The 57,671-nt window shown below is 37.8% G+C and carries 62 protein-coding genes (2 of these 62 running past the window's edge); 25 read left to right on the top strand and 37 right to left on the bottom strand.

Features of this window, described 5'->3' with window-relative positions:
• A protein-coding gene (locus tag ACPF64_RS12500; RefSeq protein ID WP_005041067.1) for a lysine exporter LysO family protein crosses the window boundary here: on the top strand, window positions 1-483 show its 3' portion. 429 nt of this gene lie to the left of the window's left edge; only the last 483 of its 912 coding nucleotides appear in the window; its start codon lies beyond the left edge, outside the window; its stop codon occupies window positions 481-483.
• On the opposite strand, the gene pyrF is transcribed toward ACPF64_RS12500, so the two are convergent.
• The 28 genes from pyrF to ACPF64_RS12360 form a co-directional block, all read right to left on the bottom strand.
• Window positions 480-1,178 (bottom strand): orotidine-5'-phosphate decarboxylase, encoded by a 699-nt coding sequence (pyrF, locus tag ACPF64_RS12495; RefSeq protein WP_005041069.1) that lies wholly within the window; start codon window positions 1,176-1,178, stop codon window positions 480-482. The two genes, ACPF64_RS12500 and pyrF, sit on opposite strands and share 4 nt — an antisense overlap.
• 185 nt (window positions 1,179-1,363) lie before the next feature.
• Window positions 1,364-1,729, bottom strand: coding sequence for a lipopolysaccharide assembly protein LapA domain-containing protein (locus tag ACPF64_RS12490; protein ID WP_005041071.1), 366 nt, complete (start codon window positions 1,727-1,729; stop codon window positions 1,364-1,366).
• A 25-nt stretch (window positions 1,730-1,754) separates the two neighbouring features.
• Window positions 1,755-2,057 (bottom strand): integration host factor subunit beta, encoded by a 303-nt coding sequence (locus tag ACPF64_RS12485; protein ID WP_003651488.1) that lies wholly within the window; start codon window positions 2,055-2,057, stop codon window positions 1,755-1,757.
• Between the two features lie 156 nt (window positions 2,058-2,213).
• Window positions 2,214-3,887: a 30S ribosomal protein S1 gene (gene rpsA / locus ACPF64_RS12480; RefSeq protein WP_005041073.1), complete on the bottom strand. Its 1,674-nt coding sequence runs from the start codon at window positions 3,885-3,887 to the stop codon at window positions 2,214-2,216.
• Between the two features lie 111 nt (window positions 3,888-3,998).
• Window positions 3,999-4,679 carry a (d)CMP kinase gene (cmk, locus tag ACPF64_RS12475; protein ID WP_426453598.1) on the bottom strand — a complete coding sequence of 227 codons (681 nt, stop codon included), beginning with the start codon at window positions 4,677-4,679 and terminating at the stop codon, window positions 3,999-4,001.
• Between the two features lie 10 nt (window positions 4,680-4,689).
• Window positions 4,690-5,130: an SRPBCC family protein gene (locus ACPF64_RS12470; RefSeq protein WP_426453596.1), complete on the bottom strand. Its 441-nt coding sequence runs from the start codon at window positions 5,128-5,130 to the stop codon at window positions 4,690-4,692.
• Between the two features lie 70 nt (window positions 5,131-5,200).
• The gene (gene tadA / locus ACPF64_RS12465) at window positions 5,201-5,704 is read right to left on the bottom strand and encodes a tRNA adenosine(34) deaminase TadA (RefSeq protein WP_270902363.1); all 504 of its coding nucleotides are present in this window, start codon (window positions 5,702-5,704) and stop codon (window positions 5,201-5,203) included.
• A gap of 5 nt (window positions 5,705-5,709) precedes the next feature.
• Window positions 5,710-6,834, bottom strand: coding sequence for an enoyl-CoA hydratase/isomerase family protein (locus tag ACPF64_RS12460; protein WP_003651483.1), 1,125 nt, complete (start codon window positions 6,832-6,834; stop codon window positions 5,710-5,712).
• Entirely contained in the window at window positions 6,831-7,544 is a 714-nt protein-coding gene (ung, locus tag ACPF64_RS12455; protein WP_005041081.1) for a uracil-DNA glycosylase, read from the bottom strand. Before ung ends, ACPF64_RS12460 begins: the two co-directional genes overlap by 4 nt.
• Before the next feature lie 49 nt (window positions 7,545-7,593).
• Window positions 7,594-8,190 (bottom strand): 6-pyruvoyl trahydropterin synthase family protein, encoded by a 597-nt coding sequence (locus tag ACPF64_RS12450; protein ID WP_003651480.1) that lies wholly within the window; start codon window positions 8,188-8,190, stop codon window positions 7,594-7,596.
• 229 nt (window positions 8,191-8,419) lie between these two features.
• Entirely contained in the window at window positions 8,420-9,379 is a 960-nt protein-coding gene (gene gspK, locus ACPF64_RS12445; protein ID WP_426453592.1) for a type II secretion system minor pseudopilin GspK, read from the bottom strand.
• A complete protein-coding gene (gene gspJ, locus ACPF64_RS12440) occupies window positions 9,379-10,080 on the bottom strand; it encodes a type II secretion system minor pseudopilin GspJ (RefSeq protein ID WP_426453590.1) in 702 nt (233 codons plus the stop codon). The genes gspK and gspJ overlap by 1 nt, the downstream gene beginning before the upstream one ends.
• The gene (gene gspI / locus ACPF64_RS12435) at window positions 10,080-10,460 is read right to left on the bottom strand and encodes a type II secretion system minor pseudopilin GspI (protein WP_426453588.1); all 381 of its coding nucleotides are present in this window, start codon (window positions 10,458-10,460) and stop codon (window positions 10,080-10,082) included. Before gspI ends, gspJ begins: the two co-directional genes overlap by 1 nt.
• The gene (locus tag ACPF64_RS12430; RefSeq protein ID WP_426453586.1) at window positions 10,450-11,004 is read right to left on the bottom strand and encodes a type II secretion system protein; all 555 of its coding nucleotides are present in this window, start codon (window positions 11,002-11,004) and stop codon (window positions 10,450-10,452) included. The genes gspI and ACPF64_RS12430 overlap by 11 nt, the downstream gene beginning before the upstream one ends.
• 9 nt (window positions 11,005-11,013) lie before the next feature.
• Window positions 11,014-11,622 (bottom strand): TetR/AcrR family transcriptional regulator, encoded by a 609-nt coding sequence (locus ACPF64_RS12425; protein ID WP_005041096.1) that lies wholly within the window; start codon window positions 11,620-11,622, stop codon window positions 11,014-11,016.
• 36 nt (window positions 11,623-11,658) lie between these two features.
• Window positions 11,659-12,432 (bottom strand): TatD family hydrolase, encoded by a 774-nt coding sequence (locus ACPF64_RS12420; RefSeq protein WP_426453584.1) that lies wholly within the window; start codon window positions 12,430-12,432, stop codon window positions 11,659-11,661.
• 17 nt (window positions 12,433-12,449) lie between these two features.
• Window positions 12,450-12,791 carry a PilZ domain-containing protein gene (locus ACPF64_RS12415; protein WP_003651467.1) on the bottom strand — a complete coding sequence of 114 codons (342 nt, stop codon included), beginning with the start codon at window positions 12,789-12,791 and terminating at the stop codon, window positions 12,450-12,452.
• A gap of 10 nt (window positions 12,792-12,801) precedes the next feature.
• Window positions 12,802-13,782, bottom strand: a complete 981-nt coding sequence (locus ACPF64_RS12410; protein WP_005041101.1) for a DNA polymerase III, delta' subunit — start codon at window positions 13,780-13,782, stop codon at window positions 12,802-12,804.
• A gap of 13 nt (window positions 13,783-13,795) precedes the next feature.
• Window positions 13,796-14,557, bottom strand: a complete 762-nt coding sequence (kdsB, locus tag ACPF64_RS12405) for a 3-deoxy-manno-octulosonate cytidylyltransferase (RefSeq protein WP_419295704.1) — start codon at window positions 14,555-14,557, stop codon at window positions 13,796-13,798.
• 9 nt (window positions 14,558-14,566) lie between these two features.
• Complete coding sequence (gene lpxK, locus ACPF64_RS12400; RefSeq protein WP_426453581.1) at window positions 14,567-15,577, bottom strand: tetraacyldisaccharide 4'-kinase; 1,011 nt, start codon at window positions 15,575-15,577, stop codon at window positions 14,567-14,569.
• A 2-nt stretch (window positions 15,578-15,579) separates the two neighbouring features.
• Complete coding sequence (msbA, locus tag ACPF64_RS12395) at window positions 15,580-17,307, bottom strand: lipid A export permease/ATP-binding protein MsbA (protein ID WP_426453579.1); 1,728 nt, start codon at window positions 17,305-17,307, stop codon at window positions 15,580-15,582.
• A complete protein-coding gene (locus tag ACPF64_RS12390; RefSeq protein WP_004642621.1) occupies window positions 17,304-17,732 on the bottom strand; it encodes an ExbD/TolR family protein in 429 nt (142 codons plus the stop codon). Before ACPF64_RS12390 ends, msbA begins: the two co-directional genes overlap by 4 nt.
• A gap of 14 nt (window positions 17,733-17,746) precedes the next feature.
• Window positions 17,747-18,382, bottom strand: a complete 636-nt coding sequence (locus ACPF64_RS12385; RefSeq protein WP_426453576.1) for a MotA/TolQ/ExbB proton channel family protein — start codon at window positions 18,380-18,382, stop codon at window positions 17,747-17,749.
• A 50-nt stretch (window positions 18,383-18,432) separates the two neighbouring features.
• On the bottom strand, window positions 18,433-19,320 hold the full coding sequence (locus ACPF64_RS12380) for a ParB/RepB/Spo0J family partition protein (RefSeq protein WP_016138313.1): 888 nt from the start codon (window positions 19,318-19,320) through the stop codon (window positions 18,433-18,435).
• Window positions 19,317-20,099, bottom strand: coding sequence for a ParA family protein (locus ACPF64_RS12375; protein WP_003651453.1), 783 nt, complete (start codon window positions 20,097-20,099; stop codon window positions 19,317-19,319). Before ACPF64_RS12375 ends, ACPF64_RS12380 begins: the two co-directional genes overlap by 4 nt.
• A gap of 21 nt (window positions 20,100-20,120) precedes the next feature.
• Window positions 20,121-20,753: a 16S rRNA (guanine(527)-N(7))-methyltransferase RsmG gene (gene rsmG / locus ACPF64_RS12370; protein WP_426453573.1), complete on the bottom strand. Its 633-nt coding sequence runs from the start codon at window positions 20,751-20,753 to the stop codon at window positions 20,121-20,123.
• An 87-nt stretch (window positions 20,754-20,840) separates the two neighbouring features.
• Entirely contained in the window at window positions 20,841-21,530 is a 690-nt protein-coding gene (gene murU / locus ACPF64_RS12365) for an N-acetylmuramate alpha-1-phosphate uridylyltransferase MurU (RefSeq protein ID WP_426453571.1), read from the bottom strand.
• Window positions 21,530-22,543: an aminoglycoside phosphotransferase family protein gene (locus ACPF64_RS12360; RefSeq protein WP_426453569.1), complete on the bottom strand. Its 1,014-nt coding sequence runs from the start codon at window positions 22,541-22,543 to the stop codon at window positions 21,530-21,532. Before ACPF64_RS12360 ends, murU begins: the two co-directional genes overlap by 1 nt.
• Before the next feature lie 120 nt (window positions 22,544-22,663).
• Here ACPF64_RS12360 and ACPF64_RS12355 point away from each other — a divergent pair, with 120 nt between their 5' ends.
• Both ACPF64_RS12355 and ACPF64_RS12350 read left to right on the top strand, forming a co-directional pair.
• Window positions 22,664-25,102, top strand: coding sequence for an LPS-assembly protein LptD (locus tag ACPF64_RS12355; protein WP_426453567.1), 2,439 nt, complete (start codon window positions 22,664-22,666; stop codon window positions 25,100-25,102).
• The gene (locus ACPF64_RS12350; RefSeq protein ID WP_005041126.1) at window positions 25,102-26,412 is read left to right on the top strand and encodes a peptidylprolyl isomerase; all 1,311 of its coding nucleotides are present in this window, start codon (window positions 25,102-25,104) and stop codon (window positions 26,410-26,412) included. Before ACPF64_RS12355 ends, ACPF64_RS12350 begins: the two co-directional genes overlap by 1 nt.
• A 116-nt stretch (window positions 26,413-26,528) precedes the next feature.
• On the opposite strand, the gene fba is transcribed toward ACPF64_RS12350, so the two are convergent.
• The 3 genes from fba to ACPF64_RS12335 form a co-directional block, all read right to left on the bottom strand.
• Window positions 26,529-27,566: a class II fructose-bisphosphate aldolase gene (gene fba, locus ACPF64_RS12345; protein ID WP_005304678.1), complete on the bottom strand. Its 1,038-nt coding sequence runs from the start codon at window positions 27,564-27,566 to the stop codon at window positions 26,529-26,531.
• A 121-nt stretch (window positions 27,567-27,687) separates the two neighbouring features.
• Window positions 27,688-27,933 (bottom strand): hypothetical protein, encoded by a 246-nt coding sequence (locus ACPF64_RS12340; RefSeq protein WP_017390556.1) that lies wholly within the window; start codon window positions 27,931-27,933, stop codon window positions 27,688-27,690.
• 128 nt (window positions 27,934-28,061) lie between these two features.
• Complete coding sequence (locus tag ACPF64_RS12335) at window positions 28,062-29,249, bottom strand: phosphoglycerate kinase (RefSeq protein WP_426453564.1); 1,188 nt, start codon at window positions 29,247-29,249, stop codon at window positions 28,062-28,064.
• Window positions 29,250-29,387: 138 nt separating this feature from the next.
• On the opposite strand from ACPF64_RS12335, the gene ACPF64_RS12330 reads away from it, so the two are divergent.
• The 14 genes from ACPF64_RS12330 (at window position 29,388) to putP (ending at window position 43,020) form a co-directional block, all read left to right on the top strand.
• Window positions 29,388-29,771: a DUF2237 family protein gene (locus ACPF64_RS12330; RefSeq protein WP_003651438.1), complete on the top strand. Its 384-nt coding sequence runs from the start codon at window positions 29,388-29,390 to the stop codon at window positions 29,769-29,771.
• Entirely contained in the window at window positions 29,771-30,364 is a 594-nt protein-coding gene (locus ACPF64_RS12325) for a Maf family protein (protein WP_426453561.1), read from the top strand. The genes ACPF64_RS12330 and ACPF64_RS12325 overlap by 1 nt, the downstream gene beginning before the upstream one ends.
• A gap of 31 nt (window positions 30,365-30,395) precedes the next feature.
• A complete protein-coding gene (locus ACPF64_RS12320) occupies window positions 30,396-31,559 on the top strand; it encodes a JmjC domain-containing protein (RefSeq protein WP_426453559.1) in 1,164 nt (387 codons plus the stop codon).
• A 373-nt stretch (window positions 31,560-31,932) separates the two neighbouring features.
• A complete protein-coding gene (locus ACPF64_RS12315; protein ID WP_003651435.1) occupies window positions 31,933-32,496 on the top strand; it encodes a TetR/AcrR family transcriptional regulator in 564 nt (187 codons plus the stop codon).
• A gap of 466 nt (window positions 32,497-32,962) precedes the next feature.
• Window positions 32,963-33,274 (top strand): ArsR/SmtB family transcription factor, encoded by a 312-nt coding sequence (locus ACPF64_RS12310; protein ID WP_002121379.1) that lies wholly within the window; start codon window positions 32,963-32,965, stop codon window positions 33,272-33,274.
• A 410-nt stretch (window positions 33,275-33,684) separates the two neighbouring features.
• Complete coding sequence (sstT, locus tag ACPF64_RS12305) at window positions 33,685-34,887, top strand: serine/threonine transporter SstT (protein ID WP_426453556.1); 1,203 nt, start codon at window positions 33,685-33,687, stop codon at window positions 34,885-34,887.
• A gap of 5 nt (window positions 34,888-34,892) precedes the next feature.
• Complete coding sequence (locus ACPF64_RS12300; protein WP_426453554.1) at window positions 34,893-35,573, top strand: YoaK family protein; 681 nt, start codon at window positions 34,893-34,895, stop codon at window positions 35,571-35,573.
• Window positions 35,574-35,576: 3 nt separating this feature from the next.
• Window positions 35,577-36,113, top strand: a complete 537-nt coding sequence (locus ACPF64_RS12295) for a DUF2058 domain-containing protein (RefSeq protein WP_003651432.1) — start codon at window positions 35,577-35,579, stop codon at window positions 36,111-36,113.
• 367 nt (window positions 36,114-36,480) lie between these two features.
• Window positions 36,481-38,328, top strand: coding sequence for an ABC transporter ATP-binding protein (locus tag ACPF64_RS12290; RefSeq protein WP_005041140.1), 1,848 nt, complete (start codon window positions 36,481-36,483; stop codon window positions 38,326-38,328).
• The gene (locus ACPF64_RS12285; protein ID WP_426453551.1) at window positions 38,328-38,768 is read left to right on the top strand and encodes a MaoC family dehydratase; all 441 of its coding nucleotides are present in this window, start codon (window positions 38,328-38,330) and stop codon (window positions 38,766-38,768) included. The genes ACPF64_RS12290 and ACPF64_RS12285 overlap by 1 nt, the downstream gene beginning before the upstream one ends.
• A gap of 107 nt (window positions 38,769-38,875) precedes the next feature.
• Window positions 38,876-39,901, top strand: a complete 1,026-nt coding sequence (locus ACPF64_RS12280; protein WP_056479584.1) for an AraC family transcriptional regulator — start codon at window positions 38,876-38,878, stop codon at window positions 39,899-39,901.
• Window positions 39,902-39,938: 37 nt separating this feature from the next.
• On the top strand, window positions 39,939-40,313 hold the full coding sequence (gcvH, locus tag ACPF64_RS12275) for a glycine cleavage system protein GcvH (RefSeq protein WP_003651425.1): 375 nt from the start codon (window positions 39,939-39,941) through the stop codon (window positions 40,311-40,313).
• Between the two features lie 99 nt (window positions 40,314-40,412).
• Window positions 40,413-41,120: an SIR2 family NAD-dependent protein deacylase gene (locus ACPF64_RS12270; RefSeq protein WP_426453548.1), complete on the top strand. Its 708-nt coding sequence runs from the start codon at window positions 40,413-40,415 to the stop codon at window positions 41,118-41,120.
• 409 nt (window positions 41,121-41,529) lie between these two features.
• Window positions 41,530-43,020 carry a sodium/proline symporter PutP gene (gene putP / locus ACPF64_RS12265; protein WP_151744073.1) on the top strand — a complete coding sequence of 497 codons (1,491 nt, stop codon included), beginning with the start codon at window positions 41,530-41,532 and terminating at the stop codon, window positions 43,018-43,020.
• 33 nt (window positions 43,021-43,053) lie between these two features.
• On the opposite strand, the gene ACPF64_RS12260 is transcribed toward putP, so the two are convergent.
• Window positions 43,054-43,542 carry an Lrp/AsnC ligand binding domain-containing protein gene (locus tag ACPF64_RS12260; protein ID WP_426453546.1) on the bottom strand — a complete coding sequence of 163 codons (489 nt, stop codon included), beginning with the start codon at window positions 43,540-43,542 and terminating at the stop codon, window positions 43,054-43,056.
• Between the two features lie 125 nt (window positions 43,543-43,667).
• Between ACPF64_RS12260 and putA the strand changes: the two genes are divergently transcribed.
• The 4 genes from putA (at window position 43,668) to ACPF64_RS12240 (ending at window position 49,672) form a co-directional block, all read left to right on the top strand.
• Window positions 43,668-47,420, top strand: coding sequence for a trifunctional transcriptional regulator/proline dehydrogenase/L-glutamate gamma-semialdehyde dehydrogenase (gene putA, locus ACPF64_RS12255; RefSeq protein WP_426453543.1), 3,753 nt, complete (start codon window positions 43,668-43,670; stop codon window positions 47,418-47,420).
• 106 nt (window positions 47,421-47,526) lie between these two features.
• Entirely contained in the window at window positions 47,527-48,000 is a 474-nt protein-coding gene (locus tag ACPF64_RS12250; protein ID WP_426453541.1) for a GrpB family protein, read from the top strand.
• Between the two features lie 106 nt (window positions 48,001-48,106).
• On the top strand, window positions 48,107-49,192 hold the full coding sequence (trmA, locus tag ACPF64_RS12245; RefSeq protein ID WP_426453539.1) for a tRNA (uridine(54)-C5)-methyltransferase TrmA: 1,086 nt from the start codon (window positions 48,107-48,109) through the stop codon (window positions 49,190-49,192).
• A 249-nt stretch (window positions 49,193-49,441) separates the two neighbouring features.
• A complete protein-coding gene (locus tag ACPF64_RS12240) occupies window positions 49,442-49,672 on the top strand; it encodes a hypothetical protein (RefSeq protein WP_003651412.1) in 231 nt (76 codons plus the stop codon).
• A gap of 35 nt (window positions 49,673-49,707) precedes the next feature.
• Here the strand turns inward: ACPF64_RS12240 and ACPF64_RS12235 are convergent, their stop codons facing one another.
• Window positions 49,708-50,454: a phosphodiester glycosidase family protein gene (locus ACPF64_RS12235; RefSeq protein WP_426453537.1), complete on the bottom strand. Its 747-nt coding sequence runs from the start codon at window positions 50,452-50,454 to the stop codon at window positions 49,708-49,710.
• Window positions 50,455-50,648: 194 nt separating this feature from the next.
• Here ACPF64_RS12235 and ACPF64_RS12230 point away from each other — a divergent pair, with 194 nt between their 5' ends.
• Entirely contained in the window at window positions 50,649-51,239 is a 591-nt protein-coding gene (locus tag ACPF64_RS12230) for a lecithin retinol acyltransferase family protein (RefSeq protein ID WP_004642591.1), read from the top strand.
• Between the two features lie 43 nt (window positions 51,240-51,282).
• Here the strand turns inward: ACPF64_RS12230 and ACPF64_RS12225 are convergent, their stop codons facing one another.
• Entirely contained in the window at window positions 51,283-51,864 is a 582-nt protein-coding gene (locus ACPF64_RS12225; RefSeq protein WP_005041161.1) for a YceI family protein, read from the bottom strand.
• 218 nt (window positions 51,865-52,082) lie between these two features.
• Here ACPF64_RS12225 and ACPF64_RS12220 point away from each other — a divergent pair, with 218 nt between their 5' ends.
• Window positions 52,083-52,490: an OsmC family protein gene (locus ACPF64_RS12220; protein ID WP_045432773.1), complete on the top strand. Its 408-nt coding sequence runs from the start codon at window positions 52,083-52,085 to the stop codon at window positions 52,488-52,490.
• 58 nt (window positions 52,491-52,548) lie between these two features.
• On the opposite strand, the gene tkt is transcribed toward ACPF64_RS12220, so the two are convergent.
• The gene (tkt, locus tag ACPF64_RS12215) at window positions 52,549-54,537 is read right to left on the bottom strand and encodes a transketolase (protein ID WP_017389478.1); all 1,989 of its coding nucleotides are present in this window, start codon (window positions 54,535-54,537) and stop codon (window positions 52,549-52,551) included.
• 538 nt (window positions 54,538-55,075) lie between these two features.
• On the opposite strand from tkt, the gene metK reads away from it, so the two are divergent.
• Entirely contained in the window at window positions 55,076-56,242 is a 1,167-nt protein-coding gene (gene metK, locus ACPF64_RS12210) for a methionine adenosyltransferase (protein WP_426453533.1), read from the top strand.
• 124 nt (window positions 56,243-56,366) lie between these two features.
• On the opposite strand, the gene ACPF64_RS12205 is transcribed toward metK, so the two are convergent.
• Window positions 56,367-56,615 carry a hypothetical protein gene (locus ACPF64_RS12205; protein ID WP_198078646.1) on the bottom strand — a complete coding sequence of 83 codons (249 nt, stop codon included), beginning with the start codon at window positions 56,613-56,615 and terminating at the stop codon, window positions 56,367-56,369.
• Between the two features lie 258 nt (window positions 56,616-56,873).
• Between ACPF64_RS12205 and ACPF64_RS12200 the strand changes: the two genes are divergently transcribed.
• Complete coding sequence (locus tag ACPF64_RS12200; RefSeq protein WP_426453530.1) at window positions 56,874-57,068, top strand: hypothetical protein; 195 nt, start codon at window positions 56,874-56,876, stop codon at window positions 57,066-57,068.
• Between the two features lie 65 nt (window positions 57,069-57,133).
• On the opposite strand, the gene ACPF64_RS12195 is transcribed toward ACPF64_RS12200, so the two are convergent.
• A protein-coding gene (locus ACPF64_RS12195; protein WP_151744081.1) for an FxsA family protein crosses the window boundary here: on the bottom strand, window positions 57,134-57,671 show its 3' portion. Its footprint extends 26 nt past the window's final position; 538 of the gene's 564 nt are visible here — the last part of the coding sequence; its start codon lies beyond the right edge, outside the window; the stop codon is at window positions 57,134-57,136.

Raw genomic sequence — 57,671 nt, 5'->3', positions numbered from 1 at the left:
TTACTGTTTATTTTCTTAATTGGTATTGAACTTGCCTTCACTCATTTCAACCGTACGTGGTTAAGCTGGAAAATTTTAATTGTACCTTTAGCTGCTTTTATAGGGTCATGTATTGCAGGCTTCTTCAACTACTTTTTGCTTAACAAGCATTTTGCACTGAACGAAACATTAGCATTAGCACAAGGTTATGGCTGGTACTCAATGTCAGGAATCTTATTTACGCAATTACATTCGGCAGAACTAGGTGGCATCGCGCTATTGACTGATTTATTTAGAGAAATTGTTGCTATATTTTTAATGTATACCATGGGATGGCGTTTTCCTCGCCCTGCTATCTCAAGTGCTGGCGCAACGTCAATGGATGCTACCTTAGCAATGGTAAAACAGTCATGTGGTACACATTATGTACCACATGCCATGATGAGTGGCTTATTATTAAGCCTACTCGCCCCGTTATTAATTAGCTTATTTCTAAATTTTTAGGCAATTGAAGCAAGAATAGATTTCAACATTTCTGTTGGATCTTCTGCTTTAGTAATCGGTCGACCAATGACCAAATGTGTAGAACCATCAAGCATAGCCTGCTTTGGAGTCACAATACGTTTTTGGTCGTCTGCATTAGAACCCTCTGGGCGAATACCTGGTGTTACCAAAGAGAAGTCTTGCCCAATTAATTCACGAAGAATCTTAGCTTCTTGAGCAGAACAAACTACCCCATCTAAGCCACTTTCTTTAGTGAGTTTAGCTAAGCGCTTTACATGCTCTACAGGTTCAACATCCAAACCAATATCTTTTAAATCTTCTCGACCCATTGATGTGAGTACTGTCACAGCAATAAGCTGGGTTTGATAGTTACCTGCTTTTAAACGCTCCACACAGGTTTCCATCATTTTACGGCCACCTGAAGCGTGAACATTTACCATCCACACTCCTAAATCAGCTGCTGCACAAACAGCCTGAGCGGTAGTATTTGGAATATCATGAAATTTAAGATCAAGAAAAACTTCAAAATTTTGTTCTTGAAGTTTTTTTACAACAGATGGGCCTTCATGAGTAAAAAGCTCTTTACCCACTTTTACACGGCATAAAGTAGGATCAAGTTGTTCAACAATTTTTAAAGCGTCATATTGGCTTTTTGCATCTAACGCAACAATGATACTCAAGAGACTTTCTTCCATCACATAAAATCAGCGTCATTATAATAGACAAGTCATCAAGTAATAAAGGAATGTATAAGGAAGGCTTTCAAATTTAGAGACAATAATGTCACGGGGACTAATTTTTAGAAAAATAAAAAGAAGAAAACAGTGATAAATTAAGGAATATACTACTCTTTATTCGAGAATAAAGAGTAGTATTCGAATTATAGCGGAGTAGAGTTTTTATCTTGAGGATAAACATCTAAAACGGTTTTTTCATGTCTTACATTTGCAGCGGCTTCTGCTGCTGCTAATTGAGCACTTTGAATCTGTTCTTTTCTCAAATGGTCAATATCTTTACGAAGACGTTTAATTTCCCAGCTTTGTTGAAATACTCTGAAAACCTGAACACCTAGCAAAAGACCGACCACCGTTCCAAGCACTAATGTGAGTAGCAATAATAAGCCTAATCGCATAGCTGGAACTTGAGTAAATAGCAAATCAACAGACAGCTCTGTTGGGTTTTGCAATACAAGGGCTAAAGAATAACCAAATACAACAATAAGCAATGCAATTAAAATATAACGCATAGGCACCCCACTTATAAATTTTTATTTATTTTCCGGATTCATTGACTGCATCACGCAGTGCTTTCCCGGGTTTGAAATGCGGAACAGCTTTAGCTGCCACTTCAACTGATCTTCCAGTTTTAGGATTGCGACCAACTCTTGGATCACGGTGGTGTAAAGCAAAGCTACCAAAACCACGGATTTCAATTCGATTATCAGTTGATAGTGCTTCTATCATTTGATCAATCATAATTTTAACCGCCTCTTCCACCAAAGGTTCAGCTAAGTGTGGGTTTTTTAGCGCAATGCGTTCAATCAAATCAGACTTATTAAGAGCTTCAGTAGTCATCTACGACCTCGTTATTTATTGCTACTCTATGTCGTCTGATAATAACCTGTTTAAATACAAAACGGTAGCGCAGTATGTTGAATACTAGGCTACCGTTTACAGTAATTTGTATAAAAAGTACAATTCCGTTACATGAAACTGTACTTTGTTAACCTATTACTTCATTTGTGCTTTAATCAAGTCACCAATAGTCTTAGGACCATTTTCTTGACTTGTTGTTGCTGTACGTAAAGTAGCAACTGCTTCTTTCTCTTCAGCTTCGTCTTTTGCTTTAACAGACAAGTTGATAGAGCGAGATTTACGATCAACGTTGATGATTTTCGCTTCAACTTCTTGACCAACTTCTAAGAATTTAGTTGCATCTTCAACGCGGTCACGGTTGATTTCAGAAGCTTTAAGAGTAGCTTCTACTTCGTCAGCTAACTTAACAGTTGCGCCACGAGCATCAACTGCAGTTACAGTACCTTTAACTAAAGCACCGCGTTCGTTAGCAGCTAAGAAATCATTGAACGGATCGCTGTTCAATTGCTTGATACCAAGGCTGATACGGTTACCTTCAGCGTCTACAGACAAGATAACAGCTTCAACAGTGTCACCTTTCTTGTAACGACGAATAGCTTCTTCGCCTTGCTCGTTCCAAGAAATATCAGACAAGTGTACTAAACCGTCGATACCGCCGTTCAAGCCGATGAAGATACCAAAGTCAGTGATAGACTTGATAGTACCAGATACTTTTTCGCCTTTCTCATGAGCTTTAGCAAACTCTTCCCATGGGTTAGCACGAGTTTGTTTGATACCAAGGCTGATACGACGACGTTCTTCATCAACTTCAAGAACCATAACATCAACTTCATCACCAATCTGAACAACTTTAGATGGGTGGATGTTTTTGTTAGTGTGGTCCATTTCAGAAACGTGAACTAAACCTTCAACGCCTTCAGCGATTTCAGCGAAACAACCGTAGTCAGTTAAGTTAGTTACACGAGCTTTAACGATAGAACCTTTAGGGTAACGGCTCATGATCGCTAACCATGGATCTTCGCCTAATTGTTTAAGGCCTAAAGATACGCGGTTACGCTCACGGTCAAATTTAAGTACTTTAACAGTAACTTCTTGACCAACTTCAACAACTTCTGAAGGGTGCTTGATACGTTTCCAAGCCATATCTGTGATATGGAGAAGACCATCAATACCACCAAGATCAACGAATGCGCCGTAATCAGTAAGGTTCTTGATTGTACCTGTAACTGTTTGACCTTCTTCAAGTTGAGCAAGTAATGCTTCACGATCAGCAGAAGATTCTGCTTCCATAACAGCACGACGAGATACAACAACGTTATTACGTTTAGCATCAAGTTTGATTACTTTAAACTCTAACTCTTTACCTTCAAGGTGAGTAGTGTCACGGATAGGACGAGTGTCAACTAATGAACCTGGTAAGAATGCACGAACAGGACCGATGTCAACAGTGAAACCGCCTTTAACTTTACCAGAGATAACACCAGTAACGATTTCGCCATCTTCAAAGATTTTTTCAAGTTTAGTCCAAGTTTCAGCACGCTTAGCTTTTTCACGTGATAAAACTGTTTGACCCATACCGTTGTCAAGAGCTTCAACAACTACGTCAACAGTATCGCCAACTTGAACTTCAAGTTCACGTTGTTCATTTAAAAATTCAGCACGGTCAACAATGCCTTCAGACTTTAGGCCAGTGTCAACAGTTACCCAGTCGCTATCGATGTTTACAACAACACCTTGGATGACTGCACCCTTTTCAACGTTGAGGTTTAATTCACTTTCTTCAAAGAGGGCTGCAAAAGATTCGGTCATGATATACCTGATAAATTCAGCGGTCTTGGATCAGACAAGGCCGGTTTAGTTAAGTATCAACATAGTCTTTATAAACTGATCAAGCTATGCGTCAACTGATAATTCTATTTGCTAAATGGTACGGCTATCGACATAATCAACCATCAACTTAAATACCTGATCGATCGTTAATTCCGAACTATCAATGATATAAGCGTCTTCGGCTGGCTTGAGTGGAGCAACTTCTCGTTCCATATCTCTTTTGTCACGCGCCTGTATATTAGCTAAAATGTCGTTTATTTTAGCATCTAGGCCCATGCCCTGCAACTGTTTTACTCTTCGCTCAGCACGCGACTCAGCTGAAGCCGTTAGATAAATTTTCGCATTTGCTTCAGGAAAAATAGCTGTTGCCATGTCACGACCATCTGCAACTAAACCAGGATTTTGTGCAAAAGCTCTTTGTCGCTCAAATAATGCCTGTCTAAGTTCTGGAATTGCTGCAACTTTCGATGCATATTCACCAACCCGTTCTGTACGAATTGTTTGAGATACATCTTCGCCATCTAGAAAAACTAAAATCCCTGCTGCGGAAGTTTCAAATTTAATATCCAGTTGACGTGCATATTGAACGCATTCATCGAGCTGACTGTCTAATTTCTCTAATAAATCGTGTTTATGTAATGACAACCCTAATAAACGATATAAGGCACCAGAATCGAGTAAATGATATTGATAATGTGCTGCAAGTTTTGCGGCCAATGTTCCTTTACCCGAACCACTCGGACCATCAATAGTAATAATTTGAACTGTCATTGAACTCTCACTAAGAAGCAATTGCTTTAGCTAATCTCGAAAAGCCTAGTGTAATGGCTAGTTTTAGCTGTGCAAGGATTAATTTACTTACCACTGGAGCTTTTGCTGTTAACTCGATACGGTATGTAACTAAAGTTATATATGGGGTAATTTCAGAAAACTCGATTCGACCTAAATGGTGTTTAATCAAAAGATTGTCTATTAATTTATATTCAATGCTTTTATTTTCTTCAAGCAATGTAATTTCTTCTTTAATTGGTTTAATTGGACCAAATCCCATACGACGAACTGAGCCTAAACCATCAGGTCTTTTAGAATCTGCTGAGTCTTTTACACGTACAACTTGTAACGGTGCAAAAGCAGTATTATAAGTTGAATGTTTAGAGAGCAAGTTAAATACATCATCAAGTGGAGCATTAAATTCTTTTTTTACGGTAATTACATTACGCATTGAATATTCCTTATTAAATAGAATCATGGCAGTAAAATCGCGTTAGTTTGCCATAAGCTCATGTTACTTTTTAATCATTTAAGGACGTTTTTTGTTGTTTTTCTAGTTTCTTTTGCTCACGTCTTTGTTTAAAAAAATGACTGAGTTGTTGGGCACATTTTTCTTGTAAACAACCATGTTCAAAGGTAAATCTGTGATTGTAATAACCATGTTGTAGTAATTGACGAGCGCTTACCAATGAACCTGCTTTAGGTTCTGTTGTACCAAAAACCACATGTTTGATTCTTGCATGTACTAATGCGCCTACACACATTGTGCACGGCTCAAGAGTGACATATAAAATTGCATCTTCAGGTAATCGATAATTTTCTAATGATAAACACGCTGCACGAATAGCCTGAATTTCTGCATGTGCAGTTGGATCTAACAAACTAATTGGAGCATTATATCCCGACCCAATCACTCTATTTTGGCTCACCACAACCGCTCCAACTGGGATCTCACCCTGCTGAGCGGCTAATTCAGCTTGCTCGTAAGCAAGCTGCATCCAATATTCATCACTATATTCAGTCATGTATTTTAGGTGATCACACCATGTTGTCTAAGCAAAGCATTCCAGCTATCTATTGAGGTAACTGGTGGACAATCAGCTAATATACCTCTTAGGCTTAGATCTTCACATGGTTTCCATTCTGGTGATAAATCTTTATCAACCAAGCGTGCACGGACACCTTCTACAAAGTCAGGATGACGAATTTTCCACTCAGAAATCTGAGCTTCTAAATCAAAGACCTCATCCCAAGAATGTATTTGTTTACCCCATTGCCAAAGCAACCAAGTAATTGCCGCAGTACTAGGAGATCCTTTTTGCAAGTTCTCACTCGCTTGGCGGAGCCAATCACTGCTAGCATCACGCAAGCTAACAATAGCTTGGTAATCTTGTTCAAAATTAAAACCACGGCAAACGCTATGAATCACATCTAGCGAGTTTTGCAATGGACCTGCCGCAACAGGACGATGCAAACTATTTAAAGTATCATCAATTGCGCGGAAATCCCCTGCAGGATAATGAGCCCAATTAATATTTAAAACTTTTTGCAAAACATTATCACGCTGTGCTTCACAAATATGCGTTGCCCAACCGATGCTATATGCTCCAGCGGCTGTCATGATTGAACCAGTTAAACCAGTAAACAAACCTACTGGACCACGATCTGCCAGGAAACGGCTCGCCCCAACATCTGGATATAAACCAATATTAATCTCAGGCATTGCCAAACGAGAATATGGGGTTACTAGACGGAATGGTGCTGCCATAAACAAGCCCAGACCACCACCCATAACATAACCTTCACCCCAAACAACCACAGGTTTAGCATAATTATGTAAGAGTAAGTCTAAAGCATATTCTTGCTGAAAAAATTTATTCGCAGTATCTACTTCTTGATTTATAACAAGTTGACGCAATTTTCTAACGTCGCCACCTGCACAAAAAGCTTTTGGTGTAGTTGAATCTAACCAAATTGCTTTAACGCTCTCATCATCACGAAAATCTTCAAATACACGTAATAATGCCGTTACGATTGATTCATCTAAAGCATGCAATGATTTAGGACGATTCAAACGTACTATACGCCAGCCATTTTTTGCTTCTTCAACCACCAAGTCCGGGTGATAGTTATTTACATTGGGAGAGTTCATCATGCGTCCAATTGCCAGTCTATGGGCTCAATGCCATGTTGTTTCAAATATTGATTTGTTTTTGAGAACACTTTGCATCCAAAAAAACCACCTCTATTTGCAGCAAGAGGTGATGGATGGGCGGCGGTTAAAACCAAGTGTCTATCTCTATTTATACGTTGTCCTTTGCGCTGTGCATAAGCACCCCACAAAATAAATACCACATGTTCTCTTTGCTCATTCAAAACATCAATGACTTCATCAGTAAATGCTTCCCAACCTTGCTTTTGATGTGAAGTTGGCTGCCCAGCTTCAACAGTAAGCACGCTGTTCAGTAAAAGCACCCCTTGTTTAGCCCATTTCGTTAAGTCACCATGGCGAGGAGCTGGAATACCCAAATCTGTATGCAATTCATGAAAAATATTACGTAAAGATGGTGGTAATGCAATACCTTTTTGAACAGAGAAACTTAATCCATTCGCTTGGTTCGGTCCATGATATGGATCTTGTCCCAGAATAACGACCTTCACATCAGCCAATGGTGTCGTATTTAGAGCACTAAAGATTTGTTTACTCGGTGGATATATTATTTTTTGTGCTTGCTTCTCTTGAAATAAGAAATCGCGCAAATTATCCATTTGAGGACTTAACAAAAAAGGTGCTAAAGATATTTTCCAGCTTTCTTCTAATTGAACTTTACTGAGTTTATCTTGCTGTTGCTCAGTTAATTGCATTAATGTCATCCTAGATCAATTTTCAATTCTACAAATAGAGTAATTCGATTTACACTTCGACTTGCAAATCAACTTGAGGATTATTAAATTTCATCCCTTTTTTCAAGTCTTCATACATTTGCGGATTTGCCCACTCTATCTGAATTTGTTCTGAAAAAACAATTCCATCAAGACTTAAGATACCCATTTGTTCGTTTTGAATATCTTCAATAAAGCTTTGAGCATATCCAGTATCGGTCTCATGAACAATAACTGAATAAACCTCAACATCACCTTCCCCATTTTGAGTGATTGTTGATTGCAAAACTTGCTGAGCTAAATAAAAGAAAATACGAGAGAACTGTTCGGCTGAGGGTGAAACCGGTAAAGAAATCCAGCGAGCACTAAAAGTCTGACAAGCATCAATATATTGAGAATCATCTTTTTCCCAAAAACAGATTGCATGATCAAAGCTGTCTATAAGGTCTTTTATTACCCCTTTTAAAAGCCCAAAATCATAAACCATTTGTCCATGATCTAATTTCGAAGCTTTAAGTAATAATTCGACTTTATAGCTATGTCCATGAATTGATCGCTTACAACGATCCGATGTACAGTTACGTACAACATGTGCATTTTCAAACTTAAATAACTTGCGAATTAACATGTGCCAAATCGATCATTCCTTCTAAGAACATTATTATAAAGCAAAAGACAAAAACTTCGCACCACTTTTCAATTAGAAACAATTAGCGAAAAGTATGATAAGACTTGTGAAGAAATATTGAAGATAAGCATATGGAAAATTTATATTTATTCTATTATGTCGATTAGAGAAATTCATAAAAACGACTTTTCAATGACATGATCCAAACGAATAAATTACAATTTTTCAACTAGTTAAATGGCGACATATTTCTAGAGTAGACATAAACCTGCTTATCATTACGCATGAGTGCACTTGTAAATTGTCTTTTTCTATTATTAAGCACCACCTCAATTTGTGCTTGAAAAAAACTCGACTTTACATCTAACAGGCTATTCACCTCAGTTCTCTTTTGAGTATCGACTGTTGAAAAAGCATTCAATTGCCATAATTCATCAACATTTTGAAAGAATTTTAAATTTTGTTGGCGCATTTGAAGCTCTTTTTCTACCGCCCCTATATCTAATTTTTCATCAATACTCGCTAAGACTAATACTGAAGCAGTATTAATATTCACTTTTGTATTCTCGGGTAATGCAGAAATATAAGGGGCAATTAAATCGTATTTCTTGCCATCAAAACCTCTTACTAATTTCAACTCTTCAATGCGATGAAATTTAGCGTTTGAAGCTAAATAGCTAGGATCAAGGCCTTCATAATAGCTACTTTCTGCTCCCATAGGTCCAGATGGTTCTTCATCTGGATCTTGCCAATCGATAACTGCTTGACTTAACTCTGCTGGCAAGCCTACACGTACAAGTAAGCGCTCAAACCAGCTTTTGGCAGCTTCATTTACCTTACCTTCATTGGTTGTTAAATTGTTTAAGTTAAATTTGCCTGACTCGTCGATTAAACGTCCTGATACAGCTCCATCTTCTATTGGAAAAGGTGGCATTGGCTGTGCCCATGTTTCCTTTAAATGATCAACGCCACCTGCATTGTTTGCATCTTGAATTAATAACTCAGAAAAAAAAGCTTCTGCACTTTTGGCATATAATAATGACTGATTTTGACGCATTAAATAACCAGTGTTTTCCATCGTATTGGTTTGATGCTTTGCAATAGAGGCAGCTAAAATTGTAGCCAATGCAACCATAATTAAAATTGTGAGCAAAGCTACGCCTTGCTGGCTCTTTTTATAGTGCAACATTATGCTCCTCCTTGTTTGGAGAGCGATAAATTCCCTTGGTTTAAGCTATAAATCCACTCATAACTTACACCAGCAACTGTGAGTTGTATTTTTATTCCTTTCGGCAGTTTTCTAAACTCTTCTGGCTTTGTGGGATCAATATTAATTTCTGGCCACTTTGTCACTTCTTGTGGCGTGAGCACCATAATTTGAAACTGTTCAACTTGACTCAACAAAGTGCTAGATAAAGGTTGCTCTCTGTTTGAAGTATTTAAATTGCTATATTTAAGACGATAAAGCTTTTTTTGATCAGGATCATATCGATATTCAATACGCTCAAAAGGTGATAACCCTTGTTTTAAAGGGTCAGTAACACCAGCCTTGCTAAAGCGAAGAACTTCATTATCAAGTTCTAATGCTGGATGAAGCTGCCCCCCTTGATTTGCCGATAAAGGTATAATTTGTAATGTATCTCGCAAAACTTGTTGATACGCATCTTGTAATTCAAATAGCTGCACTTCATGTTGAGCATTACGATCACGGACTTTTAATAAATAATCAAAAATCTTCCAACCTAACAAAGATAAAACAGCAAAAATTGCAATTGCGACTAAAAGCTCAACTAAAGTAAATCCAGAGGCACGAGTTAATCGAGCCCTGTTCGATCGTGCTGCAAGACGTGAAGCTGTGCTTCGAGAGCGAAAATATTTATTTTTTATCATTATTTTGCTTTTACTGGATAATTAAAAAATACCAAGTGGGTAATACCATTTTGAACTTTTCCTTTATCAGAATCATATAAGCTAATTTGCAAATCTACTTTCTGAACATTGGGGCTGACTGTAGATTCAGCTGATTTATCAATCTGCCAAGTTTCCCCTTGAGAAGTAACCTGCTTACTTTGAGTACCTTGAAGCCATTCTTGATTTATCTCCATTAAGGCTACTTCATTCATTGCCACAAACTGAGCTTTTGTTCTAAGAATTGCATTTGAAGTAGATTGGGTATATTGCATGGCCACTTTAGTTAACGCGACAGCAGCTACTGCAAAAATTGCTAAAGCTACCATTACTTCTAATAGAGTAAAGCCTTTAGATTTCATTTATTTTACCCAAATGATCAATTTGTATTTCTGAACCAATTGGTTTTTGTTCAAAGTAAAACTGTATTTTAACTGTTTTAGCTTCACCATTTCCAAACCAAATTAACTGGGGAGCCTGTCCACCAACTAAATCTGTATTCGTAGCTTTTGAATAGGTTTGACCATCTAGAGGTTGTACTGTAAACGATACATGTTTAGGCAATTGACGCATAGTAAATTCTGGGTATTTCTGCCAACGGTTTTTTAAATCTTGGACCTGTAATTTACTCTGATCGTGGTATTCATACAGCTCATAAGAAAATGGAGAAACGTCAGTTTCACTCATAGTAGATAGAGCTAAAACACGAGACTGATCAAGTGACTCTTTACCAATTTTATGTGCATCAAGCAAAAATAACTCTCTTGCTTGCATCGCTTTCTTTTGGTCAACCCCACCTATATTAAGTACAACAAGCGAGGTCATAATCGTCATAATAACAATCACCACCATCACTTCAATGAGGGTAAAACCTTTTTGTGATTTAGGTGGTGATGGAGATTTCATATCGACCTATTAAGCATATTGTTCAACAGCTTGTTTAGGTAAGGCTAATGCCTGATCAATATAAGCCACTCTTAACGTGTCCCTTGAACCTAGATACCGTTGGTAAAAACTTGAGTTAAGAATAGCTGCTGCACCATGAGTTAATGACCAAATAGATGCAAGATAATCTCGAGTTGTCATATTGCTTTGAATAGATTCTAAATAGTGATCTGTCATGCGAATGATAATTCGTAATCGCTGTTTACGCACCTGATAAAGTTCATTAAAAAGGTGATGCACACCTTGAGCTGTGATCGAAAGTTTTTCCTCAATTTGATGAAATAAAACTGTCCGCTCAGGATGATGTAAATGATGCAACATGAAAAAGGCTAAGTGTTCTGGAAAGGCCTTTTCAGTATCTTGAACCATTTCTAGTAACATACGTTCATTACGAATAATCAATAGCATGTACAATTCATCTTTACTTTGAAAGTGTTTGTACAAAGTTCCTTTTGCTAAATCAAGCTCAGCAGCCAAGACATCAAGTGTCATTCCGGCTTCGCCATTTTCTAGCAATAATTGCTCCGCAACCTGAAATATTAATACTTCTCTTGCTCGGAACTGAGCCTGACGATCCATCTTCACGCAATTACTCTCTTATATAGTTTCTATAACCTAAATCGCTTTTAGCAAGTTCTCAAAATTTTGTGAGGTGATCATTGCAATTTCCTCAACCGATTTATCATATACATCACTGAGTGCTTTGGCTACATAAGGCACATATTTTGGTTCATTTGTTTTACCGCGGTATGGAACAGGTGCTAAATAAGGACTATCTGTTTCAATTAAAAGTCGATCTAGCGGAACTTGTTTAGCTACATCACGCAAGTCTTGTGCATTTTTAAATGACACAATACCTGAAAAAGAAATGTAATAACCGCAATCCAGTACAGCCTTAGCTGTTTCCCAATCTTCGGTAAAACAGTGCAAAATTCCATGCGTGGAATGTTCAGCACGGATAATATCTACCGTATCATGCTTTGCTGAACGCGTATGAACAACGACTGGTTTTTTTACAATTTTCGAAGCTTGGATATGTCTTGCAAAACATGCCTTTTGTTCTTCAACAAAATCTGTACTGTGATAATAGTCCAGTCCAGTTTCACCCAGAGCCCATACTTTTTCTGATTGAGCTAATTCAATTAAGTGCTCGGTCGTTGCACGTGCCATCGTATCTATATCTTCACAAGGATGCACACCTACCGTATAACCAACGTCTTCATGCCTATTTGCAATTTCTGCTAGTGCAATATGGTCATCAAGATCAACAGAAATTGCCATAAATTTAGACACTCCTTCTGCTCGCGCTGCAGCGAGCGCAAGGTCCAGATCACCGTTATAAGGCGTTAAATCTAACATCGTTAAATGGCAATGCGTATCAACAAACACTTTTCTATCCTATTTAATTACATGGTATAACTTGGACGATCTAGAGACATACTACCAGCCAAAACTCTTTCTGCCTCAGCTTTATAGTAAATTCCCTTATCTCCACTTAATTGAATAGCAAAACCTTGAGGTTTAAATCCACTTTGCTTGTGTGATATCCAAATTACCTTACCAGTGAGAGGAATTTTTTGAGACTGTTCAGGCAAAGTAGCTAAAATGAAAATTTCTTGTCCCATCTTTACCTTTTGTTTTGATGGTACAAATAGGCCTCCACCTTGCACATATCCCATATAGCTTGCTTGCAAAGTAGCTCTATCAGGAATATTGACCTGAATAATCCCCCCCATTTGCGGTTGCATAATCTTCCCCTTAAATATTCATTAACGTTATAAACAATTGATCTATAATAAGTTGACTTTGTACATTTTGCTCAACAAGCTTTTTTGCTTGTTGTACTTCACTATAAATATTAAATAAGCTTTCTAAATCGTAATATGGACTTAATTGATCAAAATCTAAATCAGTATTTTTTTGTGGCTGATTTAGCTTGACACAAATTAAATCTCCCAACAAGTATTCAAAAAGTACGATAAAATCATTAAAACTTAATTCTTTTTGCCATTTTCCTGAGAAAAATAGAGGCATATTTTTTTGAGCTACAATTTTTAGCCAGTCATTTAAGAAAATCTGTCGTTTAGCAAACCAATCACTTTTTGCAATTTCTATTGCTTGCAAAGGCATATCATTAGATAGGCCAAGTAATAAATCAGGTTGTACTTCTGCAAGTTCAGATAAATGCTCATCCAAATATGAAGTAGCCTGTTCATATGAAATACGATCTAAAGCAAAATGCTGCAATCGGCTACGAATAGTGGCTGGTAATTTAAGATAATGATCAGCCAATAAAATTAAAACAACACGTTCACCGGGTTCTTCTAAAGTTTTTAGTAGCGCATTCGATGATGCTAAGTTAAGAGCTTCAGCAGGCTCAATAAGAATAACGCGCCAGCCTTCTCCCGTTTGTTGCACGAAAGGCAGTAAATCTCGGATCTTTTCGATTTTTATTTTTGCATTCTGCTTTTTATTTTCTTCATCTGTTGTGATGTGGACATAATTGGGATGAGTGTCTGATTTTAACCATTGACAGCTGCTACACTCACCACAAGCACCATGAGGCTGCTTATTAAGACAAAGCACCCATGCCAAAAAATGCTTAGCAAAAGCATGTTTCCCACAGCCTTGCTTGCCATAAAATAATAGGCCATGTCCAATATTGGGAAACCTTGTTGTTAAGGTATCCCATGTTGTTTTTTGCCAAGGATAAACCTTTGAGGTTACATTCGGATTCATTAAAAATTAACGCTTATTCAAAAGATTCGACAGGCATTTTATTTAAGCGATCAAGATCAGCTTGAGTGTCTACACCAGGAGGTAAATTTGCTTGAGCGACAGCAATCGCAATACGATGTCCATTTTCTAAAACACGTAATTGTTCAAGACTTTCTAACTTTTCAAGCTTACCCATATCCCAAGTCACATATTCTTGTAATAAGTTCACTCGATAGGCATATAAACCTAAATGGCGAAATGCTTCAGTATGTAAACTTGGCTCTGCCTGCACAGCCCCATCACGGTCGTACGGAATGGTTGCCCGGCTAAAATACAATGCTTCATTTTGCTTAGACATGACTACTTTTACAATGCTATCACGCTGAAATTCATCTAAGGTATGAATAGGCTCACACAATGTAGACATTGAACAATTTGGTTTATCAACCAAGAGTTTTGCAACTTGTTGAACAAGTTGAGCTGGTAATAAAGGCTCATCCCCCTGAACATTCACAATAATATCATCTGCTGCCCACCCCTTAATACGAGCAACTTCGCTTAATCGGTCTGTTCCTGACGGATGATCAGGACTCGTAAGCACAACGTCCACACCATCTGCACGGCAAATCTCAGCAATACGCTCATCATCTGTTGCCACACATAGATCATCAAAGCCCTCGACTTTTTTTGCTTGATCCACAACACGCAAAATCATAGGACGGTCATGAATAAGCAACAATGGTTTACCTGGCAAACGCGAACTTGAGAAGCGTGCTGGAATGACGATGTGTTTCATTTTTTCTTCCTAAGATAATTGGATATCAAGTTGCTGCAGTTGCTGCTTTAAAACCTGATAACACTCTATAGACAGGATAGCTTTAACAGGAACAACCCAAATAGGCTGTTTAAATTTCGGATTTTTTTCAAGCAATGGTAATAATTTAACTGCATCTTTTTCAGTTGTAATAAGTGGCAGTTCATCATTAAAAATTAAATCATTGATTGAGTAATCATGATGGTCACGAAATGCATGTTCTTGAAACTGTTTCAGGCCTAAATCTTTAAGTGTTTGATAAAAACGCTGTGGAAAGCCAATACCCACTACAGCATGATAATTACTTTGAGGATTAAAACCGTGTTCGGCCCTTGACGAAGGATTGAGTAAATATGGCTGTCCAGTCTCAAGATGCATATTTAATTCTGTAGTTGGTTTATACGCATGTTCAATTACTGTTCCAGTTTCTAAACGCTCAACTGGCTCTCTCAAATATCCCTCAGGTAATAGTTTTTGATTTCCTAAACCACGATTTTGATCGAGCACAATCCACTCGATTTGTCGTCCCAAAGCCCAATGCTGTAAGCCATCATCACTAATAATTAAATCTAGTGGTGTTGATGCAATCAAGAGCTCTATTGCAGTCTGCCTATTAGGACCCACCGCCATTGGTACACTTGTCGATTGAACAATTAATGCAGGCTCATCTCCGACCTGAGTTGCTTGAGCACCCGAAGTAACCAACATTGGAAAAGGACCAGTACCACCATACCCCCGACTAATTACCCCAACTTTTACATTATGCTGTTGTAGATAATTCACCAGTTGTATTAATAATGGAGTTTTTCCGCTGCCACCCACCGTAATATTGCCAATCACCATGACAGGTACAGGGGCTTTATAGACTTTCTTTAAACCAGCAGTATAAAAATTACGATTTAATAGAAACCCAGCACGATACAAACAAGATAATGGACGTAAAGCAATCAACCAACTCGATTGCTTATTCCATGCATTCTGGATCAGCTGGGCCAATGACATGCTTAGTTATCCTCAAAATTACGCTGATGTAATTGATAATAAGCACCATGTTTTTCAAGAAGTTCTTGATGAGTACCTTGCTCAACAATTTCCCCGTGATCCATCACCACAATACAATCAGCATTTTCAATTGTTGACAAACGGTGCGCAATAACGATTGTTGTACGGTCTTGCATCGCTTCATCAAATGCTTGCTGAATAAAATGTTCAGATTCGTTGTCGAGAGCACTCGTAGCTTCATCTAAAATTAGAATTGGAGCATTCTTTAAAATTGCTCGAGCAATTGCAATTCGTTGACGCTGACCACCTGATAAGTTTAGACCTTGTGCACCTAAAACAGTGTCATAACCGTTTGGTAAATTCATAATGAAGTCATGTGCATATGCTGCTTTGGCCGCTGCATAGATTTCTTCATCTGATGCACCTTCCAACTGACCATATGCAATGTTTTCACGAACAGTACGGTTGAACAATATAACTTGTTGATTTACCATTGCAATTTGCGTACGTAGACTAGAAAGCTCAATATCATTAATTGGCAAATCATCTAAATAAATTTGTCCACTCGATACTTCTTGAAAACGTACCAACATATTCACTAATGAACTTTTACCAGCCCCTGAACGACCAACCAAGGCCACAGTTTGACCTGGACGAATATCTAAAGAAAAATCTTTAATAGCTGCTACACCATCAGCATAATTTAATGTCACATGATCAAAACGGATTGCCCCATTTAATTTAGGTTTCAATTGACCATTATTTTGCTCTTCAGGTAAATCTAGCAGCTCAAAAACAGAATGAGCTGCTGCTAAACCGCGTTGTAACTTTTCATTAACATCAGTCAAGTTTTTAACAGGTTTTGCTAATAGGCCTGCTGCTGTAATATAAGCCACGAACTCACCAGCACTTGTGCCACCCAAAATCTGAGGTCTTAAGGCTAACCATACAATAAGTGCCATAGCGCAAGCCATAACCACCTGAACCACTGGGCTATTCAGGTTTTGTACAATCACCATTTTTAAACCGCGTTTTAAATTCTCTTCCGATGATTTATAGAATCTTTCTTGTTCAGATTCCTCACCAGCAAAACTTTTTACTACTGCATTACCATTAATACTTTCCTGAACAACATGATTCACATCACCCATGGTATCTTGAACCTGTAACGAAAGCTTGCGCATTCTTTTAGATGCTTTACGTACTAATACGCCAATCACAGGTAAAAATACAAAAATACATAACGTAAGACGCCAATTGGTATAAAACAGATAGCCTAATAACCCCAGAGTAATCATCCCATCTCTAACAATGGTTCTTAATGACTCAGAAGAAGCAGCTGTTAACTGTTCAACGTTATACATAATTTTGGCAGTAATATGGCCAGATGAATTATCTAAGTAATATTGTGCTGGGAGTTTTAAAAGTTTCGCATAAACTTCTTGACGAATACTAAAAACCAAACTACGCGAAATCACTGCGGTATAGTACCCCCCCATAAACAGGCCTAGGCCACGGAAGAAGACTAATAAAATAATTAATAACGGAAACCAATCCAAATCTGCTCTACTGCTGTTTTGGATTGCATCAATAATAAATTTAATCAATTTAGCAACGGAAACTTCTGTTGCTGAGTTAATACCGAACCCGATAAGTACTAATAAGGCCACGCCCCAATAAGGTTTTAAATAGGCTATGAGACGCATGTAAACCTTAAAATCTTGATTCACTCAGAAAAACCTCTAGAAGGAACTTTGGTACTAATATTGATGTTAACAAAACCGAGTTGTCCTGCCACATCCATAACACGAATTACATCCTGATGAGATGCTTTGGCATCCGCAGCAATGATGAACATAAAATCACGGTGCTCTTGAGCAACTTGCTTAATCGCAGTACTCAGATCAGCAACCTCTTTAGATGAAAGTGCTTGACCATTCACAGCATAATGACCAGCAGAGTCTACCACGACTTCAATTTTATGATCGTACTGTTTTGGTGGAACACCTTGTGCATCTGGTAATGTTAGATTGATGCGACTTGGCTGATTAAAAGTGGTCGACAGCAATAAAAAAACCAAAATGAACAACAAACAATCAATCATAGGCGTTAAATTGATATGAATGTCTTCAACCTGAGAACGTTTAAATTTCATCTGGCTTTCACCTCCTAACCAACACGGCGGTGTTCAGCTACAGACGAAGAACGCTTATAGAACAATGAGGCATGAAATAAGGTCGATTGCTGTTCTAATTCGGCAATATAATCTTGCACTACTCTTTGAAAGTAGCGATAAGCAATTAAAGCAGGAATCGCAATTAACATTCCCACAGCTGTGGTAATGAGTGCTTTAGAGATACCAGGGATCATTAAACTTGGACTACCAGCCGATCCAAAATCAATAACAAGAAATGACTCAATAATTCCCACTACAGTACCAAGCAACCCTAGCAGCGGCGCTACGGCACTTAGAGTACCCAAAAAATTAATATTTTTTTCCAAATAAGAAATTTCTTGAGAAGCTGCTACTTCCATTTGCGCACGAGCAAATTGCTCACCATGCTCACGATGCTCAAAACCTGCTTTTAAAATGTGTCCCAATGCGCTACTTTGCGTTTCTACATTTTGCTCTAAACTTTCCACGATATCTTCAGCTCTTAAAGAGCCCTTACCGCTTAATGCTTCGGGTAGAACTTGTGAACGTCTTAACCGAACAAAACGTTCAATACTGATCGCAACAGTTAAAATCGAGCATAGAATTAAAGGCAGCATCAACCAGCCACCCGCTCTCACAAGTTCCCACATATGTTCTTCCCCAAGAATATAAAATTAGAAATACATGACCCAACTGCAAATTATTCTGGCAAACAAATATTTAAAATGCCATCTAACTCATCCAAGGTATGATAATGAATAACAAGTTTACCCTTACCTTTTTGGTTATGATCAATTTTTACATTAGCGCCAAAACGCTCTGATAGTTTTTGTGTCAATTGCTCAATATCTGGTGCTACAGGCGCTTTTTCTTTCTCCTGCTTAGGCTCACTTCTATCACGCACCAATTGCTCTGTTTGACGAACTGACAATCCTTTCTCAATTACAATTTTAGCAACTTCTAATTGATCTTTACCTTTTAATGTCAAAATTGCTCGAGCATGCCCCATATCAAGCTGGCCTTGCTGCATGAAGTCTTTAATATCATCAGCTAAACTCAATAATCGCAATAAATTACTCACAGTAGTACGTGCTTTACCAACCGTGTCAGCAATTTCTTGATGACTTAAACCAAATTCATCATGAAAGCGCTGTAGAGCTATTGCTTGATCAATTGGATTTAAATCTTGGCGCTGAATGTTTTCAATTAACGCCAATGCAATTGCAACCTGATCATTTAAATCACGAACAATTGCTGGAATTTCAGTTAAGCCCGCAATTTGTGCTGCACGCCAACGACGTTCACCCGCAATGATTTCAAATGGATGAGCTTCATCATCAACTGGACGGATTACAATAGGCTGCATCACCCCATGTTTTTCAATAGACGATGCCAACTCTTGTAAATCATGCTCATGAATAAAACGACGTGGTTGATATTCACCACGTTTCAGTAAATTCACATCAACTTGTTTTAACTGTCCGTGGTCTAACGCCTGTGCTTCAAGTTGTAGTTTTTCTTTTTGAATTGAACCAAGTAATGCATCTAAACCACGTCCTTTAGCCAATCCGCGTTTTTTGATGCTCATACTTTACTTCCTTTCTTCACTTTACTTCTCTTTAACATCTCAGCTGCAAGATTTAAGTATGCAACTGCACCTTTAGAACTTTTTTCGAAATAGATAACAGGTAAACCATGTGCTGGCGCTTCTGCTAAGCGAACATTTCGTGGAACAACAGTATCATAAAGTTTTTTGCCGAAATATTGCTCTAGTTCTGCAGATACATCACGTGTTAAAGCATTTCGTGCATCGTACATCGTACGCAGTACACCAATAATCTCTAAATCGGGATTGAGTGCTTTTTGAATACGATCAATGGTCTGAGTTAAATCAGCCAAACCCTCTAGCGCATAATATTCACATTGCATTGGAATAATTACACTATCTACAGCTGCCAAAGCATTGACAGTAATCAAGCTCAAGCTTGGAGCACAATCCACAATGATATAGTCAAATGAGTTTCTGATTTCATTCAAAGCATTCTTTAGAATGAATTCACGACCTTCTTGCTCTGCGATAGCGAGCTCTACACCTGAAAGCTCACGATTAGAGCCTAGAACTTTATATCCAACTTCTGCTTTTTGAATGGCTGTTTCAATTGGAACTTCACCAAGAAGAACATCTGTAATTGAATACAAAAGATCGTTCTTTTGAATACCAGACCCCATCGTAGCATTACCTTGTGAGTCCATATCTACAAGTAATACACGTTTTTTTAATACAGCTAGAGACGCTGCAAGATTTACTGCAGTCGTTGTTTTACCAACACCACCCTTTTGGTTTGCAATCGCAATAATTTGAGCCATGGTAACCTTAATACTTTTTATTTAGATACGTTGAAGTAAAAGTAAATGACGTTGTTCATCAAGTCTTGGTACGTGCAGTTCAATCACTTTACATGAAAAGTCCTGCTTGAGCTGCTCAATTTCATCAACTGGCACTACACCTTTCATTGCTGCGATTATACTGCTCTGATGAAGGTATGGCTGAGCCGCATCTACAAAGTCCGTTAAAGAAGCAAAAGCTCGACTTGTTATGACGTCAAACTGGCCAAGCTCATCAATTGTATCTTGATTCTCAACCCGTGTTTGTACTGCCACAACGTTACTCAATTTAAGATCAGCAATAAATTGCTTCAAAAAACGAATTTTTTTACCATTAGAATCTAAAAGAACACATTGGCGTTGTGGCTGACAAAGAGCAATAATCATGCCAGGCATACCACCACCTGTACCCACATCAAGCAGTCTACCTTCAGGTAAGTCATTTAAAATACTTAGACTATCCAACAAATGCTTCACTAACATTTCTTTCGGATCACGAATTGCTGTCAGATTATATGCTTTATTCCAAAGTACCAAAGCATCTTGATACTTTAACAATAATGCCAAAGCTTCATCGCTAAGCGATAAACCTAATTTTTGACTACCCTGTTGTAACTCTTGAAAAAACGGATGCATAAACAGATAACATCTAAGTAAAATTTAAAACAAAGTATACCCATTTATGCATCGTGGAACACTAGTTAACGATTAGGGATTACACAGTTAATCGTAGAAGCCTTCACGAATTTGCAAATCTAGCTCCATTAAACGCTCAGGCGTTCCCACATCTACCCATGCACCTTTAAGTTTTTCACCAGATATTTTTTGATTCTGCATCGCTTGCTTCAACAGTGGAGCTAAAGGACGTTTACCAGGTTCCAATCCATCAAAAAGCTTAGGATGGATAACAGACACACCACTAAAAGTGAGGTTCTCACCCGTCACATCTTGATCGAATGTAAAAGTGCGTCCATCGAACAATGTAAAGTCACCTTCAGGATGCTGTTTAGGATTATCAACCAACACAAGATGTGCTAAATCATCATTTAGCTTAATATGGCGTAGGGCTTCAAAATCCATTGTGGTCCATACATCTCCATTCACCAGAATAAACGGATCTGTTCCAAGCAATGGCAAAGCATTAATAATTCCACCGGCTGTTTCTAGACCCTCATCCTCTCGTGTCCAACGGATATCCACACCAAATTGAGAGCCATCGCCTAAGCTGCTGATGAGCTTGTCGGCCAACCATGCAGAATTGATGACGATTTCGGTCACACCAATTTTCTTAAGTTTTTCAATATGCCACACAATAAGCGGTTTACCACCTACCTCAAGCAGAGGCTTTGGTGTATATAGCGTAAGTGGACGCATACGATTACCCAAGCCAGCAGCAAGAATCATTGCTTTCATTATGCTGCTACCTCGTAGTTACCATATTTCTCGATAAACTTCGGCATAACTATGTTATTTATGAATAACATAAACTCATCAAGTTCAGCATAACCACGGCTTTCTTCGATCAAATACCACATTACACGTGGTAAATCTTTTAAATAACCTGATTTACCATCGCGCTCAAACAGACGCACAAAGATGCCCAAAATTTTAATATGGCGCTGAATAGCCATTAAATCTGCATCACGCTTGAACTGCTCAAAACTACGGTTCTGTTTGGCAGAATCAGGTAATAAGTCATAAAAGACTCTAAACCATTGATACACACGCTCTGCATTCCACTGAACATAAGCATCACGAGTAATCGAGATTAGATCATAAGTATCTGCACCAATCACCGCATCCTGAAAATCAATAACTCCAAGCTCTGGTTCATTTGCAATTTTCATCAAATTACGACTGTGAAAATCACGATGTACAATCACTTGCGGCTGAGCCAATGCAGTTTTTGCTAACACATCGAAAGCATCATCAATCACCTGTTGCTGTTCCACACTCGGAGTAATCTGCAAAGATGGTAGCATCCAGTCAGTCAACAGCTTCATTTCAGTTAACAATTTCTCATAGGAGTATGCTGGAAATTGCTCCTGACCATTCACAGACTGCAAATGAATCAGCTGTTTAAAGCTTTGTTCATAATATTTATCGACTGTTTCATCATTTAATAATGTCGACAACAGCACATCACCAAAATCTTCTAATAACAGAAAACCCTGAGCTAAATCTTTCGCGACGATCTGAGGGACGCGTACACCATGGCCTGCAAAAAATTCGTCAATGGTCACAAACGGAACACAGTCTTCTTTTTCTGGAGGGGCATCCATGAGCATATACGTTTTATTTTGTAACTGGATACGCGCATAACGGCGGAAGCTTGCATCACCTGCCAAAAAAGCGATCTTAAATTGATCATTTTCAAGAACAGATGTAAGCCATGTATATATCAATTGTTCACGTTGTGTATTCATTTGCAATAAAATCTAAAACAAGCTGAGATTTTTGAAGGGTTAAGTGTAGCCACTTATAAACTTTTTCTCTATGATGCGACAATAATTAATTGTGAATTAGCATACTTGGTTAATGAGACAATGAAGCATCAGTTTAAATTTAATCCTTTAGCGACAGCTATTTTTACGCTCTTATGTGGCTCCATACAATCAAGTTATGCTGAGTCAGCTGATGTTGTCTCCAATATAGACAATAATCAACTTAAAGCGAGCATCAAAGAAGCTTACCCAGGTCAAGAATTCTTTCAACAGTATTATGTTGATAAATCGGCACCTGAGGCACAGCTTCGTGACAATAAATATTTAAGCTCGGCATTTTGCCAGGGTACATGGGTTACACCGATTAACCCGAATACCAAAGCACTAGATGCCGACAAAACGACTTCAGTCGTTACGGCTAACTATGGACATTATAATCCTGCCGGTGACTCTGTTTTAGAAGGCGACGTGGTTATTGATCAGGAAGGACGCACGGTTCGTGCTGACAAGGTTACGATTGATAAGACGCAAACCTTTGCACATGCACAAGGCCGAGTACAACTCGCTCAAGGTGGATTACTTTCACAGAGTGACGAAATTAATTACAACCTAAAAAACCAGACTGGTAATTTAGAAAATAGTTTTTATATTTCTGAACAACAACATGCCCATGGTCATGCAGGGAAAATCGAAAGAACATCGCCAAATGTCATGGTTCTTAACGATGCAACCTATACGACTTGCCCACCAGGCCAAAAACCGGGTTGGAAAATTCAGGCAAATAAAATTGAGTTAAATCAGGAAACTGGACGTGGTGTAACTCGCGGGACAAAACTGTATGTTAAAGACGTTCCTGTTCTAGCAGTTCCTTACTTTAACTTCCCGATTGATGATCGCCGAACTACAGGTATTCTCAACCCACAGTTTGGTTTCTCAAACGATGGTGGTATTGAGCTTTCTGTTCCAGTTTATTTAAACCTTGCACCTAACTATGATCTGACACTGACTCCGCGTTATTTAGCAGACCGTGGTGCAATGCTAAAAGGTGACTTTCGATACTTAACCGATGGTTTTGGTGCGGGTGAAATCTGGGGTGGCATGTTGCCATCTGACAAAGAATACGATGATAAAGATCGTAAAGATTTCCATTTCTTACATAACTGGGACATCAACGATCAATGGTCAACTAATCTCGAATATAACTACGCTTCAGATAAAGACTATTTTTCAGATTTAGATAGCAGTCCTAACTCTAAAACAGACCTAAACTTACGTAGAGCATGGGAACTTAACTACCAACATGGTATTCCGGGTTTAAAAGCTCAGCTTAAAGTCGAAGATTTCCAGACACTTGATCCAGAAATTGCGGATGTTGATAAGCCTTATGCGCGTTTACCACAATTCTTATTGAATTATGTCACAGGCAATCCATTAGGCTTGCAGTACGAGTTCAATAACGATACTGCATACTTCAAGAAATCAATTACTGATGATTCTGCTCAGGAAAGTAGTGGTACACGTATCTATAACCAGTTTGCAACGCGCTACAACTACCGCACACCAGCAGCATTTGTAATACCTGAAGTTTCCGTACGATCTATTCAAACATTCTATGATAAAGACAGTATTGCATCTCAAGGTCTAGATGGCGGTTCTGAAAATAAATCAGTAGTTGTACCTCAATTTACATTGGACACTGGACTGAATTTTGAACGTGAGGGCAAGTATTTACAAACCCTTACTCCTCGTGCATTTTATGCATATGCTCCATACAAAAACCAAGACAGTTCTCCAAACTTTGACTCAACTTCAGCATCAGTAAGTTACGATCAATTATTTAACCCTTACCGCTTCTACGGACATGACCGTCTTGAAGACAACAACTTTCTATCACTTGGCGTAAGTTATAGTCTTTTTGACACAGTTGGCTTAGAACGTTTACGTGCGAGTGTTGGTCAAAGTTATTATTTTGAAGACCGCCGTGTGACATTAAAGCAACAAGACGAGATTGATACCGAACGCAATACCGGTCCAGTTGTAAGTTTAACAAGCCAGTTAAATCAAAACTTCACTATCGCAGCCAACTCAGCATGGATGTCGAATGGTGACAACGCTCAGCGTGATTTCCAGGCTTATTATACTGGAGACAAAGGAAATCTATATAACTTAGGCTATTTCTATCGCAAAGATATTGCAGGCCGTCAAGATACTTACGATCAGGTTGTTGCATCGTTTATACAACCAATTAAAGACAATTGGCGTATTATGGGGCACGTACAATACGACATGGATAACGATGTTGCGCGTGAGATTTTATTAGGCGTTAACTATGAATCATGTTGCTGGGGTATTTCAGTCTATGGCCGCTCATACTACAACGACCTAGATGATCCAAAATCTCCAGATGTTAGTGAAAAGCGCGCCATTATGGCCGAAATTACACTAAAAGGTTTAGGTGGTTTAAACAATAAACTCGCGTCTTTACTTGAAAATCGCGTTTTAGGTTTTAACAAAATTAATCAATCTTGGACACAACGTTAATGAAGACAAAGCATCTTAAACAGTTTTTTAAAGCAACTACCCTTGCTGCCCTAATCTCTTCATCAATGCATAGTTTTGCCCAACCCGCTGATGAAGTTGTGGCAATTGTGGACAATAGCGTAATTTTAAAAAGCGATCTTCAACAAGGGATGGCAGAAGCTGCTCACGAACTACAAGCACAAAAAAAAGAGGTTCCACCTCAGCAATATTTACAATTTCAGGTGTTAGATCAATTAATCTTGCGTCAGGCACAACTTGAGCAAGTTAAGAAATATGGTATCAAACCTGATGAAAAAAGCTTAAATGAAGCTGTATTAAAAGTAGCAAGTCAATCTGGAACTAAAAGTTTAGAAGCCTTCCAGCAAAAGTTAGATGCTATGGCACCAGGGACTTATGAAAGTTTACGCGGTCGAATCGCTGAAGATTTAGCAATTAGTCGTTTGCGCCAACAACAAGTCATGTCTCGTATTAAAATTAGTGATCAAGATGTAGAAAACTTCTTAAAATCACCTCAGGGTCAAGCTGCTTTAGGCAACCAAGCACATGTAATTCATATGCGTATTGCTGGTGATAATCCACAGGAAGTTCAATCTGTGGCTCAAGAAGTACGTTCAAAGCTTGCACAAAGTAATGATATAAACGCATTGAAAAAACTTTCGACTGCAAATGTAAAAGTTGATGGTGCTGACATGGGATTCCGTCCACTTTCAGACATTCCTGCTGAACTTGCAGCACGCATTACCCCATTACAAGATGGCCAAACAACTGACTTAATTTCAGTACGTGATGGTGTACATGTTTTAAAGCTTATTGAACGCAAACAAAATGAACAAAAAGCTTTAGTACCTCAATTTCAAACTCGCCACATTCTCATTCAACCATCTGAAGTGGTCAGCCTTGAAAATGCGAAGCAAATTATTGACAATATCTATAAACGCTTAAAAGCTGGCGATGATTTTGCAACACTTGCAGCTACCTACTCTAATGATACAGGTTCAGCGCGTGATGGCGGTAGCTTAGGTTGGGTAACTCCTGGCATGATGGTACCTGAATTTGATAAGAAAATGCAGGAAATTCCTGTAGGTGAAATCAGCGAACCATTCCAAACTCAATTCGGTTGGCATATCCTACAAGTAACTGAAAAACGTGAAAAAGATATGACTCATGAATATCAAGAGCGTATGGCACGTCAAATTTTAGGTGAACGCCAGTTTAATACTGAAATCGATAGCTGGTTACGCGAAGTGCGTGCAAATGCATATGTAGAAATCAAAGATCCAAGTCTAGACAAAAAGAACTTACAGAAATAAGTTCTTTTATCATCAAAACCTGTGTTTATCGCAGGTTTTTTTTATGAATAAAATTTAACTAATAAAAAACCGGTTATATAGATAACCGGTTTCTATAAATTAAACCCTAACGGGAATTATTTATAACGATCAACCATTTTCTCTAAAGAAATTGGACGGATCTTGTCAGCATTTCCAGCTGTACCAAACGCTTCATAACGATCGATACAAATTTGCTTCATTGTATCAACTGTTTTAGCAAAGTATTTGCGTGGATCAAACTCAGATGGATTCTCAGCCAAAAATTGACGAATCGCACCAGTTGAAGCTAAACGCAAATCAGTATCAATGTTGATTTTACGTACACCGTGTTTGATTGCTTCTACAAGCTGCTCAACAGGCACACCATAAGTTTCGCCAATATTACCGCCGAACTCATTGATTACCTTTAACCATTCTTGTGGAACAGAACTCGAACCATGCATTACAAGGTGAGTATTTGGTAATGCCGCATGAATTTCTTTAATGCGGTCAATTGCCAAGATATCACCTGTAGGTGGACGCGTAAATTTATACGCACCGTGTGAAGTACCTACTGCAATTGCTAGCGCATCAACATTTGTATCAGCAACGAACTGAGTCGCTTCTTCAACAGAAGTTAGAAGTTGAGAATGGTCAAGTACACCTTCAGCACCCACACCATCTTCTTCACCAGCCATACCAGTTTCAAGGCTACCTAAACAGCCAATCTCACCTTCGACAGAAACACCACATGCATGTGCTAAAGCAACAACATTACGAGTTACATCAACATTGTATTCGTAAGATGTAGGTGTTTTACCATCTACACCTAATGAACCGTCCATCATCACTGAGCTAAAGCCAAGCTGAATTGAACGCTGACAGATATCAGGGCTTGTACCATGGTCTTGGTGCATTACCACTGGAATATGTGGCCATTCTTCAATTGCAGCCAAAATAAGATGGCGTAAGAATGGAGCGCCTGCATATTTGCGAGCTCCAGCTGATGCTTGAACAATTACAGGTGAATTGGTTGCATCCGCGGCAAGCATGATTGCGCGCATTTGTTCTAAGTTATTTACGTTAAATGCTGGTACGCCGTAGTTATGTTCAGCAGCGTGATCCAAGAGCTGGCGCATTGAAATGAGTGCCATAATATCCTCCCAGGTAGTGCGGGTTATTCTACCCTTTCATTTATTTCAATTCAGCAACAAATCACAGTATTTCAAAAAAAATCCCCGCATATGCAGGGATTTTTTAACAAAAAACAACAAATTAATGTGTTTCTGAAGCAGCAGCCTCACTTGGTGCACTACCTTCAACCACATCGGTATTCTTTTCATCTAAAACTGGCTTATCAATCGCATCAATTGCTGCTTGTTGCTCAGGTGTTACTTTGTCAGAAACAGCAGTAGAAGCTGCCGATTCTTGTCCAGCCTGAGATGCTTCATCTTTCTTAGCACAAGCAGTCAACATCATCGGTACAATTAACAGAGCAGCAAATGTAAGCTTTAAATTCATCACTATTGTCCACAGTTGGTGATTTAATGCTCGCTATTTTATTGCAGATATATGACAGTTTAATGACCTATCCATGAAAAAAGGGACTGGTAACCCAGTCCCTTCTTATTTTTTAGATAACAGTATTATTACGCACGCTCAAGTAAAACCGCGACTGCTGGCAAAGTCTTGCCTTCAACAAACTCAAGGAATGCACCGCCACCTGTAGAAATATAACCAATTTGATCAGCAACGTTATATTTATCAATCGCAGCTAAAGTATCTCCACCACCAGCAATCGAGAAACCAGCAGATTGTGCAACAGCAAGAGAAAGTGCTTTAGTACCTTCACCAAATTGATCAACTTCAAATACGCCTACAGGACCATTCCAAAGAATCGTTTTTGATGTTGTTAAAATATTTGCAAATGCTTTAGCTGTTTCCGGACCAACATCTAAAATCATATCGTTTGATGTTACATCTTCTACTTTCTTCACAACTGCTTGCGCTGCTGCTAACGAACCTAAGAAATCTTCAAAATTAATTTGTGAAGCATCAGCAACCACAACATCTGTAGGTAGTGGAACACTTACTTTCGCAGCAATTTGTTTTGCAGTTTCAACCAAGTCAGCTTCGTATAATGATTTACCAACATTGAAACCAGCAGCTGCCAAGAATGTATTTGCAATACCACCACCAACGATAAGTTGATCACAAATACTAGAAAGTGAGTTTAGAACATCAAGTTTAGTTGAAACTTTAGAACCAGCAACAATTGCAACCATCGGTTTTTCAGGAGTTTGCATTGCACGGCCAAGTGCATCTAATTCAGCTGCCAATAAAGGACCCGCTGCTGCAACAGGAGCAAAACGAGCTACACCTTCAGTAGATGCTTCTGCACGGTGAGCAGTACCAAATGCATCCATAACAAATACATCGCATAATGCAGCATATTTTTGTGCAAGATCTTGATTATTTTTCTTTTCACCATGGTTAAAGCGTACATTCTCAAGCAGTACGACTTGACCAGCATCAACTTCTACGCCATCTAGGTAATCTGTTAACAATTTCACTTCTTGGCCCAATACTTCTGTTAAATAAGCAGCGACGGGCGCAAGTGATTGTTCTGGCTTTGGCTCACCTTCAACAGGACGACCTAGATGCGAAAATACCATCACAGCCGCACCTTTTTCTAAAGCAGCTTTAATAGTTGGTAATGCCGCGCGCAAGCGAGCATCGCTAGTAATCACACCATTCTTGACAGGAACGTTTAAATCTTCACGAATAAGGACGCGTTTACCTGTTAAGTTAAGGTCAGTCATACGCTGAAAATTCATGTAAAGCTCTCTTTATGATTTTAAAAACGCGCCAATTTTAAATGATTACATCAAAAAAGGTTAGTTTTTTTGCATAAAAGCTGTAGAAAGCCCCAGTTTTGATTATGATAGAGATAGTCATTTGATATTTCATCCATTATGTCTATTCATCCAGATCCACAAATCAATCGTTTAAATGTTTTAGGGGAACCTTTAGCAAGTTGTTGTTTCGACCCTATTACTGGCTATTTTAGAAATGGCTTTTGCCACACAGCAGTCACAGACCTTGGTCAGCATACTGTATGTGCGCAAATGACCTCTGATTTCTTAAATTTTTCACAAAAAATTGGGAATGATCTTATTACCCCTTTACCAGAAGTAGATTTCCCAGGCCTAAAGCCCGGTGATTTCTGGTGTATCTGTGTAACTCGTTGGGTAGAAGCTTATCAAGCTGGTCAAGCCCCTCCCATCAAAATACATGCATGTCATCAAGCTGTATTAAGCTATGTGCCTTTAGATGTTTTAATGGAATTTGCAGTGTAATGGTACAGCCACAAATTATTTTGGCATCAAGCAGTCAAACACGCAAAGCCTTAATGGATCGCTTAGGGATTAACTATATCTGTGTTAGTCCAGATATTGATGAGAGCCCTCGGGGTGAGATCCATGCGGATGAACTTGCAAAAAGGTTGGCTTTCACAAAAGCCCAAGTAATTGCTGCACAAAACCCACATGCAATTATTATTGGTTCCGATCAAGTCGCATGGCGAGAACATGCTCCCAATGACTTCATTGGTAAACCGATGACCATTGAAAATGCCAAATTACAGTTAGCAGAAAACTCAGGTCGAACTGTCTACTTTAGTACCGCACTCAGTGTGCAATGGCTTGACGGGAATTTTGAACAAACGCTTGTTGAACACTATCAAGTTAAATTCCGAACCTTGAATCAAACTGAAATTGAACGATATATTGCATTAGATCAACCACTCCATTGTGCTGGTAGCTTTAAGTGTGAAAGTTTAGGAATTAGTTTGTTCGAAAAAATGACAGGCCAAGACCAGACGACTCTTATGGGTTTACCCATGATTCAAGTTTGCCATATTTTAAGGCAGCTTGGCCTACAGATTCCTTAATTTTAGATATTTTTATAAATAGGTTATTTCCATGACAGAACCTTTAGCAGTTTTAGGCGGTATTACTGCCGAACAATTCTTAACAGAATATTGGCAGAAAAAACCTTTGCTGGTACGTAACGGATTGCCAGAGATTGTAGGTCTTTTAGAACCGCAAGATGTGCAAGAACTTGCTTTGGAAGAACATGCGAGTGCCCGACTCATTCGCCAAAAAGATAGAAATCCAAATGAATGGCACGTCAAGTCTTCACCTCTAACTAAAGGTGACTTTCAAAAGCTACCAAAATTATGGACTATTTTAGTACAGGCGGTAGACCACTACTCTTTTGACCTTTCTGAGCTTTGGAAAAGATTTCCTTTTATTCCTCAATGGCGCCGTGACGATATTATGGTGTCTTATGCACCTAAAGGCGGTTCAGTTGGAAAACATTTTGATTTTTATGATGTGTTTTTAGTTCAAGGTCACGGACACAGACGCTGGCAATTAGGACAAATGTGCGATGTAAATACTGCATTTGTACCTAATCAACCATTAAAACTTTTACCAGAAATAGACGTACAATTTGATGAAGTTCTAGCACCAGGTGATTTACTGTATGTTCCGCCTGGAATGGCACATTATGGCGTTGCCGAAGATGATTGCTTAACTTTCTCATTTGGCTTTCGCATGCCAAACGTTGCAGGAATGATGGAACGTATTAGTGATCAATTTTCAGCTAATACTTTATTGCAAAATCCTGTTGTAGACATTGCACGCAAACAGATTAGCCAAATTGGTGAAATTAATGCAACTGAACTGAGCCACCTAAAAGACTTAGTTCTAGCTCAATTAAAAGATTCATCAACACTTGATGCCGCTATCATGTCTTACATGAGTGAACCTAAATATCCAGATAATATTCCAGAAGCTGATGAAATCGAAGCCGATGACTTGAAAGAAATTTTACACGAAGGATACGAAATTCTTTTAGAGCCAGCCTCTCGACTACTTTATACAGAACAAAACGGAACCATAAACTTTTGGGGAAATGGTGAAGTTCTATGTATAGCTGAACCCTTTGTGCAAAAATTAAAAGCGATTGCTAATGGAGAGAGCTTGCCATTTGATAACCAATTTAATGATGACGAAACACTAGAAAACGTTGCTCACTTATTAAATGAATCTATTCTGATGCTTCTACCCCCTGCAGAGTAAATGTTTTAATAAAAGTAGGTTTTTTCATGAAAGTGGAAAACCTACTTTTTAAATTAGCAAGCAAACTCAAAAATACATTCAATTATTATTCGTTAAATTTATCTAAAAAAATCTTAAATAGTATGTGGTTAAGATTATTAAACTTTAAAGAAATCTTGAAATGAGAATTAAAAATAGAAAAGCTTCATGATTAAAAAAACGGCATATTTATTACTTACTTTTGCCTTAAAATTTAAACGTTACAGTTTAAAAAAATAATATCTTTTTTCTATCAATAACAAACAATACCTTGTAAAATTAAAGATCCAGATTTTCATTAATACAGATCACAGTTCACAAGCTAATAGCAATTCATTTGTGAGAGGCTAAAAATATGTCGAAGAAAGATGACATTATTAACACCGCATTAAGACTTTTTAACTCGTATAGCTACAATTCTATAGGTGTGGATCGCATCATTAATGAATCTGGCGTTGCAAAAATGACTTTCTACAAGCATTTTCCATCAAAAGAAAAATTAATTGAAGAATGTCTACTTCTACGAAACACGCTTTTACAGAACTCTCTTACCTCGGCCTTATCAAAACATGATGAGTTAGACCCTCTTGCGAGAATTAAAGCAGTATTTTTATGGTATTCCGACTGGTTTAATAGTGAAGATTTTAATGGCTGTATGTTTCAAAAAGCTTTGGAAGAGGTTTTAAAACAATATCCGTCAACGCATCAACCTGCCACTTTGTATAAAGCTTGGTTGACTCAACTCATGCAAAACCTTCTCAACCAATATGATGTAAAAGAACCAGGTCCTTTATCTTTACTACTCGTTAATATATTGGAAGGTATGACCATTCAAGCTCAGGTCGAGCATGGCTCAATAAAAATTTATGATTATTGGAATCGAGTTGAAAAATTAATCGACTTTGAAAGAGCTGCTTAAAAATAAAGCGTGACATTCTTCTTCTTATATTAATATTCTTCTTATCTATCACGCTGCGTCTGAAAGTCATTTTGGTTCAAAATTAGACGTTTTTTTCGACCTTACTAAACCAAAATATACAGACCTGTCTGTACAAAACAGATTATATATTTAAAAAATAAAAACTCAATCATTTTTTTTGTTTCATTCAAAGATAAATTAGATTTAACTATTTATCGGAATGAAATAAGGCTTATTTCACGTTGGCTTCAATTCACTTATACTTAACAATTAAACTTATAACACAATGCAACATTTTAAACACAAAAGAAATACAAACAACTGTTTTTAATTAAAAATACTACTTATTTATCAGTTCCCCTTATATTGCTTTTCAACAAAAACAATTGGATTGATTAGTTTTGCTACATTCATTTCAGCAAGATCAATCTATACTATGCCCGCTATATTGATATAGGTATAAAGTATGAAAGATGGACTCCAAATTGAAGAAATGAAAAATGCGGCTGATTCAGTCGTGGGAATTCTAAAATCTTTGGCTAATACAGATCGTTTATTAATTTTATGTCACTTAGCTTACGAGGAGCTAAATGTTTCACAGATTGAAGAGAAGACCCAAATTACACAGCCCACTCTTTCACAACAGCTTATGATGTTACGTAAAAGTGATGTTGTATCAACTCGTCGTGATGGCAAGCAAATTTTTTATTCTATTAAGGATGACAATATGCATTCAATTTTAAATACGCTTCATCAGCTGTACTGTGCAAGTAAATAATATTTTTAAATTATAATTTTATAATAATAGTAGTAATTTCCTGAAATATGCGATTTTTCAGCTTGAAAGCTTAGAGCCTAGTCGAAGCACAAAGTTTTGAAAATTCGCGTAGCTTTTCCAAAGCCTCACCGATGCCATTTAATCTGTTATCAATTTATTTCTTCGGAGTTCATTCGGCACTTTCACTCCTTTTGATATAATTCATTTACTTGACGAACAATTAACAAGCAAAGCCTCCAATAAAAAAATTTAAAATTTAAAATTAACCAAAACTAAAACAATGACTTAATATTACCATCTACTATAAAAATCTCTAGTTAGCATAAAAAAGCTTAAGATTCCCATAACTTAAGTATAAAATACTCCGCTTGTTCAACCTTTAGCCACGAATAGGTTAATAAGGTCTTTATATGCTTGAATTCCTTTCTCGATTAAGCTTGGTAGCCAAGATTATTATCGCCATTATTTTAGGTATTGGCGTTGCATTACTATTTCCAGACATTACGCCATATTTAAGTTTATTTGGTGAGCTTTTTATTAAAGCATTAAAGTCTGTTGCCCCTATTTTAGTCTTTGTATTAGTACTTTCTTCTATTGCCAACTTTCAGGTAGGCCATAGTGCGAATTTACGTCCAATCATGATTTTATACGTAGTAGGTATGTTGCTTGCTGCTTTCACAGCTGTGATTGTTAGTCTTTCTTTTCCTAGTACTTTGTTCCTCAACACTGTTTCACACAATGATTTGCAAGCACCAGGCAGTTTAGCTGACATTCTGAAAAATTTGCTTTTAAGCTTTATTGCTAACCCTGTTCAAGCCATTAGTGAAGCAAACTTTATCGGTATTTTAGCTTGGGCAATTGGCCTTGGTTTAGCGATGCGCCATAGCTCAGACACCACAAAACAAGTCATGCAGGATGTTGCACATGCTGTTAGTGCTATTATTCATAAAGTAATTGCTTTTGCACCTGTCGGTATTTTCGGTTTAGTTGCAGTGACTTTTGCAGATGCTGGTCTCGCAACACTTGAAAGTTATGCGCAATTATTAGTAGTACTGTTAGGTACGATGTTCTTTGTTGCTTTAGTTATCAATCCAATTCTTGTTGCGCTTACTATACGTGGGAATCCATATCCTCTCGTGTTTAAATGCCTTAAAGAAAGTGGGATTACTGCTTTCTTCACACGAAGCTCAGCAGCCAACATTCCAGTTAACTTAGATTTAGCAGAGCGCTTAGGCGTTAATCCATCAACAGCAAGCGTCTCTATTCCATTAGGTGCGACAGTAAATATGGCTGGTGCAGCAGTGACAATTACTGTACTCACACTAGCAACTGTACATACGCTTGGAATTCATGTTGATTTTGCAACAATGCTCATCTTATCAGTTGTTGCTACAATTTCAGCTTGCGGTGCTTCTGGTGTAGCTGGTGGTTCTTTACTTCTAATTCCAGTAGCTTGTAGTTTATTTGGCATTTCAACTGAAATTGCTATGCAAGTAGTGGCTATTGGTATGATTATTAGTGTATTGCAAGACTCTACAGAAACAGCTCTTAACTCTTCTACGGACGTTTTATTTACCGCAGCTGTAGATATTCGTTCTAAACAAACTTCCTAAACAAAATGCCATTTCAGCGTCTACCAAACTGGTTCCAACTTGGGGCCTTTTTACTGGCATTCAATGCTGGAATGATTAATGTATTAGGGCTAATTACCCTTTTGCATCAATCTATTTCACATATGACTGGCAACGTTAGTATGCTAGCTATGAGTTTGGTAGAGTGGCAACCAGAACATATCATTTTCTTGCTTCTGGTGATCATTTGTTATGTTTGCGGTTCATTTTATAGTGGTTTTATTTTAGGCAGCAGCCATTTTCGTCTAGGTCGACGCTATGGCTTACCTTTGAGTCTTGTTGCTTTATTCATTTTTCTTTGTTGGCTATTACTTCCTTATTTTCCACGCTATGGATTATTATGGGCTTGTACAGCGATGGGCCTACAAAATGCAATGGTGAGCCATTATAAAGGAACCATTATTCGAACTACCCATCTATCTGGCGTTTTAACAGATATTGGTTTAGCACTTGGATATAAAGCTAGAGGCTTACAGGTAGAAAACCGGCGTATAGTTTTACACTTACTAATTTTTGCAGGTTTTCTGCTGGGTGGAATTCTCGCCGCGCTGGTACATCCGCAATTAAAGTTACAAGCATTTTTATTGCCAGCAACTTTAAGCTTAGTCTTAAGTATTTCTTACTGGCTAGTTTACTTCTATAGCCCTTCAACTTCACATAAGGATTAAGTCATGGTTAAAAATGCCTTACAAGCCCAGCTACTAAAAGCTGGGTTAGTGGATAATAAAAAAGCAAAAAAATTAACAAAACAAGCTCATCACGAACAACGTATCGGCCAAAGTAATGAGGCCGAAATCAAAGCGAATATTGAAAAAGCTCAACAAGAAAAGTTAGCTAAAGATCAGGCTTTAAACTTAGAAAAACAACAACAACTTGAGGAAAAAGCCCTCAAAGCATCAATCATTCAAATGATTAAACATCATAAAATTTCAAATACTGATGGTGATAGTGTTTATCAATTTATTGATGAGAGTAAGATCAAGAAAGTATATATTTCTCAGCAAGTATATAATGCCCTTGTTTCAGGCAGTCTAGTCATTGCTAAAGATCAAAATCAATATGCTTACTTACCTAAAGCATTAGCTGAAAAAATTGATCAGAAGATGAAAGGTTTTATTTTATTGAACAATGCTGAGTCGAATGAACAGACTACAGATGAAGAAGATCCATATGCAGCTTATGTTATTCCTGATGATTTAATGTGGTAAGACATACAAGGGCCTTTATAATGCAAATATAAAGGCCTTTTTCAAATGGCTTTAAAAAGTGTTAATTTAACAATTGTTCAAAATAGTAAGAAAAAATACTTAAAGAATAAATTCCTTCACCACTTTATCTACTAATCCCGATATAATAAATCATAATTTTTTAAGTCTTCGCGACATTCTTGAAGATTTCTTCAGGCATCCAAATTTACGTCATGTACGAATGAATGACGTACAACATAATCAGTTCATGTGTATTTGTGCATATTCAAAAGATCGAAAACCGAAGTGATATTGATCTAACTGACTTTTTTGTAAATTTAATTGCAAAGACTTAATTAAGTGGCTTTTGTCTTAAAGGTAGTAATTCATGCTGAAGTGGTTTGAAAAACTTGTAGATCCCTACCCAACAAAAGGTCTGGATGAACCTTTACCGACTCGTTTTTTTCCATTTGTCTGGCAAGCAACGGAAGGCTTACGCCCATACTTATTCTTACTTATTCTTTTTACAGCAGGTGCGGCAAGCTTTGAAGCCTTACTTTTTTCAAAGATTGGACAACTCGTAGATTGGTTAAGTAGTAGTCGCCCTGAAAGTTTTTTAAGTCAGCACACGACTGATTTACTACTTTTAATTGGTGTTTTATTTACCAATATCTTTTTTGTAAATATTCAATCTATTGTAAAACATCAGATTTTATATAGTACTTTTCCAATGCGTTTGCGCTGGCGTTTTCATAATCTTTTATTGAAACAAAGCTTAGATTTTTTTCATAACGACTTTGCTGGTCGACTTTCTGCAAAAGTTATGCAAACGGCTCTAGCCATTCGTGAATTCTGGATTATTTTGGGCGATATGTTGGCTTATGTCGCTATTTACTTTATTACCGTTAGTATTGTTCTGGGCTCAATTTCAACAATTTTGCTAATACCACTTTTAGTTTGGTTAACCTTATTCTTATTAAGTGCTTGGTTCTTTATTCCACGTTTAAGTAAAGTATCTCAGCAGCAAGCCGATGCTAGATCAATTATGACTGGCCGTGTTACCGACGCTTATACCAACATTCAAACTGTTAAATTGTTTGCACATGCTGGACGTGAGAGCCAATATGCAAAAGCATCAATGAAAGAGTTTATGACAACAGTCTATGCTCAGATGCGTTTAGGCACTCTTTTTGAAATAAGTATCAACATGCTATCAGCCGTCTTATTTATTGGGGTTATTGGCACCTCAGTTTGGCTATGGACTCAAGGTTTAGCAGCATTAGGTGTAATTGCAGCGACTACTGCCATGATTTTAAAACTTAATAGTATGGCTGAGTTTATGATGTGGCATATGTCCGCATTATTTGAAAATGTTGGAACCATTCAAGATGGTATGCAAACATTAGGTAAAAAAATTAATATTCAAGACAAACCTGATGCAAAAACACTTGAAGTAAGCCAAGGCGAGATTGTATTTAAAGATGTTAGCTTTGCTTATAACAATAAAAATGTGATTAATCACTTCAACTTAAAAATTAAAGCTGGTGAAAAGATAGGAATTGTTGGACGTTCTGGAGCAGGCAAATCTACGCTTATTCAGTTGCTTTTACATTTTTATCATCTTAAGCAAGGTGCAATTTTAATTGATGGGCAAAATATTGAAGATGTGACTCAAGATAGTCTAAGAGCGAATATTGCTTTAGTAACACAAGATACGTCTTTATTACATCGCTCAGTCGCTGAAAATATTAAGTATGGACGTCCAGATGCATCTGATGCCGATATGAAAAATGCTGTAAAGAAAGCAAAAGCCGCCGAATTTATACCTCAATTGGTAGATCTAAAGGGTCGTAATGGATATGACGCCCAAGTAGGTGAACGTGGTGTAAAACTTTCTGGCGGTCAAAGACAGCGTATTGCTATTGCACGTGTATTTTTAAAAGATGCCCCTATTCTCATTTTAGATGAAGCCACTAGTGCTTTAGATTCAGAAGTTGAAGCAGCTATCCAGTCAAGTTTAAATGACCTTATGGTTGATAAAACTGTTATTGCAATTGCACACCGATTATCTACTATTGCACAAATGGATCGTTTAATTGTTCTTGACGAAGGCCAAATCGCTGAGCAAGGAACACATGAAGAGTTAATTGCGCAAAATGGAATATATGCACAATTATGGAAACGTCAAACAGGCGGCTTCCTAATTGAACAAAAAGTTTTACAGGGTCAAGATTAATGCTTTATTTAGAAGATTTGAAAATTGGTGATCGTTTTATTAGTCGTGAATATGAAATCACCTTAGATGAAATCAAAAAATTTGCAAATTCCTATGACCCTCAAACATTTCACTTAGATGAAGAGCAAGCTAAGCATGATCCTATTTTTCAAGGGATTGCTGCCAGTGGTTGGCACACTTCTGCCATCACTATGCGTTTATGGACAGAATGCATGCCTATTCATGGAGGCTTGATAGGTTCAGAATCTAGTTTGCGGTGGCCACGCCCCACTCGACCGGGTGATAGAATTCATGTTGAAACTGAAATTTCAGCTATCACCCCATCCAAAACAAAATTAGATCGTGGTATTGTAAGTTACGTTACACAAGCCTTAAATCAACATGGGGATGTCTTACTTATTTCAACAACAAAAATTGTTGTCTTTAAAAAGAATGTTTAAAAATGGTTAATATGATTGTCTAACAGTTTTTATAAACTCAGATTATATTTCATGACAAGATGTGTAAGAAATGCATGTGAAAAATTGATGAGAGCAATGGAACGCATATGAAAATTACCTCAGCTCGTCAAGATCAGGGTATTCCGGGTGTCTATGGCTTATTGCTATTAGATGTCGTTTCACGTTGGGGATACAACGATGAAACATTATTTGCTCCATTTCATCTTACAAGCGAGCAACTGGCTGACCCTGACTATCGTATTTCTACACCAGTAGCAAATGAACTGGTTAAACACGCTCTTAAACTAACTGGTGAAACGACTTTGGGTTACCATCTTGGTACTCAAATGCGTATTTCAATTCATGGTTTCATTGGCTATGCAATTATGACAGCCAAAGATATTACAGAAGCAATTGCACTCGCAGCACGCTTTATTCAGCTACGCCTGCCCTTTTTACAATTATATTTCTCAACTTTTGGACCCAAGGCGACCTTACAATTACAGTGTGATATTGAACTTGAGCCTTTACGTACAGAAATCGTTTTAGGTTTAACCATTGGTATCATGAGCATGGCGAAAGCTATGACTGGCATTGACGATTTAGCTGGAGATGTAGACTTAGATTTTCCAGAGCCAGAAGGTTTTGACAAATATAAAAATAAACTAAGCAGCACAATTCGCTTTAACCAACCACATTTAATTTCAAGTTTTGATAAAAAGTATTTAGGACTTAAATTAGTCAACGCCGACCCTATTGCAAGTCAAGTTGCCATTAACCAATGTGAAGCTGAACTTTCCGCTTTGGGTGAGCGCCGACGTTTAGCAATGCGTGTTCGTGATATTTTAAGTAATTCTGAACAGCATTACTTAAGCATAGAAAATGTAGCAGAATGCTTACATATGTCGGACCGCACACTTAAACGTCAATTGGCAGCAGAAGGAACTTCCTTTTCTACATTAGTTGATGAAGTACGCTATCGACATGCAACATCTTTGCTTTCGCGTACAGATTATAGTCTTGAACAGATTGCAGATGAACTTGGCTATTCGGACGTTGCAAATTTTAGCCGTGCTTTTAAACGCTGGAGTGGCCGCAGCCCAAGCAACTGGCGTAAAGACCCATACTTATAATGTTTAAAACTATTGGACACAAGCTTAAGGAGTTACCATGAATCACCCTTCGGAACTGAAGTATGCACGTACACATGAGTGGGTAAAAATTGAAGGTGATCTTGTTATTACAGGGATTACTGACCATGCACAAGATGAGCTTGGCGATTTGGTGTATGTCGAAACTCCTGAAGTTGGTAGTCAAGTTACAGCTGGCGAACAAGCTGGAGTTGTTGAATCAGTGAAAACTGCTTCAGACATCCATGCTCCTGTTTCAGGCACTGTAGTAGAAGTAAATACTGACCTTGAAGATGATCCTGATTTTGTAAATGATGATCCATACGGCAAAGGCTGGATTTATAAAATCAAACCAGACAATATTGCAGATGTTGAAAAACTTTTAACAAATGCAGAATATGAAGCTGGCCTATAAGATAGGTATAGTTTTCAAGATTTAATAAAAACCAGTTTAGATTTAGACTGGTTTTTTTCTTTGTTTATGCAGTTAATTTAAAATCAGTTATCTGATTCGGTGACCTATATGACAAAACTTGTTGTATTCTCTGGCGCGGGTATGAGTGCCGAAAGTGGAATTAGCACTTTTCGTGACAGTAATGGTCTATGGGAAAATTATGACATTCAGCAAGTTGCCACACCTGAAGCATGGCAAAAGAACCCTGCTTTAGTTCAACGCTTTTATAATGAAAGACGCAAAAATATTTTAGAATCTCAACCTAATCAAGCTCATCAATATATTTCCAAGCTACAAGACTATTTTGAAGTACAAGTTATTACTCAAAATATTGATGATTTGCATGAACGCGCAGGAAGTTCCAACGTTTTACATTTGCATGGAAACATTCGGTTAGCAAAAAGCTCGGGGCCAAAGGCACAATTCACAACTCAGTTTTATGACATTAACGGTTGGAAATTAGATTTAGAACACGACCTTTGCCCAGATGGATATCCTCTTCGTCCACATGTTGTTTGGTTTGGTGAAGCTGTACCTGCTTATGAAGAAGCAATTAAAGTCGTGCAAAGTGCAGACATTTTTATTGTAATCGGGTCGACATTAAGCGTATATCCTGTTGCAGGTTTAGTGCATGAAATTGCAGCTCAATGTAAAGCATACTATATAGATCCCAAAGCAGATCATGGACGTGTTCCTCAACAATACGAATTGTTAAAGATGTCAGCTACTCAAGGAATGCATGAACTTTTTAAGAATTTAACCAATTGACTCCTATTTTTAAGTACTAAATCAATTTAATTTGAATAAAAATTATTATTTTTTGGACAAAATTTTGTCAAATTTTCCAACTTTGTTCTAATTTCGCGCAATAAAATTTTTCCCTCCACTCACTTTGTAACTAAATATAGAGTTATTTTTTTATAAAATTTATTTTTCTCAAGAAAATTCAAAAAAACAAAATATTAAAAAATTATAAGTGAATGATTAATAATATATTTTTTAGATTGTAATTTAAATTACACCGATTTACACAAAGATACAAAAATACAATATAAAAATAACAGAGCAAAAAAATTCTTTTGTGGTTGAATCTCAACCTCTTGAATGCCGTACAAGAAAACAGCGACCTGGATTAGGTTACAATCACGGATTATGGATATAAGGACACACATCCATCATGAGTTATTTTGATCCCACCCTCATCATGTTTATGGTGTACATCGTAGCAATGGTACTTATTGGCTTATTTGCCTACCGTGCTACAAGCGACTTCTCAGATTATATTCTTGGTGGTCGTAGTTTAGGCAGTTTCGTTACTGCGTTATCCGCAGGCGCATCAGACATGAGTGGCTGGCTACTCATGGGCTTACCAGGAGCAATTTATCTTTCTGGTCTATCTGAAGCGTGGATTGCAATTGGTCTTATTATCGGTGCTTGGCTTAACTGGCTACTGGTTGCTGGTCGATTACGCGTTCATACTGAAATTCAAAACAATGCATTAACTTTGCCAGATTATTTTACAAGCCGTTTTGACGACCAGAAAAAAGTACTCCGTATTTTCTCTGCCGTTATCATCTTGGTTTTCTTCGCTATTTACTGTGCTTCAGGCATGGTGGCGGGCGCCCGTTTATTTGAAAATTTATTCGGTATGTCATACAACACTGCAATTTGGCTTAGTGCTATTGCAACCATCAGTTATGTTTGTATCGGTGGATTCTTAGCAATTAGCTGGACTGATACATTCCAAGCTGGATTGATGATTTTTGCCCTGATATTAACGCCAATCGTGACTTACCTTGCGATCGGGGACACAACTCATTTTGTTACTCTCATTGAAACTGCACGTCCGCATGCATTTAATCTCATCTCAGATTTTGGTGTGGTAGCAGTTTTATCCTCCATGGCATGGGGTCTTGGTTACTTTGGTCAACCACACATCCTTGTACGTTTCATGGCGGCTGATTCAGTAAAATCTATTCCTGCTGCTCGTCGTATCGGTATGACATGGATGATTTTATGCTTAATGGGTGCTGTAGGTGCTGGTTTCTTCGGTATTGCTTATTTTGAGCAACACCCTGAATTAGCGGCAGTTGTGAGCAAAAACCCTGAAACTGTATTTATGGAATTGACTAAAATTTTATTCAATCCATGGATCGTAGGTATCATTTTGGCTGCAATTTTAGCTGCTGTTATGAGCACGTTAAGCTGTCAACTTTTGGTATGTTCAAGTGCTTTAACTGAAGATTTATACAAAGGTTTCCTTCGTAAAAATGCATCTCAAAAAGAACTTGTATGGGTTGGCCGTGTAATGGTTCTTGTCATTGCTGTTCTTGCAATTATTCTTGCAGGTAACCCAGATAGTAAAGTTCTTGGTCTTGTTGCTTATGCATGGGCTGGCTTCGGTGCAGCATTTGGTCCGCTTATCATCTTGTCATTGTTCTGGAAACGTATGAATTTACAAGGTGCTTTAGCGGGTATGATCGTTGGTGCAGTTGTGGTTATTGGCTGGAAAAATCTTTTCGCAGACACTGGTGTTTACGAAATTATTCCTGGCTTTATCCTTGCATTTATCAGCATCGTTGTTGTGAGTCTTTTAACTAAAGCACCAAATACGACAGTAACTGGACGCTTTGAACAAGCAGATAAACTCTACAAAGAAAGCGTATAATCCATCTAAATAAACTAAGGGGCTTCGGCCCCTTTATTTATTTTTAGTTTTGATTTTAATTTTTGAAGTATCCTTCACGACTTGCATCACTGGGTAACTACGGGTTTCTTTTACCCCAGGCAACTGCCATAACACTTGCCCTGCAATACGTCTAAACTCTTCCATACTGGCACTTCGTAATTTAATTAAAAAATCGAAGCCCCCACTGACCATATGGCACTCAACAATTTCCGGATAATGCACCACAGCATCAATAAACTCATCTAAAACATTAGGTGTCGTTTTATCCAGTAATACTTCAACAAACACCAAAAAATTAGCATTTAACTTAACAGGGTTTAACTTAGCCTCATATCCCAAGATGAATTCATCTTTTGTCAGCTTTTGGACTCGTGCCATGACAGCAGTTGGAGATAAATTCACAAGTTCGGCTAATTTACTGTTCGAAATACGCCCATCTGTTTGAAGAATATCCAAAATTTTTAAATCAGTGCGATCAAGGCTTAATAATGTGCCATTCATCTGAATTTTCCTCTAAAAAATGGGATAAATATAGTGAGTTATTCGGTGTTTCTTCTGTAATGATAAATTATCTAAACCTCTCTACTCAAGATAAATAGTACGAGAGCTAGTTGGCGGAAACAGATATGAATACAATGGATACTTTTCATCAAATGGATAAATCTCACCAAGGCTATATCACCGAATTCAACGATAAAAGTGAGTTTGAACAACGCATTAATACAGCTTGGCGTCGTGCTGAACCAGAAGCTGTAGAAGAGCTATTACAAGCTGCCGCGGTATCTGATGATTTAGATCATAAAATTTATGACCTTGCTTTTAATCTTGCACATAACTTACGTGAACGTAAAACCTCTTCGGGTAAAGCAGGTATTGTTCAAGGGTTGCTACAAGAATTCTCCCTTTCTTCACAAGAAGGCGTGGCTTTAATGTGTCTTGCTGAAGCTTTGCTTCGTATTCCAGACTCAGCAACACGTGATTTACTTATTCGAGATAAAATCAATCAAGGCAACTGGAAAGAACACGTTGGCCAAAGCAGCTTAATGTTTGTAAATGCTGCTGCATGGGGCCTTATGCTGACTGGTAAGCTGATGGAAACACCAAAGCAAACTAGTCTTTCAAGTGTACTTACTGGCCTTTTAGCACGTAGTGGCCGTGGCATTATTCGTAAAGCAGTCGATGTTGCAATGCGTATGATGGGTGAACAGTTTGTTACTGGTGAAACCATTGAAGAAGCTGTAGACCATGCAAAAGTGCTTGAAGACAAAGGTTTCCGCTATTCATACGACATGCTAGGTGAAGCTGCTTTAACCGAACATGATGCTGAACGCTATTTCAACGATTATACACAAGCTATCCATGCAATTGGCAAAGCGTCTAACGGTAAAGGCGTTTATGAGGGCCCAGGTATCTCAATTAAGCTTTCTGCCTTACACCCCCGCTATCAACGCGCGCAAATTGAGCGTGTTCATCAAGAACTATACGGCAAAGTATTTGAACTCGCTCTTTTAGCTAAAAAGTACAATATTGGTTTAAATATCGATGCAGAAGAATCAGAACGTTTAGAAATTTCTCTTGAGTTACTTGAACGCCTTTGTTTCGAACCAGAACTTGCAAACTGGAAAGGTATTGGTTTCGTTATTCAAGCGTACCAAAAACGCTGTTTCTTCGTGGTTGATTATATTATTGATCTTGCTAAACGCAGCCAAAAGCGCCTCATGATCCGTCTTGTGAAAGGTGCGTATTGGGATAGCGAGATCAAGAAAGCACAAATCGAAGGTATGGATGACTATCCTGTCTTCACTCGTAAGGTGCATACGGATTTATCTTATATCGCTTGTGCTAAAAAATTACTTGCAGCACCAGAGTTCATCTATCCGCAATTTGCAACTCATAATGCTCAAACGTTAGCAACGATCTATCATTTAGCTGATCCAAGCAAATATTATGCTGGTCAGTACGAGTTCCAATGTTTACATGGTATGGGTGAGCCACTTTATGAACAAGTTGTTGGCCCACGTGAGCAAAATAAATTAGGCGTACCATGCCGTATTTATGCTCCAGTTGGTAACCATGAAACTTTGTTGGCTTACTTAGTTCGCCGTTTACTTGAAAATGGTGCAAATACTTCATTTGTTAACCGTATTGCCGATAAAACACTTAAAGTTGAAGATCTGATTCAGTCTCCAATTTACGATATTCGCAATGCAGCTAAACTTGAAGGTTCAGTTGGCTTAAAACACCCATCTATTCCGTTACCTTTAGACATGTATGGCTCGCTCCGTAAAAACTCTAAAGGATATGATTTAGCTAATGATGCTCCACTTGAAGCTTTAGACAACACAGCTCAACAACTGCGTAACCGTATCTGGCAAAGCCATCCGTTATTGGCAGATAACGGTTCTTTAGAACAAGGTAATTCTGTTGCAATTACAAACCCAGCACAAAATGATGAAATTGTTGGGCATGTACAAGAAGCTGATCTAAAGCATGTAGAAGTTGCACTTAATGCAGCTGAACAAACTCAGTCTGAATGGGCTAATACTCCTAAAGATCAACGTGCTCAATACTTAAAACGTGCAGCTGACCTGATGGAAAGCCGTATTGAAGAGTTAATGGTATTGCTTTGCCGTGAAAGTGGTAAAACCTATGCCAATGCGATTGCTGAAGTTCGTGAAGCTGTAGATTTCTTACGTTACTACGCAACTCAAGTTGAGAACCTTCCAGCTAATACAATCATTCAGCCTTTAGGTACTGTACTTTGTATTAGCCCATGGAACTTCCCTCTTGCGATTTTCTCAGGCCAAATCGCGGCTGCATTAGTCAGCGGTAACTGTGTTATTGCTAAACCAGCCGAACAGACTCCATTAATTGCAGCTCAAGCAGTGCAAATTTTATGGGAAGCTGGTATTCCTCATGGCGCTGTGCAGTTATTGCCAGGTCGTGGTGAAACAGTTGGTGCTCAGCTTAGCCAAGATAATCGTATCGATGGCATTATGTTTACAGGTTCAACTGAAGTCGCAAAAATTTTACAGAAGACAGTTGCAAAACGTTTATCTGAAAATGGCCAGTCAATTCCACTCATTGCAGAAACTGGTGGTCAAAATGCAATGATTGTGGACTCATCAGCTTTAACTGAACAAGTCGTACTTGATGTTGTAAGTTCAGCTTTTGATAGCGCTGGTCAACGTTGTTCTGCTTTACGTATTTTATGTGTACAAGAAGATAGTGCTGCAACCGTTATTAAAATGCTTAAAGGTGCAATGCAACAGTTGAGCGTAGGTAACCCTGCCATTTTAAAAACTGACATTGGTCCTGTTATTGATGTTGAAGCAAAACAGACGATTGATCAGCACATCCAAAAAATGAAGTCTAAAGGCTATCCAGTACATCAGCTAATGTTTGGCGCAACGAGCCAGAATGAATTAGATAAAGGAACTTTTGTTGTACCAACAGCAATTGAGTTACCTAACCTTGATGATTTACAACGTGAAGTCTTTGGTCCAGTTTTACACATCATTACCTATAAGTATGGCGAGCTTGAGCAACTCATCTCGCGAATTAATGCCAAAGGTTATGGTTTAACAATGGGTTTACACACCCGTATTGATCAAACGATCCAAACAGTGATTCAACATGCTGAAGTTGGTAACCTTTATATCAACCGAAATATTGTTGGTGCTGTTGTTGGTGTTCAACCATTTGGTGGTGAAGGTTTATCTGGTACAGGTCCAAAAGCTGGTGGTCCGCTTTACATGTACCGCTTAATGCAACATTGTTCAAATAAAGTATTGGCAACACCATTTGCCATGAAAAATGAACAAACTGCTTTTGAAGGCTTTAACCGAGAGGTTTATCAGAGCTTACAAAATTGGGCGAAACAGCATTTACCGCAAGAAAATCACGAAATTGAACCGTTTGGCGTTGGTAAATTCTATGAGTTACAAGGGCCTACCGGAGAAAGTAACCAATATATTATTCTGCCGCGTCACCGTGTTCTTTCAATCGCTGACACAGAGCAAAATCAATTGCATCAATTGCTCGCAATTTTTGCAGTTGGTAGCCAAGCTGCGGTAATGCCAAATAGTCCATTATTGGCAAAATATAAACAAACCTTGCCGAAAGATGTGCTTGCTGCAATTACTACAGTCAAAAATATCGCATCAGATGATTTTGATGCAGTTTTACATCATGGTAATCGTGAAGAAATCTTCTCATTACAGCAAGAAGTTGCTACTCGTTCCGGTGCAATTGTAGGTATTACCCATGTTGAGCCAAATGAGACTATTCCACTTGAACGTTTAGTAATTGAACGTGCAATTAGTGTGAATACAGCTGCGGCTGGTGGTAACGCAAGCTTAATGACAATGGCTGATTAATACGTAAGTTTCTAAAAAAAGCCCAAATCTTAGTATTTGGGCTTTTTTATATAATGAAGTAATCTTTTCTTAAATATATAAATTTTATCAATTCGAGATTCTAATAATGATCTTTTTAGAACCAGACCAATATCAACAAAAATGCGCTCAGCTTTTTAATTTATATCACAAAGATATTTCCACATTACTACCATTTGCCAAAATTGAGCATATTGGTTCATCTTCAATACCGAATGCAATTTCAAAGGGTGATTTAGATATTTATATTGAAGTTAAGCCTGATCAGTTCGAATTCGCAATCGAACAATTAAAAAGGCTAAACTTTATAGAAAAACAAAACACGCTGAGAACACATGAACTTTGTATGCTTGAGTCACTCAATAACGATGATGTTGCTTTTCAAATTGTAGTCACAGGTTCAAAGTTCACATTTTTCTTAACATTTAGAAATAAGCTTATCGCCTCTCCAGCACTGGTCGATGAATATAATCAATTAAAATTACAGTGTAGTCATCTAGATCATGATCAATATAGAGCAATAAAATCAGAATTTATTACTCGCATTTTGAAACATCCATAATTTTAACGACAGTCATCCTTATTGATATCTAGCTAAAATTGGCTCCTGTAACCCCGTTTTTTTTGATACCATTCACTATTTGATTCTGTCTAAATTTTCTTTGTCTATGACCTCTTCTTATCATCAACAACTTCAAACTAAAATTGACCGCATTACTGCCCAATTTTCTGAATTTACTCCACCTACATTAGAAGTGTTTGAGTCACCTGAACAACATTTCCGTATGCGTGCTGAGTTTCGTATCTGGCATACAGAAAATGACATGTTCTATGCCATGTTTGAACGTAACGATGATGACAAACAAAAAACCGTTTTACGCATTGATGAATTCCCCATTGCAGACCAAAGCATTAATGATTTAATGCCAAAACTTTTGGAAGAGCTCAAAGCACAACCTAAGCTTTCTAGCCGTTTATTTGAAGCTGATTTTCTTGCAACACTCAGCGGGGAAATGTTAGTTACATTAATCTATCACCGTAAACTTGATCAAGAATGGGAACAAGCAGCTAAAGCGCTTGCTGAGAAGTTAGACATTAAGATTATGGGTCGTAGTCGTGGTCAAAAAATTATTATTGGCGATGATTTTGTCGTAGAAGAATTTGAACTCTTAAATCGTTCATTTAAATACAAACAAATCGAAAGTAGCTTTACTCAGCCTAACGCACAAGTTTGCAAAAAAATGCTGCAATGGGCGTGTGATGCAGCTGAAGGATCGAAAAAACACTTATTAGAACTTTATTGTGGTAATGGTAACTTTACTCTTCCTCTTTCTTTAAAGTTTGAACGTGTTCTAGCAACAGAACTCGCGAAATCTTCCGTTTATGCTGCTCAATGGAATATCGAGCAAAACCAGATTGATAATATTCAAGTAGCCCGTCTTTCAGCTGAAGAATTTACTCAAGCCTATCAGGGTGAACGCGAATTCCGCCGCTTACAAGAAGCGAATATTGATATCCAAAGTTATGACTTTGATACCGTATTTGTTGATCCCCCACGCGCAGGGATTGATGATGAAACTTTAAAACTTTTACAAGGTTTTGAACGGATTATCTACATTTCATGTAACCCAGATACACTGTATGAGAACCTAAAAATATTAGGTTTAACTCATCGTATTACCAAGTTTGCATTATTCGATCAGTTCCCATATACCCATCATGTGGAATCGGGTGTATTACTTGAGAAGATTTAAACAAAATCTTTCATTGTAAATTTAAAATCAAAGGGGGTTATATACCTCCTTATTTTTTAATGTTTTTTTATTTAACTATTTAGATTTTCAAAAAATATCAAGTCATCTATCCGTCATAATTTCGTTTAACTCACGCATTCCTATCGAAAATTCTCGAGTTCAATTGGTGGATTTATCACTTATAGAGACTTGTATTTTATTTTAAATTGGCTATATTTCGAGCTATGTTAGATTGTATATGAAGGCTCTATGAGTTTTTGGCAAAAGCTGTTCTTAGCAGATCAACAGCATAACGAGCATAAAAACCAAACTGCTTGTGTTGAAAATGACTGCTCATGTAAAACAAATGAACAACTTCTAAGTGCTCTTGCACTCGCAACAGATGAAGATGTCATTAAGGGAATAAAGAAAGTTCTTATTTCCCGTGGTTATAGCCGAAAAGAGTTGAATGAACTCACTCAAAAACCCTCTATCCATTAATTAAAAAGCCAGTCTTGTACTGGCTTTTTTATATTTCACTTTAATCTACACTCTGTCTGATCTACCCAACCAACAATTGGTCCCATTTCAAATTGTTGATCATTACGCTTGTCTTTTTGAACATATAAACTAGAAATAGAACCATCCAGATATAAAGCCTGCTCTACCATAAGATTTCTTTGAAAAAACTGAGCAAACTTGTAAAAACTCACGCTATTCTTCGATATTACAAAGTAGAGTTTATTATTTCTAATACCGACTCCATTACGAATTTTATTTGATTGAGAGTCCGATAAAAAAAGGGAATTTATCTTTCCATCAATCACTAACATTGGGCCAGATTGTGTCGCATAATCAACGTTGAAATCTCGGCGACTGTATTGCTGCGTTGTTAAAATGAAGGCCTGCTTTTTATTCCAACTTAACACCCCATTAGGCTGCAAAAAGAAATTTCCCAATCCTTTACTTTTATTTAGTGGCTGAATCACCTTAGCTTGTTCAACATACAGCCCTACTGGAGAAAATCCCGGATGGAACATCCCTGCATTCATTGCGAAAGAAAGTCGCTCACATTGCTTTAAATGTTCCTGAACATTGTTAAAGCTTTTGTAATACTGCTGATTATTAGAATTCTTAAGAAACAACCGTAACTGTTTTAAATTGCTAATTGAAACCACATCATATTGGTCGCCTTCCGCTGTTTTAACTTGCTGGTGTTCTATCGCATAGACAGACTGAATCAAAAGCCCATATATAGTTAAGCACCACATCAACCATTTCATTTAATACCACCAGACATGACATTTTTTCTTCATATTAAATCTTTAAATTAGATACAATAAACACAATTATAATTGGATATGTACCAAACTCATCCATTCGACGTAATCAATACACTCCACATTGCTGATATTGGTTATAATGATGAGCAGCTTTTCAATAAAAGCCTTTTACACTTTATTGGATCAGCGTAAGCATGCAACAACCGAATAAGCGCTACCCTTTGGGGGCTCATCTCATCGTAAGGCATCTCGGCTATAGCCATCATGGTATATACGCAGGGAGAGGTCGAGTCATCCATTATTCAGGCTTAGCGCATTTCATCAAAAAACGCCCCATTGAAATTACCTCAATAGATGCATTCTCGCATGGTAAAAAAATACATGTTCGCTCTTATGACACGCCACGCTATAAAGGAAGAGCTGTCGTGCGCCGAATGCGTTCACGTATGCATGAAAACCACTACCATCTAATTATTAATAACTGTGAACATTTATGTAGTTGGGCAATTACCGGAATCGAAAGTAGCACCCAAGTTGAACGTATGATGCATCGATTAACGACCATTGGTTATGTAAGTTCAATTATGAGTTATATGAATGGGATGATGCTCACTGTTGCAACAACATGTTTTGCTCTTGTTCTTTATATTAAAAAGAAATTGCGTGATCAGGCAAAAATGAAGGTCCCTACTTATCAATTTCTTAGAGAAAAATCTGAAAAAAGGAATATTGATCCTTCAGTCCCCTTAGTGTTTATAGATCCAGATAAAAAAGAACCAATTTAATAAAAAAGCCCTCAAATATGAGGGCTTTTAGAAAACTTAAAACTTATTTTTTATCAACTTTTGCTTCAGTCGTAATGTTTACAGTGATTTTATCACCAACATTAGGCACATAGTTTCCTAGACCAAAGTCAGAGCGTTTGAATGAAGTTGTAGCATTAAAACCAATCGCTGGAACTTTAGCCATTGGGTGTTCGCCTTGCTTGTTTAAAACAGCATCAAGTACCACAGGCTTAGTTACACCTTTAACAGTTAAGTCACCAGTAATTTTAAAGTGCTTTTTGTCTTTAGTTTCAACTTTAGTACTTTTAAACGTAATGTTTGGATATTTAGCAGCATTAAACCAAGCTTCTTCTTGGAACTCTTTATCCAAAGCAGGAACGTTTGTATTTACACTGCTTAAAGGAATAGTCACATTTACAGATGAGTTTGCTGGTTTAGCATTATCAACTTTAATTACACCTTGGATATCCGAGAAATTAGCGCTTGGAGTAGAGAAACCAAAGTGATTCCACGAGAAAACAGTAGCTGTATGTGTAGGATCAATTTTGTAGTCCACTGGCGCAGCTAAAGTAACTGAACTAGCCAATGCTACTGCCAAACCAAAGCTTAGTGTTTTAAGATGCATTTTTCGTATCCTTTATTGATATAGTCGTTAGTGTATACATCAAGTAATTTAATTCACTATTCTTTATAAAACGATATGTTTCATCCATGCAACAATAAAAGCGTTACAGTTATTATTTAAAAACAATATTATAAGATATCGGTGTTGTCATACCGTTTCCGAACTCTCAAATTAATTCGTTTTTACTTCGACTTTATTGATCAATAACAAGGTAAAACATGGCTAATACTGCTCAAGCACAAAGTACTTCCACTCCATATCGAGTAACTCTGACCGATCCTTCGGGTCACCAATGGTTTGCTGATGAGCCTACAGACAAAGGTGGTCTAGATACTGCTCCAAACCCAGTTCAAATCTTACTGTCTGCTTTAGGCGCTTGTACCACCATCACATTAGAGATGTATGCGAATCTTAAAGGTATTAAGCTTGATCATGTTCAAGTTGATTTAGTATTAAACCCAAATGGTGAACCAGAGAAAGGCCAAAATAATATTGAACGCAAAATCACGCTCAAAGGTGAATTCAGTGAAGACCAACACAAGCGTTTATTAAAAGTTGCCGAGAACTGCCCTATTCATAAATTACTCACTTCTCAAATTAATATTCAAACCGAACTTAGCATTTAACCTTTCAAATATAAAAAAGCGCTCCCTAATGGAGCGCTTTTTTACACTACTTCAATATTTAAGCAGTTAATTCTTTTACTGCTGCAACAACAGCTTCAGTGGTAATACCAAAGAATTGGAACAAATCTTTTGCTGGTGCAGATTCACCATAAGTTGTCATACCAATTACTTTGCCATCAAGACCAACAAACTTCCACCAGTAGTCAACATGAGCAGCTTCAACTGCAACACGCGCACGGATATGAGCTGGTAATACAGCTTCACGATATGCAGCGTCTTGTTTCATAAATTCTTCTGCACATGGCATAGAAACTACACGCACACCGTCAAGTTGAGCATAAGCTTCCATTGCTAAAGAAATTTCAGAACCAGTTGCAATAATAATTGCTTTTAATTCGCCTTTTTCTTGAGCAAGAACATACCCACCTTTTGCAACATTTTGAATTTGCTCTTCAGAACGTGTTTGGAATGGTAAGTTTTGTCGAGAGAAAATGAGTGCTGTAGGGCCATCTTTACGCTCTAAAGCAGATTTCCATGCAGTAGCAGTTTCTACAGTATCAGCAGGACGCCATGTATTTAGGTTAGGTGTACCACGTAAAGAAGCAATTTGTTCGATTGGTTGGTGAGTTGGACCATCTTCACCCAAACCAATTGAGTCATGTGTATAAACATGAATTACACGTTGTTTCATCAATGCAGACATACGTACTGCATTACGCGCATATTCCATAAACATTAAGAATGTTGCAACGTAAGGAACAAAACCACCATGTAATGCAACGCCATTGGCAATTGCAGTCATACCGAACTCACGTACGCCATAATATACGTAGTTACCAGCTGGGTTCTCTTGAATACCTTGGCAACCTTTCCAAAGCGTTAAGTTAGAACCAGCCAAGTCAGCAGAACCACCTAGCAATTCAGGCAATAAAGGACCAAATGCTTGTAATGTGTTTTGGCTTGCTTTACGTGTTGCGATTGTCTCGCCTTTCGCATTTGTTTCACGAATGAATGCATCTGCTTGCGCTGCAAATTCAGCTGGTAAGTCACCGCTAATACGACGAAGTAACTCAGCTGCTTCAGTTGGATATTTTGCTTGATACTGTGCAAATACCGCATCCCAAGCTGCTTCAGATTCAGTACCTTTTGCTTTCGCGTCCCATGCAGCATATACATCAGCAGGAATAACGAATGCTTCTTCTTTCCAGCCCAATGCTTCACGAGTTAAAGTAATCTCATCTTTACCTAATGGCGCACCATGACAGTCTTCTTTACCCTGCTTATTTGGTGAACCTAAACCAATAATGGTTTTACACATAATAATGGTTGGTTTTTGAGTTTCAGCTTTTGCTTCGATTGTTGCTTGACGAATCGCATCAGCATCATGACCATCTACACGAAGAACTTGCCAACCATAGGCTTTAAAACGCTCTTCTGTATCATCGCTGAACCAGCCTTCTACTTCACCATCAATTGAAATGCCATTATCATCATAATAAGCAATCAATTTACCAAGTTGTAAAGTACCTGCTAAAGAACATACTTCGTGAGAAATACCTTCCATTAAACAGCCATCACCCAAGAAACAGTAAGTGAAATGATCTACAACGTTTAAATCATCTTTATTGAACTGGGCAGCTAAAGTCTTTTCTGCCAATGCAAAACCAACAGCGTTTGCAATACCTTGACCTAAAGGACCAGTCGTAGTTTCGATACCTGGTGCATAACCATATTCAGGGTGACCAGGAGTTTTTGAATGTAATTGACGGAACTGTTTTAAATCTTCAATTGAAAGATCATAACCTGTTAAATGAAGCAAAGCGTATTGCAACATTGAGCCATGACCGTTTGATAAAACGAAACGGTCGCGGTTTGCCCATTGTGGATTAGTTGGGTTGTGATTTAAAAACTCGCGCCAGACGACGTCAGCAATATCTGCCATCCCCATTGGAGCACCAGGATGCCCTGAGTTTGCCTGTTGCACAGCATCCATTGCCAATACACGAATTGCATTTGCAATACGACGTTCGTTTAAAGGGGTCGCCATAAGATCAGAATCCAATTTTAATAGATTGATGAAAAGAAGAAGATGAATAACAATTCAATGCCGCTATATTGTCTTAAAAAAAAGGCTGAGGGTAAACCCCAACATAGTATATTTCTTTATTTTTAACCGTTTCTTGGTTACACAAAAAACATTTGAACCTTTAAGTTATACAAAACAGTGCTCATTTTTTTAAATACTACTCCAATATGCGAGCAGGCAGTTCTATTAGACTTTGATATATAGATAAAATATTGTGAAATCTCTATCTAGATCGATCATGTTTCTTTTCTTTAAAATCCAACTTGTAAGACATCATCTTTTTGTTAAACTATATGTCTAAAAAACGTACTAACAACAAATTATTAAAATACCAATACTTTAAATAAATACTCTTTATATCAATTTTACTAATACACTTATCAATTAAAACACAGTATAAATGAAACAAATTCATGCTTTTTGGTCAGTATGAACTGGTCCTCAAGCTCAAGTCGATGTAACATATTATGTCTTTTGAAATAACCAAGATAGGACTTTCATGCGCGAGTACGCTGTTTTTACCTCGGAATCTGTAAGCGAAGGTCATCCTGATAAAATGGCCGACCAAATTAGCGACGCTATTTTGGATGCAATCTTAAAAGAAGACCCATACGCACGTGTTGCATGTGAAACACTGGTAAAAACAGGCGCTGTTGTACTTGCTGGTGAAGTAACAACGACTGCTAATATTGATGTTGAAGCTGTTGTTCGTCATACCGTTAACGGTATTGGATACCACCACTCTGATCTTGGCTTTGATGGATCAACATGTGCTGTAATCAATATGATTGGTAAACAATCACCAGAGATTGCACAAGGTGTAGACCGTCAAAAACCTGAAGATCAAGGTGCCGGTGACCAAGGTTTGATGTTCGGTTATGCAAGCCGTGAAACAGATGTGTTAATGCCTGCTCCGATTTCTTATGCTCACCGTTTAATGGAACGTCAAGCTGAACTTCGTCGCTCAGGCGCACTTCCATGGTTACGCCCAGATGCAAAAAGCCAAGTTACTTTTGCATATGAAAATGGCAAACCTGTACGTCTAGATGCGGTCGTTTTGTCTACTCAACATGATCCTGAAATTACTCAAAGCCAGCTTAAAGAAGCTGTTATTGAAGAAATTATCAAGCCGATCATTCCTGCTGAAATGTTCCACGCTGCGACTAAATTCCATATTAACCCAACAGGTATGTTCGTTATTGGCGGCCCTGTAGGCGACTGTGGCTTAACAGGTCGTAAAATTATTGTTGATACATACGGTGGTATGGCTCGTCACGGCGGTGGTGCTTTCTCTGGTAAAGATCCATCTAAAGTTGACCGCTCAGCTGCATATGCAGGCCGTTATGTTGCAAAAAATATTGTAGCAGCTGGTCTTGCTGACAAATGTGAAATTCAGGTAAGTTACGCAATTGGTGTAGCAGAACCTACTTCAATTTCAATTAATACATTTGGTACAGCAAAAGTTTCTGATGAGTTGATTATTCAACTTGTACGTGATCATTTCGATTTAAGACCGTTTGGTATTACTCGTATGCTGGATCTTATTCAGCCAATGTATAAACAAACTGCGGCTTATGGTCACTTTGGTCGCGAAGGATCAGATACTGCATTTACATGGGAAAAAACTGATAAAGTTGAAGCTCTTAAAGATGCTGCTGGCCTCTAATATAAAGTCATAAAAAAGCCCGCCAATGAGCGGGCTTTTTTACAGTTCAAATTTCATAATATGTAGGGTTTACTCTTCTAGCAACCATCCTTGATGCCATATCATTTGTAGCTCTGATCAAAATTTATTGTCTTGTGGTTTTATCATCCTGATTTAATACATCAAGTAATGTTGACTGCGTCGGAGTATCTTGATGGTTCTGTACATATATATGGACAACTTTAAATACAATGACAACTGCTAGACAAGCCATCACACAAAACATCCACAAACCATACGGGCTTCGAATATGTTGCGAACCACAATATGGACATGATTTATCAGTTGATGCCACAACTTTGTCGCAACACGCACAATGGTATTGATATAGCATAGGTAACCCTCCTTCCCTCATTTCAACCGTTGTTTTTTTAATAGGTTTGCTGCATTTTTAATTTATACATCCTTTATATTTATCCTATGTGAAATGAAAAGATAATTCAATCTGAATGAACAATTGAGTCAATTAAAAAATATTTTTAAAATACAAAAAGATAAGTTAAATATTATTTTTTTGGCACTATTTTTCTTATTTTGATATTTTGCCAAATTTGCTAAAATAAGCGAATAATCTCACATTTTAGGTCAATGCATGTCAGATACACAGCTCATTAATAAGGGTGGCTTTCGCGAAAGAGCCAACCGAAGTCGAGGTTATCAACAATCTGAAAACAAGCAAACCGCTCTACATTCAAATAAATATCAACCGCAGTCAAAACCACATGAAGAAACTAAATTAGAAATAGACAATAATGATTCATCTACTTCGGATTGCCAAAATAAATAATTATTTAAAAATAAAAAAGCTTAAACCCATGAGGTTTAAGCTTTTTCATATTCAGAACACATTTATTAATCTTTATTTTTATGCTCAATTTTTTTGTGGTCTGGGGTAACGTCTCGCGCTTCGCCATCAATAATGTTTGAGTCATGGTATTGGCCTTGACCACCACCCTGCTGGTTCTGCATATCTTGCATTTGACGCATTAAATCAGCAAATGGGTTTTGTCCCGAAGCATTACCGCCCATACCACCCATCATTTTATTCATCATGGCTTGTTGGCGTTTTGCAAGAGTTCTCATCGCTACATTACGAAATGCGGTTTGAACACCAGGAATCAAAATTAAAACAGCCAAAACATCAGATACAAGACCCGGCAACATTAATAAGAAACCTGCAAAAGCATAAGCAAGTTTTTTAGTTACAGTTGGGTCACTACCTAGCTGGCCTGTCATCTGCATTTGCTGTAATTGAGGCATAATACCGGCAGTACTTCTGCGAATAAGCCCCAAACCAATAAAGAAAGCAATAATGAACCAAAAGAACACATACCATCCACTGATGAACTGTGCTACGCCAATCCATACGGCAATTTCAACAATCGCGCCC

Source organism: Acinetobacter sp. KB005, assembly GCF_049949095.1.
GTDB classification, from domain to species: Bacteria; Pseudomonadota; Gammaproteobacteria; order Pseudomonadales; family Moraxellaceae; genus Acinetobacter; species Acinetobacter calcoaceticus.
This window is presented reverse-complemented; position numbering and strand designations above follow the sequence as displayed.

Coding starts and splice junctions, on each gene's coding strand:
- ACPF64_RS12450 (WP_003651480.1), bottom strand. CDS start 8,190: ATGTTAATTCGCAAGTTATTTAAGTTTGAAAATGCACATGTTGTACGT.
- ACPF64_RS12470 (WP_426453596.1), bottom strand. CDS start 5,130: ATGCGTAATGTAATTACCGTAAAAAAAGAATTTAATGCTCCACTTGAT.
- fba (WP_005304678.1), bottom strand. CDS start 27,566: ATGGCACTCATTTCAATGCGCCAGCTCTTGGATCACGCTGCTGAACAT.
- ACPF64_RS12335 (WP_426453564.1), bottom strand. CDS start 29,249: ATGAATTTTCAGCGTATGACTGACCTTAACTTAACAGGTAAACGCGTC.
- ACPF64_RS12230 (WP_004642591.1), top strand. CDS start 50,649: ATGCAACAACCGAATAAGCGCTACCCTTTGGGGGCTCATCTCATCGTA.
- tkt (WP_017389478.1), bottom strand. CDS start 54,537: ATGGCGACCCCTTTAAACGAACGTCGTATTGCAAATGCAATTCGTGTA.
- ACPF64_RS12315 (WP_003651435.1), top strand. CDS start 31,933: ATGTCGAAGAAAGATGACATTATTAACACCGCATTAAGACTTTTTAAC.
- ACPF64_RS12490 (WP_005041071.1), bottom strand. CDS start 1,729: ATGCGTTATATTTTAATTGCATTGCTTATTGTTGTATTTGGTTATTCT.
- ACPF64_RS12360 (WP_426453569.1), bottom strand. CDS start 22,543: ATGAATACACAACGTGAACAATTGATATATACATGGCTTACATCTGTT.
- ACPF64_RS12205 (WP_198078646.1), bottom strand. CDS start 56,615: ATGCTATATCAATACCATTGTGCGTGTTGCGACAAAGTTGTGGCATCA.
- ACPF64_RS12375 (WP_003651453.1), bottom strand. CDS start 20,099: ATGGCTCAAATTATTGCGATTGCAAACCAAAAGGGTGGTGTTGGTAAA.
- ACPF64_RS12300 (WP_426453554.1), top strand. CDS start 34,893: ATGCCATTTCAGCGTCTACCAAACTGGTTCCAACTTGGGGCCTTTTTA.
- ACPF64_RS12220 (WP_045432773.1), top strand. CDS start 52,083: ATGGCTAATACTGCTCAAGCACAAAGTACTTCCACTCCATATCGAGTA.
- pyrF (WP_005041069.1), bottom strand. CDS start 1,178: ATGGAAGAAAGTCTCTTGAGTATCATTGTTGCGTTAGATGCAAAAAGC.
- ACPF64_RS12260 (WP_426453546.1), bottom strand. CDS start 43,542: ATGAATGGCACATTATTAAGCCTTGATCGCACTGATTTAAAAATTTTG.
- ACPF64_RS12350 (WP_005041126.1), top strand. CDS start 25,102: ATGAAGACAAAGCATCTTAAACAGTTTTTTAAAGCAACTACCCTTGCT.
- lpxK (WP_426453581.1), bottom strand. CDS start 15,577: ATGTCATTGGCCCAGCTGATCCAGAATGCATGGAATAAGCAATCGAGT.
- ung (WP_005041081.1), bottom strand. CDS start 7,544: ATGCAATTAACTGAGCAACAGCAAGATAAACTCAGTAAAGTTCAATTA.
- ACPF64_RS12385 (WP_426453576.1), bottom strand. CDS start 18,382: ATGTGGGAACTTGTGAGAGCGGGTGGCTGGTTGATGCTGCCTTTAATT.
- cmk (WP_426453598.1), bottom strand. CDS start 4,679: ATGACAGTTCAAATTATTACTATTGATGGTCCGAGTGGTTCGGGTAAA.
- ACPF64_RS12425 (WP_005041096.1), bottom strand. CDS start 11,622: ATGGATCGTCAGGCTCAGTTCCGAGCAAGAGAAGTATTAATATTTCAG.
- metK (WP_426453533.1), top strand. CDS start 55,076: ATGCGCGAGTACGCTGTTTTTACCTCGGAATCTGTAAGCGAAGGTCAT.
- ACPF64_RS12460 (WP_003651483.1), bottom strand. CDS start 6,834: ATGATGAACTCTCCCAATGTAAATAACTATCACCCGGACTTGGTGGTT.
- ACPF64_RS12200 (WP_426453530.1), top strand. CDS start 56,874: ATGTCAGATACACAGCTCATTAATAAGGGTGGCTTTCGCGAAAGAGCC.
- ACPF64_RS12330 (WP_003651438.1), top strand. CDS start 29,388: ATGTCTATTCATCCAGATCCACAAATCAATCGTTTAAATGTTTTAGGG.
- tadA (WP_270902363.1), bottom strand. CDS start 5,704: ATGACTGAATATAGTGATGAATATTGGATGCAGCTTGCTTACGAGCAA.
- ACPF64_RS12415 (WP_003651467.1), bottom strand. CDS start 12,791: ATGCAACCGCAAATGGGGGGGATTATTCAGGTCAATATTCCTGATAGA.
- putP (WP_151744073.1), top strand. CDS start 41,530: ATGAGTTATTTTGATCCCACCCTCATCATGTTTATGGTGTACATCGTA.
- ACPF64_RS12340 (WP_017390556.1), bottom strand. CDS start 27,933: ATGAATTTAAAGCTTACATTTGCTGCTCTGTTAATTGTACCGATGATG.
- murU (WP_426453571.1), bottom strand. CDS start 21,530: ATGAAAGCAATGATTCTTGCTGCTGGCTTGGGTAATCGTATGCGTCCA.
- ACPF64_RS12320 (WP_426453559.1), top strand. CDS start 30,396: ATGACAGAACCTTTAGCAGTTTTAGGCGGTATTACTGCCGAACAATTC.
- ACPF64_RS12355 (WP_426453567.1), top strand. CDS start 22,664: ATGAAGCATCAGTTTAAATTTAATCCTTTAGCGACAGCTATTTTTACG.
- ACPF64_RS12325 (WP_426453561.1), top strand. CDS start 29,771: ATGGTACAGCCACAAATTATTTTGGCATCAAGCAGTCAAACACGCAAA.
- ACPF64_RS12285 (WP_426453551.1), top strand. CDS start 38,328: ATGCTTTATTTAGAAGATTTGAAAATTGGTGATCGTTTTATTAGTCGT.
- kdsB (WP_419295704.1), bottom strand. CDS start 14,557: ATGAAACACATCGTCATTCCAGCACGCTTCTCAAGTTCGCGTTTGCCA.
- ACPF64_RS12290 (WP_005041140.1), top strand. CDS start 36,481: ATGCTGAAGTGGTTTGAAAAACTTGTAGATCCCTACCCAACAAAAGGT.
- gspJ (WP_426453590.1), bottom strand. CDS start 10,080: ATGATAAAAAATAAATATTTTCGCTCTCGAAGCACAGCTTCACGTCTT.
- ACPF64_RS12295 (WP_003651432.1), top strand. CDS start 35,577: ATGGTTAAAAATGCCTTACAAGCCCAGCTACTAAAAGCTGGGTTAGTG.
- trmA (WP_426453539.1), top strand. CDS start 48,107: ATGACCTCTTCTTATCATCAACAACTTCAAACTAAAATTGACCGCATT.
- ACPF64_RS12280 (WP_056479584.1), top strand. CDS start 38,876: ATGAAAATTACCTCAGCTCGTCAAGATCAGGGTATTCCGGGTGTCTAT.
- ACPF64_RS12390 (WP_004642621.1), bottom strand. CDS start 17,732: ATGAAATTTAAACGTTCTCAGGTTGAAGACATTCATATCAATTTAACG.
- ACPF64_RS12310 (WP_002121379.1), top strand. CDS start 32,963: ATGAAAGATGGACTCCAAATTGAAGAAATGAAAAATGCGGCTGATTCA.
- sstT (WP_426453556.1), top strand. CDS start 33,685: ATGCTTGAATTCCTTTCTCGATTAAGCTTGGTAGCCAAGATTATTATC.
- ACPF64_RS12240 (WP_003651412.1), top strand. CDS start 49,442: ATGAGTTTTTGGCAAAAGCTGTTCTTAGCAGATCAACAGCATAACGAG.
- gspK (WP_426453592.1), bottom strand. CDS start 9,379: ATGTTGCACTATAAAAAGAGCCAGCAAGGCGTAGCTTTGCTCACAATT.
- ACPF64_RS12250 (WP_426453541.1), top strand. CDS start 47,527: ATGATCTTTTTAGAACCAGACCAATATCAACAAAAATGCGCTCAGCTT.
- gspI (WP_426453588.1), bottom strand. CDS start 10,460: ATGAAATCTAAAGGCTTTACTCTATTAGAAGTAATGGTAGCTTTAGCA.
- ACPF64_RS12410 (WP_005041101.1), bottom strand. CDS start 13,782: ATGAATCCGAATGTAACCTCAAAGGTTTATCCTTGGCAAAAAACAACA.
- ACPF64_RS12485 (WP_003651488.1), bottom strand. CDS start 2,057: ATGACTACTGAAGCTCTTAATAAGTCTGATTTGATTGAACGCATTGCG.
- ACPF64_RS12380 (WP_016138313.1), bottom strand. CDS start 19,320: ATGAGCATCAAAAAACGCGGATTGGCTAAAGGACGTGGTTTAGATGCA.
- gcvH (WP_003651425.1), top strand. CDS start 39,939: ATGAATCACCCTTCGGAACTGAAGTATGCACGTACACATGAGTGGGTA.
- ACPF64_RS12225 (WP_005041161.1), bottom strand. CDS start 51,864: ATGCATCTTAAAACACTAAGCTTTGGTTTGGCAGTAGCATTGGCTAGT.
- putA (WP_426453543.1), top strand. CDS start 43,668: ATGAATACAATGGATACTTTTCATCAAATGGATAAATCTCACCAAGGC.
- ACPF64_RS12430 (WP_426453586.1), bottom strand. CDS start 11,004: ATGAAATCTCCATCACCACCTAAATCACAAAAAGGTTTTACCCTCATT.
- rsmG (WP_426453573.1), bottom strand. CDS start 20,753: ATGCATCCGTTTTTTCAAGAGTTACAACAGGGTAGTCAAAAATTAGGT.
- rpsA (WP_005041073.1), bottom strand. CDS start 3,887: ATGACCGAATCTTTTGCAGCCCTCTTTGAAGAAAGTGAATTAAACCTC.
- ACPF64_RS12235 (WP_426453537.1), bottom strand. CDS start 50,454: ATGAAATGGTTGATGTGGTGCTTAACTATATATGGGCTTTTGATTCAG.